Origin of the sequence: Paenibacillus sp. LC231, assembly GCF_001860525.1 — a bacterium.
Lineage (GTDB): Bacteria > Bacillota > Bacilli > Paenibacillales > Paenibacillaceae > Paenibacillus_AQ.
In genome coordinates this window covers 230,686-288,356 of the sequence record NZ_JFOM01000037.1, presented here as the reverse complement: position 1 = coordinate 288,356, position 57,671 = coordinate 230,686, and the positions used below count along the sequence as shown (strand labels likewise).

General features: G+C 50.8%; 52 protein-coding genes and 1 riboswitch (1 of these 53 running past the window's edge). Of the genes, 38 read left to right on the top strand and 14 right to left on the bottom strand.

Going from position 1 to position 57,671, the window contains the following annotated elements:
• Positions 1-343: 343 nt before the first annotated feature.
• The gene (locus AK95_RS33635; RefSeq protein WP_074961926.1) at positions 344-442 is read left to right on the top strand and encodes a YjcZ family sporulation protein; all 99 of its coding nucleotides are present in this window, start codon (positions 344-346) and stop codon (positions 440-442) included.
• Between the two features lie 490 nt (positions 443-932).
• Here the strand turns inward: AK95_RS33635 and AK95_RS35380 are convergent, their stop codons facing one another.
• Complete coding sequence (locus AK95_RS35380) at positions 933-1,133, bottom strand: DUF6199 family natural product biosynthesis protein (RefSeq protein WP_475486051.1); 201 nt, start codon at positions 1,131-1,133, stop codon at positions 933-935.
• A 406-nt stretch (positions 1,134-1,539) separates the two neighbouring features.
• Between AK95_RS35380 and AK95_RS22445 the strand changes: the two genes are divergently transcribed.
• Positions 1,540-2,268, top strand: coding sequence for an N-acetylmuramoyl-L-alanine amidase (locus AK95_RS22445; RefSeq protein ID WP_071222317.1), 729 nt, complete (start codon positions 1,540-1,542; stop codon positions 2,266-2,268).
• Between the two features lie 271 nt (positions 2,269-2,539).
• Here the strand turns inward: AK95_RS22445 and AK95_RS22440 are convergent, their stop codons facing one another.
• On the bottom strand, positions 2,540-2,872 hold the full coding sequence (locus AK95_RS22440) for a hypothetical protein (RefSeq protein ID WP_071222114.1): 333 nt from the start codon (positions 2,870-2,872) through the stop codon (positions 2,540-2,542).
• Between the two features lie 262 nt (positions 2,873-3,134).
• On the opposite strand from AK95_RS22440, the gene AK95_RS22435 reads away from it, so the two are divergent.
• The 6 genes from AK95_RS22435 (at position 3,135) to AK95_RS34285 (ending at position 8,865) form a co-directional block, all read left to right on the top strand.
• A complete protein-coding gene (locus AK95_RS22435; protein WP_071222112.1) occupies positions 3,135-4,880 on the top strand; it encodes an ABC transporter ATP-binding protein in 1,746 nt (581 codons plus the stop codon).
• Positions 4,877-6,682 carry an ABC transporter ATP-binding protein gene (locus AK95_RS22430; RefSeq protein ID WP_071222111.1) on the top strand — a complete coding sequence of 602 codons (1,806 nt, stop codon included), beginning with the start codon at positions 4,877-4,879 and terminating at the stop codon, positions 6,680-6,682. Before AK95_RS22435 ends, AK95_RS22430 begins: the two co-directional genes overlap by 4 nt.
• Positions 6,683-6,843: 161 nt before the next feature.
• Complete coding sequence (locus AK95_RS22425; protein ID WP_071222110.1) at positions 6,844-7,398, top strand: hypothetical protein; 555 nt, start codon at positions 6,844-6,846, stop codon at positions 7,396-7,398.
• Positions 7,399-7,587: 189 nt separating this feature from the next.
• Positions 7,588-7,887, top strand: coding sequence for a phage holin family protein (locus AK95_RS22420; protein ID WP_071222109.1), 300 nt, complete (start codon positions 7,588-7,590; stop codon positions 7,885-7,887).
• Positions 7,888-7,999: 112 nt separating this feature from the next.
• Positions 8,000-8,518: a DinB family protein gene (locus tag AK95_RS22415; RefSeq protein ID WP_071222108.1), complete on the top strand. Its 519-nt coding sequence runs from the start codon at positions 8,000-8,002 to the stop codon at positions 8,516-8,518.
• A 188-nt stretch (positions 8,519-8,706) separates the two neighbouring features.
• Positions 8,707-8,865: a hypothetical protein gene (locus AK95_RS34285; protein ID WP_155087117.1), complete on the top strand. Its 159-nt coding sequence runs from the start codon at positions 8,707-8,709 to the stop codon at positions 8,863-8,865.
• Between the two features lie 51 nt (positions 8,866-8,916).
• Here the strand turns inward: AK95_RS34285 and AK95_RS22410 are convergent, their stop codons facing one another.
• Positions 8,917-9,147 (bottom strand): hypothetical protein, encoded by a 231-nt coding sequence (locus tag AK95_RS22410; RefSeq protein ID WP_071222107.1) that lies wholly within the window; start codon positions 9,145-9,147, stop codon positions 8,917-8,919.
• Positions 9,148-9,723 carry a 5' nucleotidase, NT5C type gene (locus tag AK95_RS22405; RefSeq protein ID WP_071222106.1) on the bottom strand — a complete coding sequence of 192 codons (576 nt, stop codon included), beginning with the start codon at positions 9,721-9,723 and terminating at the stop codon, positions 9,148-9,150.
• A 286-nt stretch (positions 9,724-10,009) separates the two neighbouring features.
• Here AK95_RS22405 and AK95_RS22400 point away from each other — a divergent pair, with 286 nt between their 5' ends.
• From AK95_RS22400 to AK95_RS22390, 3 genes are all read left to right on the top strand, one after another.
• Complete coding sequence (locus AK95_RS22400; RefSeq protein ID WP_071222105.1) at positions 10,010-12,262, top strand: ATP-binding cassette domain-containing protein; 2,253 nt, start codon at positions 10,010-10,012, stop codon at positions 12,260-12,262.
• A 283-nt stretch (positions 12,263-12,545) separates the two neighbouring features.
• Complete coding sequence (locus AK95_RS22395) at positions 12,546-14,222, top strand: glycoside hydrolase family 13 protein (protein WP_071222104.1); 1,677 nt, start codon at positions 12,546-12,548, stop codon at positions 14,220-14,222.
• 39 nt (positions 14,223-14,261) lie between these two features.
• Positions 14,262-15,323: an NAD(P)-dependent alcohol dehydrogenase gene (locus AK95_RS22390; RefSeq protein WP_083397709.1), complete on the top strand. Its 1,062-nt coding sequence runs from the start codon at positions 14,262-14,264 to the stop codon at positions 15,321-15,323.
• A 131-nt stretch (positions 15,324-15,454) separates the two neighbouring features.
• On the opposite strand, the gene AK95_RS22385 is transcribed toward AK95_RS22390, so the two are convergent.
• Together AK95_RS22385 and AK95_RS22380 are read right to left on the bottom strand one after the other, a co-directional pair.
• The gene (locus tag AK95_RS22385) at positions 15,455-16,303 is read right to left on the bottom strand and encodes a hypothetical protein (protein WP_071222102.1); all 849 of its coding nucleotides are present in this window, start codon (positions 16,301-16,303) and stop codon (positions 15,455-15,457) included.
• Positions 16,300-16,818 carry a sigma-70 family RNA polymerase sigma factor gene (locus AK95_RS22380; protein ID WP_071222101.1) on the bottom strand — a complete coding sequence of 173 codons (519 nt, stop codon included), beginning with the start codon at positions 16,816-16,818 and terminating at the stop codon, positions 16,300-16,302. The genes AK95_RS22385 and AK95_RS22380 overlap by 4 nt, the downstream gene beginning before the upstream one ends.
• Positions 16,819-17,099: 281 nt before the next feature.
• Between AK95_RS22380 and AK95_RS22375 the strand changes: the two genes are divergently transcribed.
• The 5 genes from AK95_RS22375 to AK95_RS22355 all read left to right on the top strand — a co-directional run bounded on the left by AK95_RS22375 (position 17,100) and on the right by AK95_RS22355 (position 21,155).
• Positions 17,100-18,350: an MFS transporter gene (locus AK95_RS22375; RefSeq protein WP_071222100.1), complete on the top strand. Its 1,251-nt coding sequence runs from the start codon at positions 17,100-17,102 to the stop codon at positions 18,348-18,350.
• Between the two features lie 390 nt (positions 18,351-18,740).
• Positions 18,741-19,061, top strand: a complete 321-nt coding sequence (locus AK95_RS22370) for a PadR family transcriptional regulator (protein ID WP_071222099.1) — start codon at positions 18,741-18,743, stop codon at positions 19,059-19,061.
• 71 nt (positions 19,062-19,132) lie between these two features.
• Entirely contained in the window at positions 19,133-19,474 is a 342-nt protein-coding gene (locus AK95_RS22365; RefSeq protein ID WP_071222098.1) for a DUF1048 domain-containing protein, read from the top strand.
• 169 nt (positions 19,475-19,643) lie between these two features.
• Positions 19,644-20,405, top strand: a complete 762-nt coding sequence (locus AK95_RS22360; protein WP_071222097.1) for an ABC transporter ATP-binding protein — start codon at positions 19,644-19,646, stop codon at positions 20,403-20,405.
• Positions 20,406-21,155 carry an ABC transporter permease gene (locus AK95_RS22355; RefSeq protein ID WP_071222096.1) on the top strand — a complete coding sequence of 250 codons (750 nt, stop codon included), beginning with the start codon at positions 20,406-20,408 and terminating at the stop codon, positions 21,153-21,155. It begins immediately after the preceding gene.
• 104 nt (positions 21,156-21,259) lie between these two features.
• Here AK95_RS22355 and AK95_RS22350 read toward each other — a convergent pair whose 3' ends face one another.
• Positions 21,260-25,759, bottom strand: a complete 4,500-nt coding sequence (locus tag AK95_RS22350) for a WIAG-tail domain (protein WP_083397708.1) — start codon at positions 25,757-25,759, stop codon at positions 21,260-21,262.
• A 650-nt stretch (positions 25,760-26,409) separates the two neighbouring features.
• On the opposite strand from AK95_RS22350, the gene AK95_RS22345 reads away from it, so the two are divergent.
• Positions 26,410-27,915, top strand: a complete 1,506-nt coding sequence (locus AK95_RS22345; RefSeq protein WP_071222095.1) for an HD-GYP domain-containing protein — start codon at positions 26,410-26,412, stop codon at positions 27,913-27,915.
• Positions 27,916-28,094: 179 nt separating this feature from the next.
• On the opposite strand, the gene tatC is transcribed toward AK95_RS22345, so the two are convergent.
• Positions 28,095-28,865: a twin-arginine translocase subunit TatC gene (gene tatC, locus AK95_RS22340; protein ID WP_071222094.1), complete on the bottom strand. Its 771-nt coding sequence runs from the start codon at positions 28,863-28,865 to the stop codon at positions 28,095-28,097.
• 23 nt (positions 28,866-28,888) lie between these two features.
• Positions 28,889-29,140: a MerR family transcriptional regulator gene (locus tag AK95_RS22335; protein ID WP_071222093.1), complete on the bottom strand. Its 252-nt coding sequence runs from the start codon at positions 29,138-29,140 to the stop codon at positions 28,889-28,891.
• A 277-nt stretch (positions 29,141-29,417) separates the two neighbouring features.
• Between AK95_RS22335 and AK95_RS22330 the strand changes: the two genes are divergently transcribed.
• From AK95_RS22330 to AK95_RS22300, 7 genes are all read left to right on the top strand, one after another.
• The gene (locus AK95_RS22330) at positions 29,418-31,022 is read left to right on the top strand and encodes a flavin monoamine oxidase family protein (protein WP_083397707.1); all 1,605 of its coding nucleotides are present in this window, start codon (positions 29,418-29,420) and stop codon (positions 31,020-31,022) included.
• 19 nt (positions 31,023-31,041) lie between these two features.
• Positions 31,042-31,596: a RidA family protein gene (locus AK95_RS22325; protein ID WP_071222092.1), complete on the top strand. Its 555-nt coding sequence runs from the start codon at positions 31,042-31,044 to the stop codon at positions 31,594-31,596.
• 91 nt (positions 31,597-31,687) lie between these two features.
• Positions 31,688-31,903 (top strand): twin-arginine translocase TatA/TatE family subunit, encoded by a 216-nt coding sequence (locus AK95_RS22320; protein WP_071222091.1) that lies wholly within the window; start codon positions 31,688-31,690, stop codon positions 31,901-31,903.
• 247 nt (positions 31,904-32,150) lie between these two features.
• On the top strand, positions 32,151-32,354 hold the full coding sequence (locus AK95_RS22315) for a CsbD family protein (RefSeq protein ID WP_071222090.1): 204 nt from the start codon (positions 32,151-32,153) through the stop codon (positions 32,352-32,354).
• 32 nt (positions 32,355-32,386) lie between these two features.
• Positions 32,387-32,623, top strand: coding sequence for a hypothetical protein (locus tag AK95_RS22310; protein WP_235613202.1), 237 nt, complete (start codon positions 32,387-32,389; stop codon positions 32,621-32,623).
• 219 nt (positions 32,624-32,842) lie between these two features.
• Positions 32,843-33,517, top strand: a complete 675-nt coding sequence (locus AK95_RS22305) for an NAD(P)H-binding protein (RefSeq protein WP_071222089.1) — start codon at positions 32,843-32,845, stop codon at positions 33,515-33,517.
• Positions 33,518-33,585: 68 nt separating this feature from the next.
• The gene (locus AK95_RS22300; protein WP_071222088.1) at positions 33,586-33,966 is read left to right on the top strand and encodes a RidA family protein; all 381 of its coding nucleotides are present in this window, start codon (positions 33,586-33,588) and stop codon (positions 33,964-33,966) included.
• A 143-nt stretch (positions 33,967-34,109) separates the two neighbouring features.
• Here AK95_RS22300 and AK95_RS22295 read toward each other — a convergent pair whose 3' ends face one another.
• The 3 genes from AK95_RS22295 to AK95_RS22285 form a co-directional block, all read right to left on the bottom strand.
• On the bottom strand, positions 34,110-34,874 hold the full coding sequence (locus AK95_RS22295) for a tryptophan-rich sensory protein (protein WP_071222087.1): 765 nt from the start codon (positions 34,872-34,874) through the stop codon (positions 34,110-34,112).
• A 96-nt stretch (positions 34,875-34,970) separates the two neighbouring features.
• Positions 34,971-36,587, bottom strand: a complete 1,617-nt coding sequence (locus tag AK95_RS22290) for a response regulator (protein ID WP_071222086.1) — start codon at positions 36,585-36,587, stop codon at positions 34,971-34,973.
• Position 36,588: 1 nt separating this feature from the next.
• Complete coding sequence (locus tag AK95_RS22285; protein WP_071222085.1) at positions 36,589-38,373, bottom strand: cache domain-containing sensor histidine kinase; 1,785 nt, start codon at positions 38,371-38,373, stop codon at positions 36,589-36,591.
• A 152-nt stretch (positions 38,374-38,525) separates the two neighbouring features.
• Here AK95_RS22285 and AK95_RS22280 point away from each other — a divergent pair, with 152 nt between their 5' ends.
• From AK95_RS22280 to AK95_RS22270, 3 genes are all read left to right on the top strand, one after another.
• Complete coding sequence (locus AK95_RS22280) at positions 38,526-39,407, top strand: carbohydrate ABC transporter permease (protein ID WP_071222084.1); 882 nt, start codon at positions 38,526-38,528, stop codon at positions 39,405-39,407.
• A complete protein-coding gene (locus AK95_RS22275; protein WP_071222083.1) occupies positions 39,407-40,243 on the top strand; it encodes a carbohydrate ABC transporter permease in 837 nt (278 codons plus the stop codon). The genes AK95_RS22280 and AK95_RS22275 overlap by 1 nt, the downstream gene beginning before the upstream one ends.
• 143 nt (positions 40,244-40,386) lie before the next feature.
• Positions 40,387-41,676 carry an ABC transporter substrate-binding protein gene (locus AK95_RS22270; RefSeq protein ID WP_071222082.1) on the top strand — a complete coding sequence of 430 codons (1,290 nt, stop codon included), beginning with the start codon at positions 40,387-40,389 and terminating at the stop codon, positions 41,674-41,676.
• Between the two features lie 334 nt (positions 41,677-42,010).
• Here AK95_RS22270 and AK95_RS22265 read toward each other — a convergent pair whose 3' ends face one another.
• Positions 42,011-42,223 carry a PLDc N-terminal domain-containing protein gene (locus AK95_RS22265; protein WP_071222081.1) on the bottom strand — a complete coding sequence of 71 codons (213 nt, stop codon included), beginning with the start codon at positions 42,221-42,223 and terminating at the stop codon, positions 42,011-42,013.
• Positions 42,224-42,534: 311 nt separating this feature from the next.
• Here AK95_RS22265 and AK95_RS22260 point away from each other — a divergent pair, with 311 nt between their 5' ends.
• The 3 genes from AK95_RS22260 (at position 42,535) to AK95_RS22250 (ending at position 47,513) form a co-directional block, all read left to right on the top strand.
• A complete protein-coding gene (locus AK95_RS22260) occupies positions 42,535-45,636 on the top strand; it encodes a DEAD/DEAH box helicase (protein WP_071222080.1) in 3,102 nt (1,033 codons plus the stop codon).
• A 70-nt stretch (positions 45,637-45,706) separates the two neighbouring features.
• Positions 45,707-46,444, top strand: a complete 738-nt coding sequence (locus AK95_RS22255) for a hypothetical protein (RefSeq protein WP_071222079.1) — start codon at positions 45,707-45,709, stop codon at positions 46,442-46,444.
• 190 nt (positions 46,445-46,634) lie between these two features.
• Positions 46,635-47,513, top strand: a complete 879-nt coding sequence (locus AK95_RS22250) for a M15 family metallopeptidase (RefSeq protein WP_071222078.1) — start codon at positions 46,635-46,637, stop codon at positions 47,511-47,513.
• Between the two features lie 255 nt (positions 47,514-47,768).
• Here AK95_RS22250 and AK95_RS22245 read toward each other — a convergent pair whose 3' ends face one another.
• Positions 47,769-48,137: a hypothetical protein gene (locus AK95_RS22245; protein ID WP_071222077.1), complete on the bottom strand. Its 369-nt coding sequence runs from the start codon at positions 48,135-48,137 to the stop codon at positions 47,769-47,771.
• Positions 48,138-48,513: 376 nt separating this feature from the next.
• On the opposite strand from AK95_RS22245, the gene AK95_RS22240 reads away from it, so the two are divergent.
• The 8 genes from AK95_RS22240 to AK95_RS22205 all read left to right on the top strand — a co-directional run.
• Complete coding sequence (locus AK95_RS22240; protein ID WP_071222076.1) at positions 48,514-49,335, top strand: zinc ribbon domain-containing protein; 822 nt, start codon at positions 48,514-48,516, stop codon at positions 49,333-49,335.
• 97 nt (positions 49,336-49,432) lie between these two features.
• On the top strand, positions 49,433-50,329 hold the full coding sequence (locus tag AK95_RS22235) for a TrmB family transcriptional regulator (RefSeq protein ID WP_071222075.1): 897 nt from the start codon (positions 49,433-49,435) through the stop codon (positions 50,327-50,329).
• 35 nt (positions 50,330-50,364) lie between these two features.
• Positions 50,365-50,562 (top strand): hypothetical protein, encoded by a 198-nt coding sequence (locus tag AK95_RS22230; protein WP_071222074.1) that lies wholly within the window; start codon positions 50,365-50,367, stop codon positions 50,560-50,562.
• A 2-nt stretch (positions 50,563-50,564) separates the two neighbouring features.
• On the top strand, positions 50,565-50,870 hold the full coding sequence (locus AK95_RS22225; RefSeq protein ID WP_201259421.1) for a hypothetical protein: 306 nt from the start codon (positions 50,565-50,567) through the stop codon (positions 50,868-50,870).
• A gap of 85 nt (positions 50,871-50,955) precedes the next feature.
• On the top strand, positions 50,956-52,053 hold the full coding sequence (locus AK95_RS22220; protein ID WP_201259420.1) for a metallophosphoesterase: 1,098 nt from the start codon (positions 50,956-50,958) through the stop codon (positions 52,051-52,053).
• Positions 52,054-52,192: 139 nt separating this feature from the next.
• A complete protein-coding gene (locus AK95_RS22215; RefSeq protein WP_071222071.1) occupies positions 52,193-56,035 on the top strand; it encodes a stalk domain-containing protein in 3,843 nt (1,280 codons plus the stop codon).
• Between the two features lie 164 nt (positions 56,036-56,199).
• Positions 56,200-56,300: riboswitch (purine riboswitch) on the top strand.
• A gap of 148 nt (positions 56,301-56,448) precedes the next feature.
• A complete protein-coding gene (locus AK95_RS22210) occupies positions 56,449-57,018 on the top strand; it encodes a xanthine phosphoribosyltransferase (protein WP_071222070.1) in 570 nt (189 codons plus the stop codon).
• 38 nt (positions 57,019-57,056) lie between these two features.
• A protein-coding gene (locus AK95_RS22205; RefSeq protein WP_071222069.1) for a nucleobase:cation symporter-2 family protein crosses the window boundary here: on the top strand, positions 57,057-57,671 show its 5' end (the start). 750 nt of this gene lie beyond the right edge of the window; only the first 615 of its 1,365 coding nucleotides appear in the window; its start codon is at positions 57,057-57,059; its stop codon lies off the right edge, out of view.

Below are 57,671 nucleotides of genomic sequence, written 5' to 3'. Positions count from 1 at the left end.
TTATGTTGATTTCTATCGGGACAGGTACCAGAATTATGGTGCCCTTTACAGATATTATTATTCGTTACTGAGCAACGAAGGAAGTATCTCAAAAAAGACAGAAAAGCAGCCTCAGAAATGGCCAGCACTATCATTTTTTGAAGGTTATACCACTGTAGATGCTAAGATTCCATATCCTTATCGTTATAGTGGAAATATGGATATGAACTGGGCTAAACAGTAATCGCATCTTCGATAGTTCTTGCTTTTATAAAATATGTCCTTGACTATTACCTCTTGCCTTTGCGTTATCAGACGCCCTTACATACTATGTATTATTCCAATTAGGAAGGGGTAGGGAAAAATGAGTGGATACGAAGGTTCTGGGTATGGAAGTAGTATTGGTGTTATTCTCGTTCTCTTTATTCTACTTGTAATTATACTGCGTACATGGGGATTTTAAGTAAATACCTTATATAAGGACCCCGCTTACGTGAATTGAATGTTCCAGGATTATATTTGAAGGCATCCAGAAATCTGGATGCCTTTTCCATAACACAGTGCAATCAGAGAGAGGGTTCTTTTGTCGATTGTTTCATGATTTCATTTCATAGATTAGTAGTCCAATTCATTCTCGCAGACGCTGCATATAATGCAATATCTTCTGTGAAGGGAGGATTTCTTATGAAAAAACATCATCATAAGGTTAAAGTTATCGTCCTCAAACCTGGACAAAAAATCATCGTAAAGTGTAAAAAGCATAAGAAGAATCACGCATAAAAAGTCTGTAATGCAGTGGTGAACCTTAACAAAGGTTCACCACTATCCATAGAGCTGCAACTTGAGAATGAAATGGAAATGACTATCTGCCGCTTTTCCGTTGATAGGATGTGTAACCATTGAAAAAGGCGAGAAGGTGTGTGTGGGCTCGTTATTATGCTTGGAGAGAGGGATCATAGCAGAACAATCAGAATTCCTGCCACGAATAAAATGGATCCGAGAACCAGCAGAAGAAGCCCGCTGGATTTAATATGTTGAATGTAGTCCGAACTTGGCTCAGAATCATACTTTACTTTCCAGATTCTATATAAGGAACCCCATGTAGGTTTGCGTATTCTCAATACACCACGTACCAAAAAAACGACAGCAAACACGATAAGTACAAATCCAGATATATTAACCAGCTCCTCACCAAAAGCTCAATGAAAATAGTTAATCCGAGTAATACATATTACAAGCTAAAAAGGTGGATAATTCCACCAGAGCTACAGTTCATCCGGATTGCTATTTCGTCGGATTTCTGAATACTAATAGATCAAGCCTGATATGAATGGCATCGACGAACATAGAGACTGTATCTAGGCCATCCAATATAGGCTTAAGCAAACACCGAATGTACCAGATTGGAGTATCTTATATATTATACTCGTCCTTGCAGTAGGACTTACAGTTGCTTGCCTAATATAAGCGTGGAAGCATTGGTGGAAGGAATTGCTGCAGTTGCCTTCGCTGTAATGGATCACCGGGCTATTCAACAACCTACAAAGGCGGTGAATGATCGTGAAAAAGGTTTGGATTGACGCAGGGCATGGCGGGAAGGATTCCGGAGCAACCGGAAATGGCCTGCAGGAGAAAGACGTCGTGTTAGCGGTGTCTCTTGCTGTGAAGAAACGATTGGAAGCTGATTATGGCGATGTCCAAGTACTACTCTCCCGGTCTTCAGATGTGTTCCTTGAATTGGCTGAACGGACTCATAAGGCAAACGCTGCTGGCGCAGATATCCTAGTTAGCATCCATTGTAACGCGGGTGGAGGTGCAGGGGGCTTTGAGTCATATCGATATACCTCGGCAAGCTCCGGTTCGGTAAAATTGCAGAACGTTATGCATACGGAGGTCATGAATGCCATTAAATCCTTCGGAGTCATCGATCGGGGTCAGAAGGCCGCTAACTTGCATATGGTCCGTGAATCTAAAATGCCTGCTGTCTTAACCGAAAACTTGTTTATCGATGTCGCGGCAGATGCAGCCAAGCTTAAACGGCAGGATGTAATAGATTCTATTGCGATCGGGCATGTAAATGGCATTGCTAAATATTTGGGGCTTCAGAAGAAAGAGGGGGCTGGTACAGTGGAGGATAAGGTACATGTCGTCGTCAACGGAAAGCAGATCGCGGATGGCAAGCTTGAGAATGGCGTGACCTATGTGCCGCTTCGGGCCATCGGTGAAGCATTAGGGGCCAAAGTGAGCTGGGATAATAAGACCAAGACGGCTACAGTTACGACCGAATAAATACCTGATTATTTGGAGATAGGAAGTATGGTTCTCTTCCATGATATGCAAACCTCCACCTGTTGGGGGTGTGCAAAAGAGCAGTGCTATTTGTGCCCCATCGAACAATTTATGTCCCTTTAATCCTAATTTAAGCTTCCATTAATATTCGGAGCTTATGATATAAGCACCCCTTAAAAAATATATCAGAAGCCCTTCTAACATCGGTTAGAGGGGCTTCTTTGGTTGTCTTCCCTCATCTGAGGTAAAGTCCAGGCTTTTGGATGACTATTTACAATCCCAGCCATTTCGTGATATAAGCCGATACGGCTAATTCCTGGAAATCCTGCCAGCTGCGAAATGGGGTATGCTCAACGATAAACGGGTTAATCGTATGTCCTTGTATGAATTCGTCAAACTCTTCATCTGTGCTTCCCTCATAACCTGCGGCTTTCAGCAAGTGACCGATTGAAGAAAACTTGGTATGTCTTTGAATAAATGATTCCGAGAACAATTCTTCCACGGGCACTTCTTGTTTCATGTCCGAGAGCCTTGCGGCATTTTCGCGAATTTCTGATAGCTTCTCTTCATCCAGTCCGTCTAATCCACTGATCCCAGTATTCATTATGCCCACCTCCAAAAAGTTGCACGTCACTCTATTATACATATACGAGTATGCTGAATTATCGGATTCGCTTTTTTTTGAAGCAGGTATTGACTTGCTATTTTTATATAAAGGGAGAAGGTTTATTACATATTTATAATTATTCTTTACCTAGGAATGACGGTCGATATCATGTAGACTGGTAATGATTTACTGCCGCCACACCTTGCTTTATGGGGTATGGAGGTCCGTACATACTTGCTTGCATATGGGGGTGGGCACTATGCCCAAACAAGAAAAGGTTTCCATGTCTTGGCTGCTGCGGTATTTGAAACCGGTAAAAGGACGGCTAATACTGCTGCTCGTGTTGCTGCTGACGTCGACGGGCTTGCAGCTCTTGAATCCGCAAATTGTCAAACGGTTTATTGACACGGCAGCCGAAGGAGGAGTTATAGCCGCGCTGATTCAGCTGGCGGGATTGTTTCTGGTCGTGGCTGTTTTTAACCAGCTGATAACCGTGGCTGTCAGCTATATGGGGAACGATATTTCATGGCGCGCGACAAACCGGCTTCGCGGCGATCTTTTGAAGCATTGCTTGCGGCTGGATATGCGATTTCATAATGTCAAAACGCCCGGCGAGATGATCGAGCGGGTGGACGGCGACGTGACGAATATTTCGAACTTCTTCGCGATGTTCATCGTGCAGGTTATCGGAAGTTTTGTGCTGCTAGCTGGCATACTAGGATTTATGTTTACGGTCAATCTGCCGATCGCGATCGTCATGACGGTGTTTACGCTGCTGTCCATTTTGTTCATGGTGTTCATCCGGAATATGGGCGTCAATTCTTCGAAGAATGAACGTGAAGCCAGCGCTTCGCTGTTCGGGTTAATTGAGGAACGCATCGCCGGCATTGAGGATGTACAGGCGAACGGCAATGTGCCGTATGTGATGAATCGGTTTCACCGGATGATGCGCACCGTTTTTCTGAAAGGAAGAAAAGCCTGGATGCTCCGCGTGGTCCCTTGGAATACCACGGTGATTCTGTTTGCCCTTGCGGTTACCGCTGTCCTGTTACTAGGGGTTCGCTATTATCTGATCGGTGAAATTACGCTGGGGACCCTGTTCTTAATCTACCAATATACGCAGATGCTGAATGATCCGATCGAGATGCTGGGTGACCAGGTGCAGGAGTTCCAAAAGGCAAAATCCGGCATGCTGCGTTCCAGAGAGTTGTTGTCCAATAAGAGCGAGATTGTGGACGGAGAGCAAGAAGAGCTTCCGGAAGGGGCACTCGGTTTGGAATTTGAGGGCGTCAGCTTCAGTTATAACGAAGATAAACCGGTGTTAAAGGACATCAACTTTGAAGTCAAACCAGGTGAACGCCTGGGCATTATCGGTCGTACCGGCAGCGGAAAGTCGAGTCTCAGCCGTATTCTGCTTCGACTGTATAACATCGACAGCGGCGTGATCCGCGTTGGGGGGACCGATATCACGAAGCTAAAGCTGCCCGCGCTTTACCGCCGGGTGGGTATGGTCACACAGGATGTGCAGCTGTTCGATGGCTCGCTGCGTGACAACCTGACGTTGTTTGATCACGGCGTGTCGGATGCATTCATTCTGGAAACGACGGAGCGTTTGGGGCTTCGGCAATGGATCGATGCACAGCCGGAAGGCCTGGATACGCATCTGACAGCAGGCGGAGCTTCGCTGTCCGCGGGAGAAGCACAGCTGTTCGCTTTAACCCGGGTATTTTTGACGCAACCAAGTCTGGTGATTCTGGATGAACCGTCTTCACGCCTGGACGCCGCAACGGAAATGATGCTGCAGGTAGCCGTGGATCAGCTGATGAGCAGCTGTACGGGCATCATCATCGCGCACCGGCTGGCTACGCTGGAGCAGGTGGATAAAATTATGGTGCTGGGTGACGGGCGAATTATGGAATTCGGCGAACGGGAAGCTCTTGCGTTAGATCCGGCATCACATTATGCCAGACTGCTGAGCACAGGCAGAGAGGAGGAACTGGCATGACCATCACGGGTTTTATAGGGCGCCTCTTTCGATTCAGGCCTTCATTATTTTTAATCAACGGTCTGCTGTGGTGCATATTTCATTCCTTGCCACTATTGATCGGACTGGGGATGCAGTGGTTTTTTGACCGGGCGACGGCCAGTTCCACGGATTATGTATGGCTGGCGGTGCCCTTGATCTTTATTGCCGTTGTAAGGGTAGCGCGGGTAGGGACGTTCTTTGCGGCCTTCTATCAATGGGTAACGTATATTTACCACATTCAGGCCATTCTGCGAACGAACATGCTGGCCGGGATTATGCGCTGGCCGGGGCGTAATTTGCCAGCTTCTCCAGGGGAGGCGATGAGCCGCTTCCGCGATGACGTGGATGAAGTTGTGGAATACGTTGAATCCTGGGTGGATTTCTGGGGACGTCTCGTTTTTGCCCTCTTATCCGTTGTCATTATGGCGAGCATTAACTGGAAGATCATGCTGGTGGCCGTGCTGCCGCTCGTGGTGGTCACGCTCCTGAACAATCTGTCCGGCAACCGCGCGCGTCGTTACGGCCTAAAGAACCGGGAAGCTACAGGGCGCATTACCAGCTTTATCGCGGAAACCTTCGGTGCGGTTCAAGCCTTGAAGCTCGGGCAGGCGGAGGATCATGTGCATGAGCGCTTCATGAAGCTGAACGAAGACCGCCGGCAGGCAGCGCTGAAGGATAATCTGTTCAAACAATGGATGCGATCCTTGAATCAGCATGTGCTTAGCATCTGTACGGGATTGATTCTGTTGATGTGCGCTGCTGAAATGCAGGCCGGGCGTTTTACCGTCGGGGACTTTGCTTTGTTCACGTCTTACCTGGCCAATATCGGCTTCAGCATTTCCTTATTCGGTTATATGGTATTCCAGCACAAGCGGCTGAAGGTTTCCTTTGACCGGATGCGGTCTCTGTTTCGCCCTGGTGAGGAAGACCGGATCATTGAGGCACGGGAAACGTATCTGAACGAAGAGCCGCCGGAACTGCCCGTCATTCACAGAGAACCGGGAGAAATGCTGAAGGAGCTGGAAGTCAAGAATTTATCGTACCAATATCCGAATTCGGATAACGGTATATCGGATATTAATTTTCGCCTGGAGCGCGGCAAGTTTCTGGTGGTGACCGGACGAATCGGGGCGGGGAAATCGACGCTTGTCCGGACATTGCTGGGACTGCTGCCAAAACAGGAAGGAACGATTCGCTGGAACGGGGAAGAGGTGGATCCGGCAACCTTCCTTATGCCTCCTCGGGCGGCATATACTCCGCAGGTTCCAAGGCTGTTTAGCGATCCCTTGAGAGAGAACATCGTGCAAGGGAAGAAAGAGCGGACCGAGGAAACTCTGGAACGGGCTGTTCGGCTGGCCGTCATGGAGAAGGATATCGAGAATCTGGATCAGGGACTGGAGACGTTTGTCGGTCCGAGGGGCGTTATGCTGTCGGGGGGACAAATCCAGCGGGCGGCTACGGCACGCATGCTGATCACGGGCGCGGATTTATTCATTTTTGATGATCTGTCCAGCGCGTTGGACGTGGAGACGGAGCAGCAGGTATGGGATGGGTTGTTCAAGGAGCAGGGCGTCACTTGCATCGCGGTATCGCATCGGAGGGCAGCCCTTTCGAAAGCCGATCATATCATCGTCATGAAGGATGGGCGGATCGAAGCGGAGGGCAGCTTGACGGAGCTGCTCGCCACGAGTGAAGAGATGCAGCTGTTATGGCAGGGCGAGCAGTCCGCTGTCGAGGCTCAGGCCCCCGCAGAGGATGAAGCTGAAGTTAGTAAGGTATAACATCAAGTTTGGTTTGGAATTGGGGATGTAAGAACAGGTTTCGACAGGTTTAGATAGGTTTAGAGCAGGGCAGCTTCCGTTGGTGTGGAGGCTGCCTTTTTTTGTATAATATTAATGGGAAATAATGGATCTATATTCAGATGTATAAGGGAGAGATCTATATGAAGAATCGCAAATTCTTGGTAACGTTCGGTTATAACCTGGACCATAGCAATATCGATTACCTTGTGTCTGATCGCCTGTCCCGCCATAAGGGCTGGATTCAGAAGGATTACTTTGATCCGGTGCTGCACACAGGGGCTGCGTTTATTCTAAACTACCAGATCATCGACACGAATGCTGCCAGAGTCTCGCAGCGCTATTACTTGGATGATTACCACGTCACGGAAGCCAGGCTGCAAGGCTTTCTTTACTCGCTAAACAAGCTGAAGGGCACGCATGTGTTGTGCAATCCCAGGGTACAAGGACATCACAGGACCGTTATTGATGGGCACGAGTACAGCTGTTATGCCTATCAGACACTGGATGGAAGGGATCTGCGCTTCTTGCAGTACGAAGAGGATTCAGAAGAAGCTTCTCTTAAGAAGGGGGTGCCCCGGATTCCTGAGGATCAGCACTACCTAGTCTTTCCCTCTGATTGCAGTCAAAAAGAGAAGGATCGGCGGCTGACCGACTGGATCATCGGAATTATTGAAGCGGGGAGGCAGCAGCCTTAAATGTCACCGCCATTCATGATGGATACTCACTGCGTATTTCCACCACCGGGGAGCAACGTAATTCGTTGCTGCGTCTGCATATCGTCAAACCTATCGTAAATTCCGTTTCGCATATTCTATTATTTTACTTGCGAGAATAAGGATATAAATACAAGCCGATCGATAGGCTCGAGGAATAGGATGTAGAAGATGAATGGAAAGGGTGGGTTTACCATGGAATGGAGCGTCATTTTTCAATTGATCGACCCGCGGCTCTTCATGGTCGTTGCTGCCTGTTGGGTAATCGGATATGTGCTGAAGCAAACGCCCAAGGTTCCGAATTGGAGCATTGTATATTTGGTTATGGTCGTATCGATTTTGTTCACAACCGGCTTGATCGGCTGGAGCGTGGAAAATATCATTCAAGGCATACTCGCAGGGGCGTTTGCGGTATTCGGCCATCAGGCCGTTAAACAAACGGCAGAGGCGATTGCGACTAGAAAGAAGTAAGAACGGCTGAATGGTCCGGGATGATTTTTGCCTAAACCGAACTTTACCTGGAGTCTGCCGCTTGAGCCTGTTACTCTTAAGTCCATAAGATGATTTAAGGGAGCGTGAAGATTTGCAGAGGAAAACGTTGACGGTTGAGGCCCTGCCTGGATTTGAGCCGGAGATCGGCCGCTGGATATGGGGACTTGAGGATGTGCGGCGAACGATATTGAAACGGCTGGAAGGGATTCGGTATGAGCAGTTGAACCATAGGGCGGACGGTCGGCAGTCGATCGGTTCGCTGTTGTACCATATTGCTTACATTGAAGCGGACTGGCTATACGCTGAGGTGCTTGAATCCGATTGGGATCCGAAAATAAAGGCCTCCTTTCCCTGGGATCACCGTACCGAAGATAACCGTCTTTCTGAAGTGCCGGATCAGTCACTGGATGAACACCTTCACCGTATGCAGAAGGTACGTCATGAACTGCTGACCCATTTCAAAGGCATGGACCTCTCGGACTGGAGGACAGTCAGACAACTGGAACCGTACGATGTAACTCCGGAATGGGTCATCTATCATCTGATTGAGCATGAGTCCCACCATCGGGGACAGATATTTCAGCTGCTAAGAGAATTGGAGCTATCTTAAGAATTGAAAGTCCACTCCGATGAGAGTTTTGGCCTTCGCGGCTAAAGTCGGATCCTTTTGAGGCCACCGCTATAAGCGTTAAAATTCCCCCGGGCAGGGAGCTTTCCTTGCTCTTTTTTTGTATACCCTGCAACGATCCAGATGTCAAAACGTAATAAGCATATAAAGAGCACGGTATCGGAGGAGATATGATGAATAATGAATTTTACGTCGGGTGGGGAACGCTGGCATTAATCAATGCGGGATTGGCTCAAGGGAAAAATAGAACGGGATTAAACTGGTTTCTGCTATCCTTATTGCTAGGCCCGCTGGCAACCCTGATTCTTGTCCTGTCAGCTAAAAGGTAATCAGAGCAATTAAAGAGCCGCCTCCCGGCAAGGGAAGCGGCCTTTATCGGTTTACATCCGTTGAAACATAGCGGTGTCACGGCTGTAGTGCGTCAGATAACCTGTCTCTTCGTTGCGGATGCGGACGACATCCGGTGTGTAGCATTCAATGTAACCTCGCTCGATCTCCACGTACACGCTTGCGGGATCCTCTTCCCATACGGAAACCACGGTTTCCGATAAGGCGGCCGCGAAAAAATGGATGTCTTGCGATAGGTACCGGCTATTGCGGTCTGTATTCATTTATTTCATATCCCCTTGATGGTTAGAATCAGATAAAATGCGGTCTACTAGCTCGTTCATTCCCTTCCAGGAATCCTTCAGAATAAATTCATGCTGAATATGCGCGTTCCACGGACGCGGAATCAGAATGGTTTGTTTTCCGGCTTTTCTGGCGGCAATCGCATTATGGGGACCATCGTCAATCAGAAGATCAAATTCCACTAAATCCTTGCGCTTGGCCACGAAAAAATTCTCGAACGGAATAAAAGGCATATGCCGCTGCAGCCATCTCCATTTCTCGGGCACCGAGGAGGGGCGGGCTGCGGTAACAACAATGACGTCATAATCATGCGTCATTCTGTGGACTTCGTCAATCGTATATTCATCAAATAGTTCAAGTTCTTCATATAAACCCGGCTTTCCGAAGAAAAACTCCTCCGAGCATTCAGGATGCCAGATTTGGTGCAGGTTATAATCGGTAATCTGATCCAGCGTCAGCTGAGGATCCTTGTACTGCAGATTGTGATAATGAATGGCCTTGGGTATGAGATGGCAGATGGTATCATCCATATCGATGGCGACTATTTTTTTGCTCATATCGTCATTACTCTCCTGTTAATCATGAATTCTAAGAAACGATGATGTTCCGTAAATTGTAAGGGACAGGATGCTTGTTGGCAAACTGGAATCAAAAATGGGAGGGAGTAACATTTTCTTTCTCCTGACTCATTATAAACTAAGTATAGCATTAATGCGGCAACAACCTTCCTGATATTTCGCGGTTACGGGAATAACTTAATAAAGCCTTCGTCCATTATGACAGTACATGTCATGATTGCCCTTCTATAATAAAAACACTACAGGGTACAAGGGAGGAACGGCCATGGTGCAAGAATATATCAACATTCGTGGAGCCAGAGAGAATAACCTGAAGAATGTGACGCTGCAAATTCCTAAACGAAAAATTACGGTCTTTACCGGCGTATCCGGGTCGGGCAAATCGTCCATCGTGTTCGATACCATCAGCTCGGAAGCTCAGCGGTTGCTGAATGAGACGTTTACCGCTTTTGTCCGTAACCGACTTCCACGGCACAGTCAGCCGGACGTCGATTCGATCGAGAACTTGTCGACGGCCATCGTCATCGACCAGAAGCGTCTGGGGGGCAATTCGCGATCCACGCTAGGGACGATTACGGATCTGTACGCCATACTCCGTCTGTTGTTTTCCAGGGTGGGAAAGCCATTTGTGGGATATTCCAACGTCTTTTCTTTTAATGATCCGCAAGGCATGTGTCCGGAATGTCAGGGAATCGGCAGGAAGGTCGAGCTGGATCTTAATAAACTGCTGGATACAAGCAAATCTTTGAATGAGGGGGCGGTTCGATTCCCTATTTTCTCAGTAGATAGCTGGTATATGAAGAATTACACCATGTCCGGGTTCTTTGATAACGACAAGAAGCTGGCCGACTATTCCGAAGCGGAATGGGATCATTTCCTGTACGGCAAGGAGGGGAAGGTGACGTTCCCGTCCAAGGGAGGACCGGTACAGTCCGACTTCGAAGGTCTCGTGTTGAAGTTTAACCGGCTTTATATTCAGAGAGACAGCAGTGAATTATCGGAACGCACCTTGAATCACGTCAAAAATTTTATTACGCATGGCACATGCCCGTTATGCAAGGGGACGCGGCTCAGTCAATCGGCATTAAGCTGCTGGATCAACGGCTATAATATCGCCGAGTGTGCGGCCATGGAGATCGGGGAGTTAAGAGAGGTCATCCTGAATATCAAAGAGCCCGTGGCTGCCAGTATGGTGGCCAGCTTGGCCGAGCGGTTGCAGCACTTGATGGATATGGGGCTGGATTACTTGACGCTGAATCGGGAGACGACCACGCTCTCCGGGGGCGAGTCGCAGCGGGTGAAGATGGTTAGGAATCTGGGCAGCAGCCTGACGGATATGATGTATGTTTTTGATGAGCCTAGCGTGGGTTTACATCCACGGGATGTTCACCGGCTGAACGACATGCTCAGGAAGCTTCGCGACAAGGGCAACACGGTGCTGGTCGTGGAGCATGACCGTGACGTGATTGAAATTGCCGACCATGTGGTGGACGTGGGGCCGAATGCCGGTACCCGGGGAGGGGAAATTGTCTTCGAGGGCACGGTTGAACAGCTATGCAGCCAAGATTCTACGTTAACCGGGCAGTATATGAAACGTTTCATGCCGATGAAAGAACAGTTCCGGGTACCGACAGGACAGATGCGGATTGCCAATGCCAATCATCATAATCTGAATAATGTAACGGTGGATATCCCGGAAGGCGTGTTGACCGTGGTCACGGGCGTAGCGGGGTCAGGCAAGAGCTCGCTGATTCATCATGCCTTCCTGTCCCAGCATCCCGAGGCTGTCGTCATCGACCAGTCTGCCGTCAGCACCTCGATCCGTTCAAATCCTGCTACTTATACGGGCATCATGGATGACATCCGGAGTTTATTCGCCAAAGCTAACGACCAGAGTCCATCCCTGTTCAGCTTTAATTCCAAAGGAGCCTGCCCCGACTGCCACGGGCTTGGTTTCATCTATACGGACCTGGCGTTCATGGAAGGCATCAGGTCGCCGTGCGACACCTGTGACGGCAGGCGCTTTAAGGATGATGTACTGCAGTATAAGCTCCATGGAAAAATGATTACCGATGTGCTGGATATGACCGTGCTGCAGGCGCTCGATTTTTTCGAGAAAAAAGAAATCAGGCGGCGGCTGGAGGCTTTGCACGATGTGGGTCTGCACTATCTGACCCTCGGCCAGCCGCTAAGCACTCTGTCCGGGGGCGAAAGCCAGCGCATCAAGCTGGCCAGCGAGCTGCATAAGCAGGGAAAGATCTACGTGATGGACGAGCCGACGACCGGACTGCATATGTCGGATGTCGGGCATTTGCTGGACATGATGAATCGGCTCGTAGATAATGGCAGCTCGGTGATCGTGATCGAGCACAATCTGGATGTGATCCGTCAGGCGGACTGGATCATTGATCTCGGACCCGAGGGCGGCAGCAGGGGAGGCAGGGTCATGTTCGAAGGAACGCCTGCTGAACTGATCACGGCGGAACAATCGCTGACTGCGAAGTATGTACGGGGTTAGCTGGAATTCAAGGAAGTGAAGACCGGTCCTTACCGGAGCCTGACCGAACCCATGCAGTATGTAACATGGGAGCAGGGAGAAATTCGCTTTTCGTAGTTTCATAATAGACTTGCCAATGGCCATGCCGCATATCCCCGCGGCATGGCTATTCTATGGTTGTTAGGCTTATAAGATCGCTTAAACGGCTATACTGTATGCTGCGACAGACCAAGTTGGTTAATGATGTACGTGTAACGACCCGGTCTGATAAGCAGCATCTTTATTGTAAACGGGGGATACGACAATGCAGAAAGTATGGTGGAAAGAAGCCGTTGCTTACGAAATCTATCCGCGCAGCTTTATGGATTCGAATGAAGACGGCATCGGGGATCTGCAAGGGGTTATATCCCGCCTGGATTATTTGAAGGATCTCGGGATTGATGTTATATGGGTATGCCCCATCTATCGTTCGTCCAATAACGACAACGGTTACGATATCAGCGATTATCAGGATATTATGACGGAGTTCGGGTCCATGGCCGACTTCGATCAGCTGCTGGCCGAAATCCATAACCGCGGCATGCGGCTCATTATGGATCTGGTGCTCAATCATACCTCGGATGAACATCCGTGGTTTATTGAATCCCGTTCCTCAAGGACCAATCCGAAGCGGGATTACTATATCTGGCGGAATGCGAGGGAGGGAGCCGAGCCGAACAATTGGGAATCCGTCTTCACCGGCTCCGCTTGGGAATATGACGAGTTGACGGATCAATATTATCTCCACCTCTATTCCAAGAAGCAGCCTGATTTAAACATGGAGAATCCGGCGGTCAGGGATGATCTGGTCAAAATGATCCGTTGGTGGCTGGATAAAGGGATTGACGGTTTCCGCGTGGATGCGATTACCCATATTAAGAAGCTTCCGGGTTTGCCGGATATGCCGAATCCGAATCACCTTCGTTATGTCGACTCGAATCCCGGACATCGGAATATCGCGGGCATCCATGAATTTCTTCAGCAATTCAAACGCGAGGCGTTCGCTCATTATGACATTATGACGGTTGGCGAAGCGAGCGGCATTCCGATAGCGGAAGCAGACCGCTGGATCGGGGAAGAGAACGGGTCACTGAATATGATTTTTCAATTTGAGCATGTCAATCTTGATTTCGGACTGGAAGGACGCTGGGATTATGCGGTCTGGGACTTGGCCGAATTGAAGCAGATCATGCATAAATGGCAGACGGGCCTTGAAGGCGTGGGCTGGAATGCCCTCTATATGGAGAACCACGATCAGCCGCGGTCCGTATCCCGTTTTGGCGATCCGGTCCATTATCATAAGGAATCGTCCAAGATGCTGGCTACTTTTTTTATGCTGATGCAGGGGACGCCGTTTATTTATCAGGGGCAGGAAATCGGAATGACGAATGTCGAGTTTGCAGAGCTGAGTGATTATCGGGATGTGGAGATCTACAATTATTATCGCGAGCGGCTTCTGGACGGGAAAGACGTGTCCGAGACGATGCGTAGAATCGCGTACCGGGCTAGGGACAATGCAAGAACGCCGATGCAGTGGGATGACACGCTCTATGGCGGCTTCTCAACGGTTGTGCCGTGGATCCGCTGCAATCCGAATTATCATGAAATCAACGTAGAGCAGCAGCTAACCGATCCCGACTCCATTCTGAATTACTATAAAGCCTTGATCCGACTGCGCAAATCCAGTGAGACGCTGATCTACGGAAAATATGAAGCCGTGCTAAACGAGCATTCAGAAATTTTCGCCTATTCCAGATCGCTCGGGAACGAGACGTACTTGATTGTTCTCAACTTTTATAGCGGAACACCGGATTTTCAGTTCCCGGCAGAATGGCGTGAGCATCAACCGGAAGTTGTACTCTCGAATTACGAGCGTTCGGACCGAAGCTTCGACGAATTCGCTCTACACCCTTATGAAGCGATAGTTTATCGTGTAAACTAAGTGGGTAAGCGATTTCTTGAGATGAGAGGTGAATGCAGCTTGCCACAATTCAATATGATGTCTGCCGCCGTTCTTGATCGCCCGTTATCCATTGGGGTGAAGCAGGTCCCCATTCCGGAGCCAAAGCCGGATGAAGCCTTGATTCAGGTGTACTGCATCGGCATATGCGGCTCGGACGTGCATTACTATGAGCATGGACGGATTGGCAGGTATGAGGTGAAGGAACCGCTGATTCTGGGGCATGAGCTTGCCGGCGTTGTGGTAAGAACGGGGGAGAAGGTAAGAAATGTCTCCGTTGGTGACCGCGTGGCCGTGGAACCGGGTGTAACGTGCGGGCGCTGCTCTTATTGTAAAAGCGGACGTTACAACCTGTGTCCGGATGTTGTATTTATGGCAACCCCTCCGGTTGACGGGGCTTGGGCCGAATACGTTGCGGTACGAAGCGACTTCCTGTTCCGGCTGCCGGATGAAATGTCCTTTGAGGAAGGCGCTTTGCTTGAACCGCTGTCCGTAGGACTCCATGCCGTACGACGCGGGCGTATCCGGCCAGAGGACCGGGTGCTGGTGCTCGGACTGGGGCCGATTGGCTTGCTTGCCATGGAGGCGGCCAAAATGTCCGGAGCCTCTCAGGTATATGGCAGCGACGTCGTGGAATACCGGCGTAATCTGGCCCTGCAGATGGGAGCCTCCGGCGTGATCAATCCGATGGGCGAATCCGTTTCGCAGCGATTGAACGAACTGACGGACGGCAATGGCATTGATCTTATTATTGAAACGTCGGGCAACGCCGGGGCAATCGCGGATTCGATTGGTTATGTGAACCGGGGAGGCCGGATCGTGTTTGTAGGTCTGCCCACAAAGGATGCGATCCCGGTGGATATTGGCGCTTTGGTTGACGCCGAGCTGGATGTATATGGCGTGTTCCGCTACGCAAACACGTACCCGGCGGCTATTCAGATGCTGCAAAACAAGGCCAGCCGCATACGCGATATCATCACCCACCAATTTTCCTTGGATCAGATCGAGGAAGCCGTAGAGCTTGCTCGCACGCACAAGGACACCAGCGTAAAAGTCATGATCTATCCTCATCCAAACGTTTAAGGTGGTTCGCGGCCTGGAGAGTCGCTTCGGGAGCTGTCGTGTAACAAACGCGCCAATGCAGCGTAATGGACCATCATCAAAAAGCACCGCTCCAACACTTGTCGGAGCGGTGCTTTTTTTCGCGTTACCGGTTAGTTCGGGCGTTCATTACTCATCCAGCTGTCGATGCGCAGATCATCGCCGTAGCTGTCGCGGGCCGAAATTTCGCCGAGCTTCTGCTCGGCTTCCTCGCGGGTATCGAACCCGCCGATGACCGCGAGGAAGTCGTTGCTGGCCGTCTTAATGAAGGTCACGTCGTCTTCCATATAAATCTCTTCAAGGATGGCGAGGGATTCCCCCTGCGGCATGGCTTCACTGCGGATATAGAAGACCTCGCGCGGGGTGACCGGCTCTCCGGTCGAAGTGAGCTTCAGCTCAATATAGCCGGGGTCTTTATATTCGGATACGGTATGCTTCACGCCATCCTTCAGTTCAACGACAAAACGCATGGCCGAGTCGTCCAGAATCACATTCTCATAGACATCCTTCACCAGCGGCAGAGCCAGCATGTCTTTCTTGAGGGTTTCATAATCAAAATTTCGTACTCCGTTAAACGTGAAGATCAGACGGTTTGGCGCATCCCGATGATCCACCGTGTAGGCCGGGACACTGGAAACGGACTTGCCTTCCTGGTCAAATTGAATTTTTAATACGTCTTCGGAAGCTTCCGTGCCCATGGTAACGCCGTCGGTCCGCTCGCCTCCGCCCCCGAACTGCAGAACCTGAACGATGCTGCCCACCACAGGGACTTTGGATAAGGCGTTGGCCACCGTCGGGATGTTGACCACGAATAGCAGGGCAACGGCAGCTGCAACAACGGAAGAGTATCTCGTCAAGCGCATGGAGCGTTTGCGGGCAGCCGCCTTTTTCTGTGCAGCATCGATAACGCCGGTTAGCTGGGCGGGGATTTCAATGTGTTCGTAGCGTTCTTTTCCTGTCATAGGCTATCGACCTCTCCCTCGATTAGATATGATTTTAGTTTTCCGATAATACGATAAAACCTGGTCTTGACGGTACTTTCGGATACGGATAACACATCCGCCATTTCTCGAAAGCGCAGGTCTTCAAAAAACTTCAAAATCATGTAGGTTTTCTCCTCCGGCAGCAGTCTGTCCAGCGCATCGTACAGATCCATCTTCTCTTCCAGCGGTACGGCATGCTCTGCGGCTGCATAGTCCTGCGTCTGATCTTCCATATAAGTAACCCGCTTCTTGCGACCGAGATGGTCAATGGCAGCGTTAATAACGATCCGGGTCATCCAGGAATCAAAATACTGCGGCGTGTTCATCCGCTCGTAAGCGAGATATCCCTTATAGGTTGCCTCGGAGACGATATCCAGTGCCTCCTGTTCATTTTTGACATAGCAATAGGCTACCCGGTATAACTTGTTTTTGCATTTCTCCATATTTTCGCTGAACTGTTGCTGCTTCGACTCTTTCGCTCTCAGTTCACTCACCCCTAACTACTAGCACTAGTAATATTGTCATGGCACGAATTCGTTTCATCTATTCATTCATTGGCCGGATTGGATCATGCTCAAGTACTTGAGTGCGCTTGACTGATCATTAGACCGTGGAGGAGGCCAAATAGTTTTAACCGGGGATAAAAAAAGTCCATGAACTTAACAGAAGTCCTTAACGGTGTTACTATATTAACCATATAAAATGTACGGAGGCCAGAACATGTAGGTTTTTCTACCCTAACCCATACAACTAAATACAGAATTGGGGTAGAAAGATGGAAAGGAAATCTTTTCGATATCTCTGGATCGGTCAGGCGCTCGCCAATAGCGGCGATTTATTTTACATTGTCGGCCTGATGGCTATGATCCATGAGATTACAGGATCTGCCATGCTGATGGCTATGGTACCCTTTCTCACGACGATGGCTCGGTTTATAAGCGGGAGCTTTGCACCCGTATTGATGGATAAATACAGCCTCAAGTCACTCCTTGCTTCGTCTCAGATCGGAAAAACGGCCATGCTGTTTCTAATGTTGGTAACCTGCTATGTGCTGGGAGAGCAGGAGGTAACGGTTTGTGCAATTCTCGGATTCGTATTCCTCATCTCTCTGCTCGATGGCTGGGCTGCACCTGCAAGTCATGCCATGCTGCCGCGTCTGGTGGATGCCGCTGACCTGACGAAAGCGAACAGCTTTGTTGCCATCGTGGATCAATTGATCCAGCTGGGAGGCTGGGCTGTTGGGGGACTGCTGGTCGCAGCCTTGGGCGGAAGCAACGTGATATGGCTGACCTTTGCTCTGGCCCTGGCAGCCGCTGTCTGCATGAAGATGATCGAGGATCGGCATGAATCCTCCCCGGAACAGAAAGAGAAGGCACGCGTTTCGAATTGGCGTTCCATTCAGGAAGGCTGGACACTCATTTGGAAACAGCCTTCTATTCGGGCGATTCATGTGATTTATGTATTGGAGACGATGGCGGGCGTGATTTGGATCGCGGCGACTATCTACGTGTATGTAGCCGATGTGCTGCACAGGGAAGAGGCATGGTGGGGATATATCAACGCAAGCTTTTTCCTGGGACTTATGCTGGGCGGACTGTTTGGCATGAGAGGCGCAGGGCTGATCGACCGCAACATCCGCAAGTTCGTCATCTGCTCTTCCTTCGGCATCAGTATCATGACGTTCGGTTTTGGATTGACCTCGGTGCCTTGGCTGGCCCTGGTGTTCTCGGCAGGCTTCGGCGTTTTTGAACAGCTTAAGGCAGTCTCGCTTCAGACTACACTGCAGCGGGGCGTATCTCTCCATGCATTGCCGAAAGTGTACGCTGCCCAAAGCGCGCTAGTTTCGCTGGTATTCGGCTTATCCACCCTGTTATTTGGATTCATAACCGATGAATTCGGCGTTCGGGCTACGTATATCATCGCTGCCACGGTGCTGTTCATCTCGGGATGCTATGCATTACGGATGCGAACGAGATTGCCGGAGTTCGGGGAGGGGCTGGAACAAGGACGGATCGGCATCGAATAATCATTAAACTTAAGGCGAGCTTAACGCTCGTCTTTTTTGCATGCATAAATGGATCCGGACGCAAGAACGTGAAACCTAAATAATCGCGGGGCGATACTGATTTAAAAATATTTCGAAAATCCGGTTGACAATCCATCTACTACGTATTACGATATACCTGTAGTAGGTCACACTAAATACCGACAATACTGAGCAATGAGGTTGCAAAAATATTTTAAAGAAATTGTTGACATCCCCTACTACTCAGTATTACAATGTACATGTGATGAGTAATACTTAATAGCGTGTTTTTCCAAATGCTATTAAGTAAAAATTTCCCTTAGTACTATGTTATACTGAATATAGGTAATACTGAATAGGGGAGGGACGAAATAAAGGAGGCTTTCGAAAATGGAAAATTTAACTGAAATGCTGAAAGGTTCGCTGGAAGGCTGCGTGCTGGAAATCATCAGCCGCCGTGAAACCTATGGCTATGAGATTACCCGCCGTCTGAACGAGCTTGGCTTTACCGAAGTCGTGGAAGGGACGGTCTACACCATACTCGTGCGGTTAGAAAAGAAAAAGCTGGTGAACATTGAAAAGAAACCGTCAGACATGGGGCCGCCGCGCAAGTTTTACTCACTTAATGAGGCTGGCCGTCAGGAGCTTGAATTGTTTTGGGAAAAATGGGATTTCTTATCATCCAAAATCAACGTCTTGAAGTCAAATTAGCTTCATAAGATATTCCGTCCGATATTGTGTGGTGCCTTGTTCAGCTTTATATAAAAGGAGGAAAAAATAATATGATGGAAATGTTCAAAAAAATGATTGGTGAGAAAAAGGAGTACAAAATGATGATGGCACGGGTTGAAGCCCTGCCAGAGGACTACCAGTTTGTATTTAAGAAAATTCAAAACTACATGTGGAATTTCTCAACGGGCAACGGGATGGATATGCTGCACATGCAGTATGAATTAATCGAGTTGTTCGAAGCTGGTGCGGCCGATGGCAGACAAGTGCTGGAGATCACTGGTGAAGACGTGGCGTCCTTTGCCGACGAACTAGTGGCAAACGCTAAAACCTATGTAGCCAAGTATCGGCAAGATTTGAATCAGGATATCTTGAACCGATTGGGAAAAAAATAACTCCAATAGATAATACGACTGATTAGCTGGTTATCAAATGTGAATTACCGCCTTCGCTATTCAGTTAATTTTTGACCCGGTAGTAAGTCATACGGATTATCAGTCATACTAAATAGATGGGTGTAGGCAATCCAGCTCCGCAAGGCGCTTATTATAAGGAGGATAAAATATGAGAAATGCAGCGATTTCTGTAAAAGGGTTAAAAAAATCCTTTAAAGACAAAGAAGTCTTAAAGGGGGTAGATTTTGAGGTGCGGCGCGGCGAAATTTTCGCACTGCTGGGCTCCAATGGAGCGGGCAAGACAACGACAGTCAATATCCTCTCGACGCTGATGAAGCCCGATGGCGGGGAAGTAGGTATTTGCGGCTTTGACGTCCAGCGTCAACCGGATCATGTCCGCCAGAGCATCAGTCTGACAGGGCAGTTTGCAGCTTTGGACGGCATGCTCACCGGGCGGGAAAACCTGATGATGATCGCCAAGTTGCGGGGAGTTTCCAATCCTGCTCAAGTTGCCGACAATCTGCTTGCAAGATTCAGCCTGACCGATGCGGCTAATCGCCGGGCAGACCAGTATTCCGGCGGGATGAAGCGCCGGATTGACATCGCCATGAGCTTGATCGGGACGCCAGCCGTCATTTTTCTCGACGAACCGACGACAGGGCTTGACCCCGAAGCGCGAATTGAAGTTTGGGATACCGTCAAGGAGCTTGCCGGCGGCGGCACGACCATCTTGCTGACAACGCAGTACCTGGAGGAAGCTGAGCAGCTGGCGGACCGTATCGCCATCCTGCATAGCGGAAAAATCATCACGACCGGTACGCTTGCCGAACTCAAAGCGATGTTCCCGCCGGCGAAAGTGGAGTACATTGAGAAGCAGCCGACATTGGAGGAAATTTTCCTCGCGATCATCGGCAACAAGGAGGCGATGTAAATGAAAAACAAAACAGGGACATTACTAGGGCGTTTAATGCGCAACATCTTGCGCAGCCCGGATACGATTATCACGGTGGCGATTACGCCGATTATGATGATGCTGCTGTTTGTCTACGTATTTGGCGGTGCCATAGAGACAGGTACGGACAACTACGTCAATTATTTATTGCCGGGAATCCTGCTGATGGCTGTCGCATCCGGCGTCGCTTACACTTCACTGCGGCTGTTTACGGATATAAAAAGCGGGTTGATGGCGCGTTTCGTTACCATGCCCATCAAGCGCTCTTCGATATTGTGGGCTCACGTGTTGACTTCGCTAGTTTCTAATGCGCTTACTGTCGTGGTGGTTTTCCTCGTCGCGCTGCTGATGGGCTTCCGTTCAAGCGCGAGTATCCTGGATTGGCTCGCGGTAGCTGGGATACTAGGGCTGTTTACGCTGGCGCTGACATGGCTGGCGGTCATCCCTGGATTGACAGCGAAGTCTATGGAAGGGGCGACAGCCTACTCGTACCCACTGATTTTCCTTCCGTTTATCAGTTCGGCCTTTGTTCCCACCGAAACCATGCCTAAAATTGTTCGGGCGTTCGCTGAGAACCAACCCGTGACATCGATCGTGAATACGATTCGTTCCCTCTTGTATGAAGGGTCTGTTGGGAACGGGATCTGGGTTGCGCTTGGCTGGTGCGTCGGCATCATGGTCATCGCTTACTTCTTCGCCAGTAAACAATTTAAACGCCAGTTAGGGTAAGTACACCATGATGAGATTCGCCATTTCAATAGTCAGCCGGCAGTCTGAAAGAGACCCTCCCCTGTTATCAGGGGAGGGCCTCTTTTATTTGGATTGCTATGGCGTTATCGTGAAGGGCCGATTGCAATCCAGGACATGAAACCATAGGCGAGATTGCAGTTAGGCTGGCGGCTTACTTCAAGGACGGCGGCATCCTCCCGCTGGGATTTCAAGGAAATCTGGAAGCCAGGATTGTTGCTCATTCCTACAATGATATAGTTGATCCCAGCAAAAGCCTCCTCGAATTGGACGGTCACCTCGGTCAAGGCTTCAGCTCCAAATACAAAAGGCGTCATGCCGAATTGCTGCAGCTTCGGCTGGCCGGCTGCGCTGCGTATTGGCGCAAAGCTTAAATGTTCTGCCGTTACGGCGCCTTTAGCCAATTGTTGTCCGGTAACGGCTCCGTCGGCCAGATGGGCGCTTGTTACGGCGCCGTTTGCAAGCTTATCGCTATCAATGGATCCTTCGGCCAACGTGAAGTAATTGAAGGCATCCGGTCCGAGGTGCCTGCTGCCGATGGCCCCGTCGGCAATCTGGACGCCAGTCAGAGAGCCGTCAGCAATGTGGGCGCTCGTAATGGAAACCTCGGCAATCTTGCTGCCGTCAACAGATCCTTCGGCCAACGTGAAGTTATTGAAGGCATCCGGTCCGAGGTGCTTGCTGCCGATGGTTCCGTCGGCAATCTGCGCTCCAGTGACGGAGCCGTCAGCAATGTGCGCGCTAGTGATGGAAGCCTCAGCAATCTTGCTGCCGTCAACTGAGCCTTCGACCAACGTGAAGTTATTGAAGGCATCCGGTCCAAGATGCTTACTGCCGATGGCCCCGTCGGCAATTTGGACGCCAGTCAGAGAGCCGTCAGCAATGTGGGCGCTCGTAATGGAAACCTCGGCAATTTTGCTGCCAGTAACCGATCCTTCGGCCAACGTGAAGTTATTGAAGGCATCCGGTCCAAGATGCTTACTGCCGATGGTTCCGTCGGCAATTTGCGCGCCCGTCAGCGATCCGTCAGCAATGTGCGTGCTAGTGATGGAAGCCTCGGCAATCTTGCTGCCGTCAACAGATCCTTCGGCCAACGTGAAGTTATTAAATGCATCCGGTCCGAGGTGCTTGCTGCCGATGGTTCCGTCGGCAATCTGCACGCCAGTCAGAGAGCCGTCAGCAATGTGCGTGCTCGTGATGGAAGCCTCGGCAATCTTGCTGCCGTCAACAGATCCTTCGGCCAACGTGAAGTTATTAAATGCATCCGGTCCGAGGTGCTTGCTGCCGATCGTTCCGTCGGCAATTTGCGCTCCAGTGAGGGAGCCGTCAGCAATGTGCGTGCTAGTAATGGAAGCCTCAGCAATTTTGCTACCCGTCACCGATCCTTCGGCTAACGAGAAGTTATTGAAGGCATCCGGTCCGAGGTGCCTGCTGCCGATGGCTCCGTCGGCAATCTGCGCTCCAGTCAGGGAGCCGTCAGCAATGTGCGTGCTAGTGATAGAAGCCTCAGCAATCTTACTGCCAGTAACCGATCCTTCGGCTAACGTGAAGTTGTTGAAGGCATCCGGCCCGAGATGGTGGCATCCGATGGCCCCGTCGGCAATTTGCGCTCCAGTCAGGGAGCCGTCAGCAATGTGCTTGCTAGTGATGGAAGCGTCAGCAATCTTGCTGCCTGTAATTCCACCGTCCTGCACAAGTTCCGTTGTGATTGCGCCGGCTTCGATATGCTGCGAACCGATGCTGGAAATTTGCAGGTGATGGGGAAGAACGGCACCCTCCGCCAGCTGCCTCGATTTTACGGCCCCCGGCTGCAATTGATCGACGCCAACGCTGTCCGGCTGCAGGTGGACATGACCGACAGACTGATTTCCAAGATGCGCTGCGTTGATCGAGTACGGCGCCAGGTGATGGCTTTGAATCGAGAATAATTCAATATGCTTGGAGCTCACAGCGCCTTCGGCAAGATGTCCGCTCTGGATCGACTCTCCGGCGATATGCTCAGGAAGGACAGCGTCGTTCGTGATATGTGCGGACTCTATGCTTTCGGCTTGAATGTGCCGGGCATTGACAGAGCCGGAAGCAAGATGGCGTCCAGTCACCGATCCTTCATCCATATGCTGTGACTTCACAATATCCACGCCCAGATGGTCAGACTGGACGCTCGCTTCTTGCAGATGCACTGCTGAAATGGAGAGAGGCTTGATCTTGTCACCACTCACGGCGTTCGCCTGCAGCGCGGCTCCCGAGACCGACGAAGGCGAGAGATGGGCTTCCGTAATCGATTGTGACCCGATTTTTACGCCCGGTATGCTGCCGTCGGCAAACAACGCTTCCGCCGAGCGGCTTTCATCGGCCAAATGGCTTAACATGATGGATTTTTTCTTCAAGTGATAACCATGAATGGCTTCCTGCACGATATGTTTGCCCAGGATGGATTCCAGTCCCAGATGTGCGCCCTCTACAGCTTGCGGAGCGATTTTTTCCGAAGTAACGGCCTTGTTCTGAATTGCTTCGGAAGTCACCGCACTCGGCGAGAGATGAGTGGATTGAACGGCCTTTGGAGCTATTTTGCCAGCAGAGACACTGCTCTCAGCCAGTTTATTAGAAGTTACGGCAAGGTCTGTCAGTTTATCCGTGGACACGCTTTCCGGAGACAGCTTCGGTGAGGTTACGGCATGGTCACCCAGATGTCGAGGCGCAATAACCCCATCGCCGATCGAGGACTCCACGATGCTGCCTGCGGCAATTTTATCTGTCGTTACCGCACCCTGGGCGAGCGCTTGAGTCCGTACGCTTCCCTTCTGCAGATGGCGGCTGGCAATAGAGCCATCGGCCAGATGCTGCTCGCGAACCGCACCGTTTTGCAGAGCTTCGGCGCCTACACTGCCCCCTGACAGATGCTGCTGCTGAATGGCCTCACTGGCAATATTGCCGGAGGTTACGCCATGCTTAGCAATAATGGCTCCGCCAACCGATCCAAGCGCAAGCTTTTGGCTCGTCACGCTCTCAGGGGCCAGCGTCTCTTCTCCGACGGATGCGGGCTGAAGATGCTGTTTTCCGATCGCTCCGTCAGCCAGATGCTGCTCCGCTATCGTTTTGGGATGAATGGCGCGCCCTATGACGCTCTGAGGCGCGAAATGCTTAGGTAAGATGCTGCCCTCGGCAATGTGCTCGGCGTTTACTGTATCCGCAGCGAGGTGCCGGGTTTGAATGGCATCCGATGCAATTTGATCCGATTCCACCGTGCCCTTAGCCAGATGGCGCGTTTGGACGGCTTCATTGGCAATTTTGTTAGGGAGTATGCTCTGATCCGCGATTTTCGAAGCCGTCACCGCCTGTTCCACCAGCTTCACCGTATGGACGGATTGATCGGCAAGCTTGGAGCTTGTGACACTGGAATCAGCCAGATGGCGGGCGGATACAGCGTTGATGCTGATCTGATCGGAACCGATAGAGCCAGCCCGGATTTGCTCTGATCCTATGGCTCCGTCCGCTAAATGGCGGGCGCTGAGCGAGCCTTCCTCAATATGTCCGGCGTTGATGGCACCATCTGCAATTAGGCTTGATCCGATGCTGCCGGCAGCAATATGCTCCGCAGTTACGGCTTCGCTGACCAAATGCTTACTTTCGATGCTTTGCGGTTTTATGTGGGATCCGGAGATGGCATCATCGGCGATTTTTTTCCCTGTTACGGCACCTTCACGGATTTTTGTCGAAGTGACTGCATCCTCTGCAAGCTTGGAGCTATGGACGCTCTCATTAGCGAGATGTCGGGTTTCTACGGCGCTGGATGCGATTTTATCTCCTTGAACCGCTTGGTCTTCGAGCAGGTCGGTTGTCACGAGAAGCTGTTGAAGATGACGTGCAGTAATAGCCCCATCCGCGATTTTGTCGCTAACTACGGCGTGGTCTGCCAGCTTCTGCGAGGTTACACTGCCATCTTTGATCTTGCTGGCATTCACGGAACCGTCTCGAAACTTGCGAGTAGATAAGATGCCATCCATTAGATGTTCACCCGTGACCGATAATGGCGCGATTTTTCCTGAGGTCACGGCTTCGTCGGCAAGGTGCAGACTGGTGATGCTGTAATCTTGTATGGCTTCAGGCCCGACGGCACCACGTGACAGCTTGGATGCTGTGACCGCTCTCGAAGCGATCCGGCTTTCGGTTACCGCATATTCCCCTATATCCTCTGTATATATGAATGCGCCCTTAATTTCAGGCATTTCCTTCTCCATAATCAGCTGCACATGCTCGATCTCCATCTCGGGAAGGGAGGGGGGATCGGTAGGCACGGTCAGGGTGTCAGCGGCTACAGCATCTTCTGTAGGTAAGCTGGAAGCTTCGTCAGATATCGATAATGGAGTGTTTTCTTTGTTTTCTTTTTCTTCTTGTTTTAATTCCATGATGCCGATAAGATCCTCATCCAGATCCATAATGGTTGCTGCTGAAAGAATGTGGGCATCTTTATCTTTTTTGAGGCTGCGTCCTTTATTTCGCTCGAGCAGATCGAGTTCCCTCGTAGTGGGATCTACCCTGTAGGGCTGGGAAGAGGAAGATGATGGGCTTTTCTTCTTTTTCTTCAAAACAACACGCTCCTTCCGAATACTCATCGTCTCCGGTATCATATGCAGCCATTTAGGCGGCTGTCACTGGTCTTTTGGGATTCGACAAACGAAAAGGCAGCGTAACATGGAAAAGGACCCGGCCAAAGGCCGAGTCCTTGATTGAGCGCTAGAAAGCACATATAAAATTTAACCCCTGACGGCCGGTAACGGCTGTACAGTCGGTTCCGTATTTGAAGTATTTTCAAGAATCTTTGCTTCTAAAACGACAAAAGCCCTGCCTCTCTTTCGTCCTTGCGGCTCCGATGACCGCGCCAGTGTGAATCAGAAATTCGTTCCATAAAACTCATACTCTAGGGTCATAAAATAGGAATTTGCACTTCAACAGAGATGTAAATAACCATGTTTCGAGGAACTAACGGGGTTAAACTTCATGTAACAATTACTTATTATAGCACAGGCACTCGTAATAAGCAAAGATATTCAAATGTATATTAGAATGTTATGCAAAAACGCTTGATTTTTTCTGGAAATCCAACGATATTCATATTAACAGTTTTTTCTTGCAAATTCTGCTGTTGGGATCTTAAGTTGTAGCATCATGTCGAATACGTTCGGATTCACACCTGCCTTGCCGATGTTTATTATCTGTTAATGAAAGTAGGCGAACGATGCAACTGTATAAGTCTTTTCTTAAACAGCTAATCCGGAACTATATGATCGGGTCCATTGCAGCTGTGCTTGTTGTGGGTGGTGTATTAATGGTAACGACTCTGGAAATTCCTATTGAGGAAGGCGCGCGCCTTGTGGTCATACTGACCATTTCATTCATGGTGATGATTGCGTCCGAGCTGACCGTCTTTCTTCGGCATTTACGACCGATTCACGCGGGGTTTCATGAAGGCCATACGGATTTGGAAACGTTGGAAAAAGCATATTTGAGCATACACCGTATGCCGCGTTTGGCGGTATACCGTATATTCGGACCTCATCTGCTCGGCTTGTCGCTCCCGGCCATTCTGCTGACGGTTTGGATGATGGAGCAGGGCAAACTGAATTTTCCGCCGTTCTATATATGGCTGGCTTGCCTGGGGGCGGTCCTGCTAGCCAGCTGTCATGCCATGATCGAATTTTTTCTGACGATAGCCGCCATTCGCCCTTTGATCAAGGAGATTCGGCGGCAGGCGTTATCTCGTTATGGCGTGGACTTCTCCCTTGAGGGCCATGTATTCATGGCGATTCGGACAAAATTTTTGCTCAGCACGATGCTAATCGGCACTTTTCCGCTGTTTTTGTTTAGTCTGGCGGTCCAGATTCGTCTGGAGGGGCTCAGTCAGATCGTAGCTCAGCAGTACTGGGGCTGGGCGGGATTTATATTGCTGCTTGGCGTCGGTTTTGCTTATATCGGCGCCTGGCTCTTGACCCAGGATTTACAGCGGCCGATCCGGCAGCTGTACCGGGCGATGAATGAGATTAAGGAGGGGCGTCTGATTCAGACCTCCAATCTCTATTCTGATGAATTTTCCAATCTGATCGCGGGTTTCAATATGATGGTTCGCGGGTTGCAGGTGCGCGAGGAGCGAAACCGCAAGCTGCTGGACAGTTATTTTGCCGCCCTGGCAGCGGCGCTGGATGCCAGAGATCCTTACACGGCCGGACATTCGCTTCGGGTAGCGGAGTATTCGGTGTTAATTGGCCGTCTGGCGGGACTCAGCGAAGAGCAGGTAGATTTGTTGCACAAGACGGCATTGCTGCATGATATCGGCAAGATCGGGGTTCGGGACAATATTTTGCTGAAGGAAGGGAAACTGACGGCAGAGGAGTTCGATCAGGTAAAGGCCCACCCGGCTCAAGGAGAGAACATTCTGCTGCAGATCGAGCCTGCCGATGCCATGGCTCCTTATCTGGAAGGGGTACGGTCCCATCATGAGCGCTATGATGGAGGCGGGTACCCTGACGGGTTGAAGGGGAAGGAGATTCCGTTGTTTGGACGGATTATTGCCGTGGCCGATGCCTATGATGCCATGACGTCGGACAGGCCGTACCGCAGCGGTATGAAATCAGCGGATGCCTTGAACATACTGGAAGCCGGCAGGGGAACCCAGTGGGATCCCGATTATGCGGGCATATTCGTTAAATATATGAAAGCGGAGAAGAAGGTCATTACGATCCGCTAGTAGGTAATTAGCAGGGAATCGCGCTGATTCTATGGATAGGAATGAGAAGGAGACCGTACCTGTGCAGGTAAACGGCCTCTTTTTTGTGCGCCTGTCGTTAAAATATCACTGCCCCTAGGGCAGCCAATTAAATTTATACTCGTGCTGCTCCAAGAGTCGGCTAGGAGTGAATACGGAAATTAGATCATCTGGTGAACCGTATCGATTTCCGTGCTTTCTTCATGGTTCACATGCTTCTGTTTGCGATGCATCCAGCTTGCCAGCCATGTGCTGATCTCATACAGGGCGATGAGCGGGATGGCAACCATCAGGTGAGATACGAGATCGGGCGGCGAGATCAGCGCCGCAATGATCACCAGAACGACGTAGGCATAGCGCCTCATCGTATGCAGGATAGCCGGGCTTAATATTCCTATTCGCGTCAGAAACAGGACGACAACGGGCAGCTCGAAGGCAAGGGAGAGCGGGATGATGATATTGAACATGAATCCGAAGTACTGGGCAACGCCGTACGTTTCGACAAGGTCCATCTGACTGTTGATTCCTGTCGTAAATGCAAGACTCATTGGAAAAACGACAAAGTACGCAAAGGCAACCCCTATTAGAAAACATAACGCGGAGAATGGGATAAACCGTAGGGCCGCTCTCTGCTCGCGGTTGTTCAGTCCCTGATTGACAAACAGCCATATTTGATAAAGGGCAAACGGCAGGGTAGGAAGCAGCGATAATACGATGCTTATGCTCATATAGATGCGCAGTCCGTCCCAAGGCGAGAACACGTTCCAGGTTACCTGAAAGGCCGGTGAGTGATGCTTTAACATGGATAACACATGAGGGGCGGCAATGAGGCCTGCAGCCATGCTCAGGATGAAGACGGCAGCTACCAGTAGGATCCGTTTTCTTAGTTCGGCGATGTGCTCGAGCAGCGTCATGGTACTCTTGAACTCCATAGGCTTCGTCACTCCTTCGGTCATCATCGGAAGATGGGCGTGCAGCGCTGTTTTTTCGTTTTGTTCAATTCCTTCAGTTCAAATGTATTAAATCCCTCCTGCATTTTTTGATGGATTTCCTGGATGCTTTTCACATCCTCAAAAGAATATCGACGATTTCCTCCCTTCGTACGCTCCGGAAATATAAGCTTTCGTTCCTCGTAATACCGAATTTGCCGTTCCGTCAATCCGGTCAGTTCGCAAACAACCCCAATACTCATCACCTTACTCTCCATAATCTTTACCTCCTATGTAAGTATTGTTAACCCTGAGCTATTGTTCCTGGCTTGGGATTAAAACCGAAGAAGATAAAACGGCAATAATTTTGGCGATTTCATTTTGTTTGGAAGGATTTATGACATGATTTTATGAAAAAGAAGGTGAAAAAGCAATCATTTTTCAAAAATAAAAAAACAGTGTAAGAAAACCTAACAAAATTTAAGCCAAACCTTATTTTCTCTGCTAAGATCGGCTCATGAATCCAATCACAAACTAGCGAAGGAGTGAACGAGGGTGGCTACAAAAGAACAACCAAAAGAGATGACCCGGAGGCAATTTCTGACGACTGTTGGCAAGGTGGGTGGATCTGTCGCCGTCTTCAGCTTGATGGGTACGATGGGGCTCCTTACGCCGGAAACGTTGAAAGCAGCGGAATATACGCCTCCCGGAAAAAATGACCTGAATCTAAGCGGCCGCGGCGGCAAGAAGATTGTTATTCTCGGCGCAGGAATCGCGGGTTTGACGGCAGCGTATGAGCTCGGTCTGGCAGGTTACGACTGCACGATATTGGAAGCCAAAAGCTTTGCCGGCGGGCGCAACTGGACGATCCGCAAAGAAACCTCCGTTGCGGAGATCGGATTTGGCCGTCAGACCTCCCGCTTTGATAACGGGCTGTACTTCAATGCAGGCCCGATGCGGATTCCGCAGTTTCACGTCACGCTGGATTATTGCAAGAAGTTTGGCGTAGCCATCGAGCCATTCAACAATGTGAATGAGAGCGGCTACTACTATAACGAGAACGTGGGGGCTTTATCCGGGCAGCGCGTCCCCAAGCGTGCAGCCAAAGCCGACGTACGCGGTTACGTGGCTGAGATGTTGGCCAAAGCCGTGAATCAAAATGCGCTGGATCTGCCGTTGACAGCGGAAGAGAAGCTGAAGCTGGTGGATTATCTGAAGATCGAAGGAGATCTGAATCCGGATCTGTTCTACAAGGGTTCCGAGCGCGGCGGGTATAAGGATGAGCCGGGAAGCCGCCTGGATGCCGGTGTGCTCCGGGATCCATTCGATTTGAAGGCGATCATCAATTCCGGCTTCGGCAAATATTTCAGCAACGAGTACGGTTACGACCAGCAGATGATGATGTTTCATCCCGTAGGCGGCATGGACGCCATCATCAAGGCATTTGAGAAAAGAATCGGCAACCGGATCAAGTACCGGGCAGAGGTGAAGGAAATTCGCCAGTCCTCTTCCGGTGTGAGGATCGTGTACACGGACGGCCATTCCGCCAGAGAGCAAGAAATCCGCGGCGATTACTGTATCTGCACCATACCGCTGACGGTGCTGAAGAAGATTCCGGCCGATTTCTCGCCTGAGATGTCCAAAGCGATCAGCAGCGTCGGTTACGCCTCTGCAGGTAAAATCGGCCTGCAGTTCAAACGGCGTTTTTGGGAAGAAGACGAATATTTATATGGCGGCAGCAGCTTGACGAATATGGACATTACGCAAATCTACTACCCTCCGACAGACTATTTTGGAAAGAAGGGGATTCTGCTCGGCTACTACGCATACGGGGGCACTGCCGATAAACTCGGAGCCATGTCGTATGCCGAGCGCGAGCGCCTTGCGCTGACGCAAGGCGCCAAGATCCATCCACAGTATCCGAAGGAGTTCGAGGCATCCTTTTCCATCGACTGGAAAAGGACTAAATACCAGGAAGGCGGCTGGGTATCCTATTCCGCCAACGACAGGAAAACCTACTACCCTACCCTCTGCAAGCCGGATAACCGTATTTACTTGGCAGGGGAGCACATCAGCTACATCACGGCTTGGCAAGCAGGGGCCATTGAGTCCGCCCGCGAGGTCGTAACCGACATCCATCAACGCGTAATGAAAGCGTAAAACGAAGGGAGACGATTCCATGAAAAATCAACTGAAGACGATCCTGGCGCTGGCCATGCTGATCAGTGCGGTGAGTGTAACCGCAGCGTATGCCGACAGCTCCTCCGCCTATAAGAAGCCGACCAAAGCTTCGCCCGCCCCGAAATTTTACGGCAGTCCTACATCCTCTATTTCCAGCGGGGTTATCATACCCGAAGGGGCTTCCTATCTTTATACAAGCGGGACGGTTCCGCCCTTGCTGAACAAGGATGGCAAGACGGTTTATGAGCGCTATGGCGATACCAAAACCCAAGGGATCGGCATCCTGAAGGAGATCGAGAAACAACTGAAGGAGCAGGGGCTGACGATGAAGGATGTCGTCTATTTGAGAGTGTACTTAACCCCGGATGCAGCCAAGAACGGAGCTTTTGATTATACCGGCTGGTTTGACGCATACGCCCAGTTTTTCAATACGAAGGAGAATCCCGTGAAGCCTGCGCGTTCTACCGTGGGGGTAGCGAGCCTCGTGAATGCCGATTGGTTGATTGAGATTGAAGCCGTAGCCGTATACCCTGGCAAGGATAAGAAAAAGTAAATTGTTCTTGTTCCACGTAGTCGGCTGATCGAATAGCCGCTGGCTTTCACAAAAGAACGGTCACCATCACATATTAAAGGAGTTGGGTTCCATGTTTCAAAATGTTGGCTTTGTCGGATTGATGATGATCCTGATTGTCGTGCTCATTCTGTTCGGTCCTTCCAAGCTGCCGGAGCTTGGCCGGGCGGTGGGCCGCACATTGTCTGAATTCAAAGCTTCCGCCAGAGACTTGGTTGGGGAAGATAAGGAAGAGGAAAAGGGCAAGGAGAGGGAAAGGGAGGGAGCGGTCATCAAACTGAAAGGGTGATCAGGCCGTTTCATCCAGCCCTCAGCACTATGAGATTGGATATGTATGTACAAATGAAGCTGTCCCGTGGAGCTGCTGTAGCCCATGGAGACAGCTTTTTTGAATGCTTGGACTTTGAGGTCAATGCAAGGACTGAAACTTAGCGATGACATCCTTTGCCAGGATTCAGAGAAACTCCTGAGGGGTATACACAAGTACAGGCAATTCTACATTTCATCATTCATTACTCTAAGAGGAGCTGATATTTATGGATAGCAACGTATTTAAAGGGAAATGGAAACAGATGAAGGGTGAAGCGAAGAAGCAATGGGGCAAATTGACGGATGACGATCTCGATGTGATCGACGGCCAGAAGGATAAATTGGTTGGCAAGCTGCAGGAACGTTACGGACATACGAAGGATGCGGCGGAGCGTGAATATACCGATTGGAGTGCAAGATACCGCGACTAGTCTAAAGGACGATAAGGGAGGCAGAACGAATCATGTTGGAATCCCGGGTTGTGACCGGCAAGGTGATCGATATTCGTGACGGCAAGGTGTTTACCTTACACGGAGACATGGTCAGCACCTATCATTTGGGATACTATGAGATGATGAATGAGGAAGTTCTCCCTGTCACAGACAGTCAGCAGGGAGTGGAAACCGCTGACCAGCTTCATAACCGCTTGGAGAAAGAGTGCAAATCGAGCCTGATTTGCGCTCTTTTTTTGCCTTTTTAAGCTTGGATGTCCGGGCACTGAGCCATGAGAATTTCATGTGAGTTTTATATTTAAAAAGTCATATTGACTTGGGTCTGATGCGGTGTAGAATGAGGTCAAAAGGAAGTTTGATCATCCCATTTAGGGCGGAGAGTGCTTCGTGCTGCATAGAAGAGCGGGGGCAGCAGAAGCCTTTCATGTCATTCATATTTTATATCATGAACGGAGGGAGGGGGCGAGGTGGGAATGGTTGCACTTGTAGTCGGGGCCACAGGGCTTGTGGGGCGTATGGTAACCGAAGAACTGCTGGGACGCGAGGAGCTTGAAGAGGTTCGCGTGCTGGTACGAAGTCTGCCTGATATTACGCATCCCCAGTTGAAGCCCATCTTGGTAGAATGGGATCAACTGGATCGATACAGCGAAGCTTTTTCAGGCGTCCACAGCGTGTATTGCTGCCTGGGAACCACGATCAGGAAAGCAGGGTCCCAGCAGCAGTTCCGTAAAGTGGATGTGGATTATGTCATCAAGACAGCGGAGTTGGCTAAGCGGCACGGGGTGAGACAATTTATGGCGGTCAGCTCCGCAGGCGCTAATCCGAAGGTTCGTAATTTCTATCTTCGCACCAAGGGTGAGGTTGAAGAAAAGCTGGCCGGGATTGGTTTTCGGGGGCTGCATCTGTTCAGACCGTCATTATTGCTGGGCGAGCGGCCCGAGCGGCGGTTTGGAGAGCGGGTGGCATCGGTTCTCATGACTTCCCTCGACTTTGCATTCAAAGGTCCGAAGCTGGCTCCATATCGGGCCATACCCGCGCGGAAAGTAGCCAAGTCGATGGTGAATATCGGCTTAACGGATATGAAAGGCCGCCATGTATACACCAATGAAGTCATTCATGTTCTCGGCGAGGCCGCTGAATAAATTTGCCAGAGCACCCGTGGCAGATTACAATGTACACAGATAGGAATACATAGAAAGGGTGACAAACCATGAGTAAACATATCATATCGACCAACAAAGCACCGGGAGCTATCGGACCTTACAGCCAAGCTGTAGAAATCAACGGATTCGTCTATACCTCAGGCCAGCTCGGCCTGAATCCGGAAACGGGTGAATTCGGCGAGGGAGTTCAGGAGCAGGCGAAGCTGTCTCTTAGCAACGTGAAGGCGATCCTTGAAGCAGCCGGGACAAGCCTCGACCATGTGGTGAAAACTACCGTATTCTTGAAGGATATGAATGATTTTGCAGCGGTTAACGAAGTGTACGGCAGCTTCTTCTCCGAGCCTTACCCTGCTCGCAGCGCCGTTGAGGTTGCTCGTTTGCCGAAGGACGGACTGGTTGAGATTGAAGTCATCGCCGTTAAGCCATAAGCGATATGATCATATGTGAAAGGGAGCTTTGCCAATGCAGGCAAAGCTCCCTTTTTTTATACTCTATTGATTTTTAGCGATATTGAAAAGGGTGCGAACTAATCACATAGATGAGCAAGGGAAGCTTTTCGTTAAGGCTCGGTTTAATATCGAGATCTTCTCCGATTGCGCGTAAAGAAGAGCCATATGGCATATACAAACAGGACGATAGAGAGTACAAAGGCGGTCATTAAGATGCTGTCGGTTTCCCGATGCTCGGCCGCGATGGCGATGTAAGCCCAGGTGAAGACCAGCGGCACGATGCTGTCCCGGTAACGCTGGCCGATCCATATGGCGAGTAATGTACCGATGCAGAGCAGCACAATCCCCAAAGTGGTTTCGCGCAGGCCGAAGAGGCTCCAGTCATTCTTCTGAAACACGATTCCGACGTTGACGATAAAGGCAGGACATACCCAGCCGATATATAGGCTGAACGGAAATTTCAGACAGAACTTTTCCCCTGACGTTGGATAGTCGATTGTATGCGTGCGTACGTATAGAACCCATAGGGTTAACAGCAGCAGGAACATCACCACGACAGACCATTCAATATACAAATAGTGCCACAAAATAAGCCATGCCATATTGAATACGCAGCTGAGGATAAACCATGGACCGATGGATTTTACCGAATCGCGGTTTCCGGTGTCACGACGCAGCTGATAGATGACAAAAAAGAACAGCAGCACATAGATGACGGACCATATGGAAAAGGCATATCCTGCGGGAGTGATCGCTGTATAATACATATCTGATATCTCCCCGGTTGTTCTGCCGCCAAGCGGCAGCATGCCTGATAACACATTCACGGCAATTACACCGGCGAAAAACAGCAGATTCCACCAGCGGTACGGGTTGTTGCGGTACAATATAATCTCCTCCTGATATCAGTCTGGAATATATAGAATATACCCAAAAGAATGAATATCGAGCCAGCAGCCAAGAAAAGGGCACCGCCCCTTCACTTAACTCATAGGTTTCTTGCGGTATTCGTTGGGCGTTAAACCCTCCATCTTTTTGAACACTTTGCTGAAATACTTCTCATCCTGGTAACCAACCATCTCCGCGATTTGGGCGATCCGGATCTGGGGATTGAGCAGCAGCGTTTTGGCTTTGTCGATACGAATCCGCCCGAGAAAATCCGATAGCGTTACGCCGAATTCCTGCTTGAATTTTCGCGAAATGTACTCCCTGCTAAGAAAGAACTTCCCCGCAATTTGCTGAAGGGAAATCTCCTCATGATAGTGCTGCTCCAAATAGTGGGCAATATCATGAATGATGTGGCTGTCCTTGGAATGAATCTGGGTAAGAACCCGGGATGCTGCATACAGCCTTCCGCTGATCTGTTCGCGCCAGCGGTCCCAGCAGATCATTCCCTCCTCGCTGTAAGGAAGCGGGGAGGGGAGGTCCTGCGAGATTTCAGCGTCTTCGATGGGCTCCTGCGTGCTTTTCACTTCATTTTCCGTCCAATGATACTGGATCCAGTCCCACTCCGAATTCCATCTCGCCAGATGCTCCGGCGATACGAGATCCCTCTCTCTCACATCTTGCAGCCATTCTTCCGTGGCTGCCTCAATGCGCTCCTTGCTCCTGCTAAGCGCAGCCAGTTTGAATTTCTCCTCGTAGGAGGAGAGCCGCAGGGTGCGCGAGCCATCGCTTTCAACGGCGCGTTCGCGATGGATACGGGATTTGCCGGTTAATAGATTGCGGCTGCACAAAGCTTGGGCGGCATTCAGATAAGCCTTCGGCAAATCTTCGGGAAAGGCGTCTGCTCTGGCGGCACCGAAATGGCTTCGCCTGCGAAGGGTGGAGAAGAACCCGTCATTGATTCGATCCAGTACGTCGTTAAAGGGAAGCCGCGGATTCCAACAGAGGATCATGATTTCACCGGGCTTGTCGATATGTCGAAAGGCAACCCCCTGATCCATCAACAGTTCATTGCAAATATTGATGAGCGTGAAGGATAGCAGATGGCGCCTGTTGCGGAATTTGGCCAGCAAAGCTTCGTCAAATTGATCATCGCGTAGGACGGCAACGTTATAGATCATGCCGGTTACGGGCAGCGTCATCCGGTTTCGCAATTGAGAAACCACGCTGTCCCTGTTGCCGTAGCCGTTAACCAGATCCGAGAGCAGGCGGTCCATATAGAAAGGGGTCATCTGATTCATTTCGATATTCTGGTTAGTAATCTGCTGCCGCTTCTCTTCCTCGAGCTGCCAGGTTTGAACCGCTTTGGCCAGCGCTTCGTTCAAGCTGTCCGGTTCAACGGGCTTGAGAATATAGTCAATGCCTCCCGAACGGATCGTATGACGCACATATTCAAAATCATCATATCCGCTAATGACGAGCACTTTAATATCCGGTTTCGTAGTATGGAGCCAGGTAAGCAGCTCCAGTCCGTTTTTGCGGGGCATTCGCATGTCGGTCATGACAATTTGCGGTTTGTTCTCCTCGATTAAGCGGACCGCTTCCTCCCCGTCAGCGGCCTGATCAATTTCCGTGACGCCATGCCGCTCCCAGTCTGCCAGAAGCCCTATAGCCTCCCTCACATGCTGTTCGTCATCTACGATCAATACTCTCATTCTACTGTTCACTCTCCCATGCGTTGATATCGAGCGTGACCTTGACGCCGTGTGGTACTACATTCTCTATCGTTAATCCGGCCTTGTTGTCGGAGTATAAGTTCAATCGCATCAATACATTCAAGAGCCCAATCGATTCATTGCCGGCATCGTTCCGGTCAGGGTGGCCGTAAGCGGTCGCAAGTTTGCTGCGAATCAAGGCGAGCTCGGCCTCTTCGATGGAGGACCCGTTATTTTCAACGATGACGATCAAGCGGCGATCTTCCGAGATGCGGGAAGATATGGATATATGGCCGACGCCGGCGTGCGTATTCATGCCATGCTTAAAATAATTCTCAACAATCGGCTGCAGGATCATCTTTGGAACCGGAGTCGTAAGGCTCTCCGAATCCAAATCCCATGTGATGTCCAGCTGGTCACGGAACCGCTGCTTCTGCAGTTCAAGGTACAGCCGCACATGGTTGATCTCATCCTGCAGGGTCACTTTGCCCTCGCTGTTGCGCATATTGTAGCGCATCATATTCGCCAGCGATGAGAGCAGGGAATAGATTCGCGGCACATTATGCTGCAGGGCCAGGGTACCGATCGACTGGAGCGAATTGTACAGGAAATGCGGATCAATCTGCGCCTGGAGTGCCTTCAGCTGATTGGTCTTATTGGCGATTTCCAGCCGGTACTCACGCAGGATCAGGTTGTTGATGGTGTCCATCATCGTTCGGAAGCGGCGGGAGAGAATCCCGATCTCGTCCGGGCTTGTAACGTCAATATCCACGTCAAGCCGCCCGGTTTTCACCTGATTCATATAGCTTGTGAGTTGTTTAATGGGTCTTGTAATCCGAATGGATATCCATAGCGTGCCGAATATGACAACGAACAGTGCTAATATCGCAATAATCGCGTTAATGCTCGTGAGTTCTGTCGAATGTTTGTACAACGTTTGATGCGGGATTTGTTTGACAAGCGTCCAAGGAGCGTAAGGCAAATCGAGCTTCTCGTAGACGATCATCGCGTCTTCGCCGTCATAATATCCATTATCCGCTTGAGCGATTTCGCCCATGAGCACAGGGTCGTCCAAACTTTGCCCTCTCTGCTGCGGATCCGGACCGTAGATGATGCTTCCCTCGTCATCAATCAAGTATAGCTGTTCTTCCCCTTTAGCATACAGTTGATCGCAAATGGCCAAAATACTGTCAAGTTTCACATCGATCGCCATAAGGGCATATTGGTCGGGTGACGGCACGTTGGTGATGGATCGATAGAAGGTGAAAACTTCAAAATTCAAAATGTCCGCAGGCCGCGGAGGGAACCCGTAACTGTGCACCTGATGGACGGGCTCGATGGCCGTATTGCCCGGGCCGAATTCTTCTATTTTACGGTAGGGCGCCTGACGGAATTCCCTACGAGGGAGATTACTAGATATCTGGGTGGACTGTCCCGTTAAATTATTATGCAGATAAATTTGATGCACGTCCTGCGTGCCCGTTTGAATGGCCTGCAAGGTTGTATACAGCTCGGCTACAACCCGGTGATTATCGGGATCTAAGGCAAGATTGCGCAGAAAATGGGGATCGGAATATACGGACAGGGAGGCGCGGTCGATGCCGCGCAAATAGTTCATCAGATTGGTGGCTCCCTGATAAATCAATCGTATATTTTCATCCACCGTCTGCTCCTTCACGGACTCGCGGGTATGCGTAAACGTAATGAACAGCGAGAGCAGGAGCGGAATGGTTGTGACAGCGAGCATGAATGTGATCAGCCGGGTCTGGATGCTGCGGTATTTCATATAGGATCACCCCCTGAGTTATGGATTGGGCATCGCGTATGGTCAATATTTTACACCTAACGGTTCATGATTCTCCGTGTTTATTGTTTACAGGTTACCGCATAATGGCTGTACATCATACAACAACTTAAACGAAAAGGGGAGATCAAGGGATGAATCGAAAAAAATCTTCGGCGCTGCTGCAGCAGTTTCTTTTCGTGGGACCTTCCACTATTTTTTTCATCCTGATCATGATCATTCCGTTCCTTCTGGGTCTTTATTATTCCTTCACGAACTGGAATGGCGTGTCAAGCAAAATCGACTTTGTCGGCTTTGATAATTTTGTTACCATTTTTACCAATGATGATAAATTCCGTGATGCCTTCTGGTTCACAACCCGGTTTACGGTGCTTGGCGTCATCCTTACGAATCTGCTCGGATTTTTACTGGCGTACTTCCTGACCAAGCCGCTTAAGACACGGAACGTGCTCCGGACGATTTTCTTCATGCCTAACGTCATCGGCGGCCTGCTGCTCGGTTTTATCTGGCAGTTTATTTTTGTCAAAGGGTTTGCAGCGATCGGTAATGCCACCAACCTCGGATTTTTCAATCTGCCATGGCTCGGTACGAAGGGAACTGCCTTTTGGGCAATTGTAATCGTTTTCGTATGGCAGACGGCAGGTTACCTGATGGTCATCTACATCTCCTCGCTCAACAACGTGCCGAAGGATATTCTGGAGGCAGCCGAAATCGACGGCGCGAGCAGAGGGCAGGTACTGCGGTCTATCATTATACCGCTCGTTATGCCAGCGGTTACGGTATGTTTGTTCCTGGCGATTTCCTGGTCCTTCAAAATGTTCGACTTGAACCTGTCCTTAACTAAAGGCGGACCGTTCGGCTCCACGGAGTCGGTGGCCATGAATATTTACAACGAGGCTTATACGAATAACCGTCTCGGGCTCGGAACGGCGAAAGCGGTCATCTTCTTCATCGTGGTTGCCATCATAACAAGTCTGCAAGTTCGATTCACGAAGAGCAAGGAGGTTGAAGCCTAATGGAGACCACGAAAAAATACCGGCTGAACACCATGGTTACCGAGATCATTATGGTCGTCGTAGCCCTGCTATTCCTGGTTCCGTTCTACTTCCTGTTCGTGAACTCTGTCAAAACCTTCGGCGATCTGTTGACGGACTCGGCAGGACTTCCGACCACCCTTGAATGGAGCAACTATTCACGGGCGTGGGAGATCACCAATTTCCCGCAGGCGTTCTGGAACTCGCTGGTCGTTACGGTAGCCAGCAATCTGCTGCTGGCGATGTTAAGTGCGATGACCGCGTATCAGATGGTTCGCCGGAATACGCGCTTTAACCAGATCATGTTTGCGCTTTTTGTGGCGGCGATGGTCATTCCGTTTCAATCGATCATGATTCCGCTCGTGAAAGTGACGGCAACGATGGGCATTAACAACAGCTTGTACGGGCTCATTATCTGTTACCTGGGCTTCGGAGTTCCGCTAAGCGTATTTCTGTTCCATGGCTTCGTGAAATCGATCCCGATGGAGATCGAAGAAGCCGCAACCGTGGATGGATCCAGCGGATACGGCGTATTCTTCCGGGTGGTATTCCCGCTGATGAAGCCGATGTTCGTTACGGTCATCATCCTGAACACCCTATGGATATGGAATGACTACCTGCTGCCATCCCTGATCCTGCAGTCCGCAGAGCTTCGGACCATTCCGATTGCTACCTTCGCCTTTTTTGGGCAATATACCAAGCAGTGGGATTTGGCTCTGCCGGCGCTGGTGCTGGGGATCATGCCGGTCATTATTTTCTTCCTGGCCATGCAGAAATACATCATTGAGGGCATTACGCAAGGAGCGGTGAAGGGATAGCCGCCAATCGGTCAATTCCTTCCCCCTCACAGATCAATATAATCCCTGATTTAACGAAAAAAGGTTGATTATACTGGAAAAGTAAACGCTATCAACAAATGCAGTACACGATCCTTATAGAAGAAAAAAAGGGAGGATTCACAATGAAGAAATACGGTAAGCTGCTCCTGGTCATGGTTCTGGCTTTCTCTACGCTGCTTGCAGCCTGCGGCGGAAAGAATGAGGACAATCAAGGCGCTGATGGTGGTGCCGAGGGCGGAACGAAAACGATTAAGATTTTTCAATTTAAAGTCGAAATCGCCGAAGCTCTGAATAAACTGAAAGCCGAATACGAAAAAGAGCATCCCGGCATTAAGCTGGACATTCAAACGGTTGGCGGCGGCTCGGATTATGGCGCGGCGCTGAAAGCGAAGTTCGCTTCCGGCGACGAGCCGGACATTTTCAACGTTGGCGGATACCGCGATCTTGAAACGTGGTTCGAGAATGTTGAGGATCTCTCAGACCAGCCATGGGTGAAGGATGTTGTTGACGTTGCCAAAGAGCCTATGACCAAAGACGGTAAACTGTACGGACAACCGATGACGATCGAGGGCTATGGATTTATTTATAATAAAGATTTGTTTGAAAAAGCGGGAATCACCGAGCTTCCTAAGACGCTCACAGAGCTTGAGGAAGCAGCCAAAAAACTGCAAGCCGCTGGTATTACGCCATTCGTGAACGGATACCAAGAGACCTGGATTTTGGCCAACCATTTGCTGAACATTCCGTTCGCCCATCAGGAAGATCCGAATGCATTCGTTAAAGGAATGAATGAAGGCACGGAGAAGCTGGTTGGCAACGCGAAATTCGACGAATGGATGAGACTGTTCGACCTCACCGTCCAATACGGCCAGAAGAACCCGCTGACGACGGATTACAACACGGAAATCACGACCTTTGCCAGCGGTGAAGCGGCCATGACCCAGAACGGGAACTGGACGCAAGTACAGATCGACGGCATCAATCCGGATCTGAACATCGGCCTTCTGCCGATGCCGATCAATGACAATGCCGAAGAGAATGACAAGCTTCCGATCGGCGTGCCAAACAACTGGGTCGTGAACAACAAATCGCAGGTGAAGGATGAAGCGAAGGAATTCCTGAACTGGCTCGTCACTTCGGAGACCGGTAAACGTTACATTACGGAAGAGTTCAAGTTCATCCCGGCACTGACCAGCATCGAAGCAAACAGCGAGACGCTTGGCGATCTGGGGAACGATGTCATGAAATACAGCAAAGAGAACAAAGCGCTCAGCTGGGAGTTCAACAAATTCCCTGACGGCGGCATGAATGAATTCGGCAGCCAGATGCAAGGTTATGTGGCAGGCAATGTGGACAAGAACCAATTGTTCGAAGGCATTCAGAAATCATGGGAAAGCTTGAAAGCGAAGTAATCATAATAAAAGGTCGAAGACAGACTCATTTAGAGCGCTGTGCTTCGACCTTTTCGTTTCTTAATCATATACTTTTAGCTTTGTGGCACCGTCTCTATCGTTGATAAGCATGCCCCGTGGTCAAGGGGAAGAAGCAGTGCAGGATTCTCACTAATAGTGCGTGTTCAAAAAGGTCGATTTTCAGCACCGAGAAGGTTGGATGAAGCTAGGGAGTGAGGAGCGGAGCGTACGTTTTGGGTACGTGAGCACCGGAAGGCCCGGCTGAATTCAAGATTCGATGCCGAGCTGCTTCCTGATTCGCTTCGTGATCAAAAGCGGACTTTTTGAACAACCTCTAATAATGATTTCGGATCAGCAAATATATAATGAAACCAACAACAGGGAAGAACAACAAGCCCAGCACAACCAGAATCGCAAATTCGGGGCTGCGGCCTTTTCGCCTGGCGTCATTATAACCCCATACGCAGACGGCAATGTGAAGAAGGAAGAAGAATAATCCCAGTAATAATGTCAAAATCCCCATAATGCCAAAGCCAACAAAACTCATAATGAAATACCCTCCCGAACTCTAATTGTATGATCTACATACGGTCGATCGGCATTAGGGTCGCATAAAAACAAAAAAATTGGGATTTTCCTGCTGGCGGTAACCGGTGATTGTATAAGATTACGGTTATTTTATTAACCTATATAGGAGAATTCTGCAATACATAGATCACTACGAAATAGTAAATACATGGTATGATAAAGGTTGACGTTATTTTGGCGTGGGAACGATTTCGCATCGTTTTGAAATGTTGAAGCTATCGTATAAGATAGTAATAATATCTATAAAGCAGGAAAAGACGGGAGACAACGATGAATCAACCGCTCTATGGCGTATGGTTAGGTGACGTATTCTTTTGTTTTTCCGGTGAGGTTTCGGAACCGAGAGTGGATGCTTGGAGCCGCGTGGTCCGTACCTTTCGCAGACCGGATGGAATCCGTCCCTTCGCTAACGCTTCCCTCCGGCTTGCCGAGCTCCGATATCCGGCCAAAGTTCTCGGATCGAAAAGCGCACGGCGTCCGGAACGGAAGACACTTGGCGGACGGACGATGGAAGGGCTTGCTCTGACACCGGGAGACGCATTTCAATGGCTGATCTCGCTGGATCCTGAGTATTATCAGACTCAGGGCCTAAGCGTTGGTGAAGAAATGGAATATTGGGTACAAGCAAGCAGATTCGCATTGGAACTGCTCCTGCAAGGGAAGTTTGCACCAGGGACGGCCGAGGTGCCTTCCGTAGGCAGGCGCCGGACAACGATGCAAAACATAAAGGCGGTATGGAAGCCGCAGCTGTCTGCCGAGGATGGAGCGCGCTTTCTGCAGTTGGCAGCGAATATCCCGCCCATTGCGATCGGGACGCCGGCAGCTCTTGCCGGATTCGATCCTTCTACCCGTGAGGAAGCAGGGGCTATTGTGCTGTATTCTTTTCTGTGCGGCGTGATCGACAGCCAAGTCCGGGCGGCTGTCCGCGAATCGGAGGATAAGCTGCGGACCTATCTGGCGAACTACCGGCGGGGACAATCTCCGCTGGCCGAACTGTGGTGGAACAGCCTGTTGACCGTTAGTCGGGACATTCCCATTCAAGGGACGGCCGAGGAAGTGAGCGAGCTGGAGGAAGCCGTTGAACGCGTTGGAGGGACGGCGTTTCCATATGACAGCGGAGAGGATCAGCCTCCCGAGAACGGGACCATTGGACTTGGGCTGCGGCTTGAGCCGCCCCTGGATGAGAGCCGGAAGGACTGGAAGGTGTCCTTCTGGGCACGCAGTCAGGAGGATGAAGGCTTATCGATGCCCGTCCGCAGCATTTGGGGAAATCCGGAATCCGATCAGCTGATCCGTGGACGGATGTATTCTAAGGTTCAACTGCAGCTGTTAATGAAGCTGGGAGAAGCGGCAGAGCTGGCACCGGAGCTGGCCGCTGGCTTGTACGGGCGTGCTCCCGAGAGCGTGTCGCTGTCGCTTGACCGCTTGTCCACATTTATGAAGGAATCGGTTCCGAAATTAACGGCAAGCGGAGTCACGGTTCAAATGCCTTCACGATGGAGCAGGGAAGGGCGCCGCCGCGTCGGCTTGTCTCTCAAAATGATGCCGGATGCAAGACCATCCGGCGAAGCGCATCCTCTGCCGGTGCTCGGCATGGAGCATCTGGTCAGCTTTCAAATCTCCGCAGCGATGGGAGGCCAATCCCTGACGCGCGAAGAATTGAAGTTTCTGGCCGAACAGAACCTGCCCTATGTCCAGTTCCGCGGGGAATGGGTTGAGGTGGATCTGAAGGAGATCAACCAAGTGCTGCGGTTCATGAAGCGCCATGAGAAGGGCGAGATGGAGCTTGCGGAATGGATGCATCTTAGCGCGGATATGGATGGAGAACGCATGTGGAAAGGTCTCTTTATCGAGGAAGTGGAGACAACTGGTCTGCTATCCTCCTTACTGGATGGCGAAACGGCCCGCAAGCTGCCGTCTCGTCCAATTCCTTCCTCGCTTCACGGCGAACTGAGACCGTATCAGGAACGGGGGTACCAGTGGCTTAGCGTGATGCGCGATTTGGGATTTGGTGTTTGCCTTGCCGACGATATGGGACTTGGAAAAACGGTACAGGTTATTACCTGTCTGCTGGAGCGTCTCAATACGGAATCGGCTGGCGGTCCGGTGCTGATTATTTGTCCGACTTCGCTTCTGGGTAACTGGCAGCGGGAAATTCAGCGATTTGCACCGGATCTGACCTTGCATGTGCACCATGGCGTTCGACGTCTGCGTGGAGAGGACTTCCTGCAGGAAGCAGCCAATCATGATATCGTGCTGACCACCTATCATTTGGCGGGAAGAGACGGCGGTGATTTATCCGCTATCCAGTGGTCGAGTGTGGTGCTTGACGAAGCACAATATATTAAGAATTATCGTACGAAGCAAGCGCAGAGCGTCATGAAATTATCCGCGCCTCACCGTATTGCCATGACCGGAACACCGGTGGAGAACCGTTTGGCCGAGCTGTGGTCGATCTTTCACTTTCTTAATCCGGGATATCTCGGCTCCTTTAACACGTTCCGTCAGCGATATGCGCCGGGAGAGGGGCAGCAGGAGAGATTCCGTGAGCTTCATAAGCTCGTATCTCCGTTCATGCTGCGCAGACTCAAGAGCGATCCGGATATCCGGAAGGATCTGCCGGAGAAATTGGAATTGAAATCGTATTGCCCGCTGACCGAGGTTCAAGGTGCGATGTACCAAGCGGTTGTCGATGAGATGATGGGACAGATCGAAAGCCGGACGGGCATGGCGCGCAAGGGACTTGTGCTTTCATCCCTCACCAAGCTGAAGCAGATATGCGATCATCCGCAGCTGCTTCGACGCGACGAAGGACGTGCGGTGCGTGCGGAGTCCTCGGGCAAAATGGAGCGCATGCTTGAAATTCTCGACAGCATCGCGGATGTTGGAGAATCCGCACTGATTTTTACCCAGTATGTAGGCATGGGTGAATTGCTGGTAAGCATGCTTGGGCGTAAATACGGGAAGGAGCCGTATTTCCTTCATGGCGGGGTGCCCAAACGGGAGCGGGATGAGATGGTACGGGCGTTCCAGGCAGGCGAGGGGACTGAGTTTTTTGTTCTGTCGTTAAAAGCCGGGGGCGTAGGTCTGAATTTGACCCGTGCGAACCATGTGCTCCACTATGACCGTTGGTGGAACCCGGCGGTTGAGAATCAGGCGACGGACCGTGTGTTCCGGATCGGCCAGCATCGCAACGTTCAGGTTCACAAGCTGATTTCTCAGGGAACGCTGGAGGAACGGATTGACGAGCTGATTGAACAGAAGAAGGCGTTGTCCGAGCAGGTGGTCGGATCGGGTGAAACATGGCTGACGGAAATGTCGGACGGTGAGCTTCGCCAGTTGATCGAGCTGCAAGAGCAGGATTGGATGTAACCGGATTGCATAAGGCGCGTGAAGCAGCGTAAAAAGGCATATAAAAATGGACGCCAAGGAGGTGTGGGTTATGGAATCTGCGGAATCGGCCGAACGGATCGGGTTGGTGATCGAACCCGGATGGTTAAAAGGGAAAGTGGATGGAGCGCCCGAATCTTCGGGGACCTATGAGGTCAGCGTTCAGGTAAAGACGCTGAGCCCTGCTGCCCGCGAGGCCGTGCTGGCTTATCTGGAGGAAGACCCGCAGGCGCTGTACCGCCTGCTTGCAGGGAAGGACGCACCTTGGCTGGCCGAGCTGGCGCCGTCCCCCCTGCAGGGCGAAGAGGCGGCCGCCTCTGCCCGCTGCACCTGCGGCCAAGCGGCCTGCGGGCACGCCGCAGCCTTGCTGGCTGCCGCAGCCCTGCGGCTTGCGGCTGAGCCGCTCCAGCAGCTGACGCTGCTGGGGCTGCCGCGGGAAGCGCTGCTGGCCGGCGTCTTTGGCGCCTGGGCCAAAGCAGCTCCGCCGCAGGCAGGCGGCTCTGCCGCAGAGCAGGCCGCCCGCGCGAAGGAGAAGGGGCCGTCCGGCCCTTCTCCGGGCGAATGGGTGGCCGAAGCGGCGGCCGAGGGCCGATTGCACCGGCCCGGCCCGCAGCTTAGCGAGCTGGCGGTGCAGCTGTCACCGCCGCCTCCGGCAGATCAGCTGGGCCCAGTCGGCGACTGGACAAGCTTACTGCCAGGCGTTCGCGGCGCGTCCAAAGCGCTCAGCGTGATTGCCCGCGGCGCGGCCAAGCAAGCCGAGCAGAAGCGCCGCAGCTTGAAGTCGCCGTAAGGTTTACCAATCCATCACAGAATTGTATTGAATTTGATAGATGCGGCGCCATAAATCGGGGCAATCTGCCGGATATTTGACGTAAACGGAGATTATCCGGGATGTTTCGACAGCCGCCTCGTTTGTTCTGCTCATTCTGAATAAGGTACAATGGGTGCAGGACAAACCGTGGGAAAGGAAGAAGCCATAGATGAATGCATTTTCGGGAAAACGAACACGATTTACAAGCGCAATGCTGTCATCCTTGCTGTTAGCAGGAGCCATTCTGGCAGGCTGTCAATCAGATGATGCGGGTTCCGGCAAGGAACAGGGTCAGGAATTGCAGTCGCCGGCTGAAGGCCAGGAAGGAAACACGCTTCCTGAGGCCGGCGCGGGCAATGAAGAGACTGGGGCTGAGGATCAGCAGGCAGATCCGGTCATGGCGAAGCGGAGCGAGAATGCCCTTCAGGCCACGATCCAGGAAAGCGGCGGCAAGCAGGTTGTAACCAACGCAGAGGCGATGACGGTGGTTGTGAATAAGCAGCGCAGCTTGCCGGATGGATATGAACCAAGTGACCTCGTGGAGCCGGATGTTCCATTTTCTTTTGATGAGCCGCACGAAAAACGGCACCTGAGAAAAGAAGCGGCAGACGCGCTCGAGGAATTGTTCGCTGCGGCCCAAGCAGACGGCATCGAGCTCCGGGCCGTGTCGGGATACCGTTCTTATGCCCGTCAAAAAACGATATACGAGAACAATGTTCGTACCAAAGGGGAAGCCGAGGCTAATCGTGTAAGCGCGGTGCCGGGTACGAGTGAGCATCAGACAGGCCTTACGATAGACGTGTCCAGTCCTAGCGCAGGCAATGCGCTGGAGGAAGCGTTCGGGCATACGGAGGAAGGGCAGTGGCTGGCGCAACGCGCGCCGGAATTCGGCTTTATCATTCGTTATCCGGAAGGGGCCGAGGATATTACCGGCTATGTATACGAGCCGTGGCATATCCGTTATGTAGGCAAGGATCTTGCGCCGGATATTGCCGACAGCGGCTTGACGCTGGAGGAATACTTCGATGAGGCGAACATTAAACTGTAAGCTGTGCTAATAGTCGTGGGATAAACGGGACTTTTTATCCTTGTACCCCGGCTTGCGAATCTATAAAGTAGAACAGGACCTGCGCAAGACCGGGCGATGTTCTTGTTATACGAATGAATCCCGGGGCGGCTTGGCTCCGGGATTCATTCGTATTTTAAGAGATAAGAAAGCATAAACTTCAGAGGCTGCCATCCTGATCTCGCAAGAAAAACTTCCGCTAAATGCGGTCTGTCTTCCGAGAAGGTACGTCGATCTTTACTTATTTAATGGCGAGTCCTCATAACCGGGATCATCGTAGCCGGTGTCGGTCAGCTTGCCGATGATGTTCATGTCCTCAATGGTTTTGCGGGTGCGTTCATCCCCATGTTCATGGAGAAAGTGGTAGAGGTTGATCGTTCGTTCATCGTATTGCTCGGCAGCATCGTCATGATCTGCTGACTTATAAGGGACGAATGTGCGTTTAAACGCATACCGATCGCTGCTGCTGACTTCATAGAGCAGCCCCCTCAGCTTTGAGACCTCTTTATCATCCATATATACGACATATTCGTTCGTATCGTTCGGCACATCCTGGATCAGGTTGTGATTGACTGAAACATAATACGTCTTTTTATCGTTTGTCATATTAAATCCCTCCAGTCTTCGGCAGCTAAGGGCTGCACGGTATAGGATGCGGCTGTAGCCGACAGTATCCGGCATTGTACTGTCCAGTTTTCTAATCATATACACGTTCGGGGCCGGGATGAATCAGCCGTGCAGTTGGAAGGGGCTTCCTTTTTCACATGGGGCAAGGAATTTGGTATGATAGAATCACCATGGCGGCAGTATACTGGACGATGAGGAGCATGGATCATCACATCGAGTAGTATGCGAACGTTAAAAATATGGGATGGCCGGTTTATGGCTAGTTAAAAATCGTTAATAACCTTAATGAAGTGATATGACAATGTGCCGGCGGCATGCCGGTCAATCGGGATATGAGAAAGAGGAGGATTCATAAATGAATATTTTACAAAAGCTTAAGGATGGAGCCAACCGCGCAACGGAAAAGGCGCAGCACGTAGTGGAAGTGAATAAACTCAACAGCCAAATTTCCGAAATCGAACAGCAGAAGAACTCATATTACTTACAGATGGGTAAAGTGTTCTATGAGGGCTACCGTCTGCAGGACATGACGATGGCAGAAAAAGAAATGGTTGAGCTTGCGCAAACCTGCGATGGATTGCAGGAGCAAATCGAAGCGATTCGGAACCGCATTGCGGTCCTCAAGAATGAGCGGGTCTGTGATTGCGGACGGGTGGTCGCGTTGGATGCGAATTTCTGCCCGTACTGCGGAAACAAGCTTGCTAATTTGATACACCCTGAGAAGTCAGCATCGGATGAACCAAGGGAGCCTGAACGTAAGATCGTGTTTGATAAACATGAATATGCAGCGGCTGAAGAACAACAGGAACAGGATGAATTTCCTACCTACGACTACCGTTCGAATCCGGATCCATACGAGCCGGACATGTACGAGCCGGAGCCGGAACGGCAGCACGAGGAGATGGATCTCTCCGAACCTGAGGTTGATCCGGAACAGCTGCGTATCGAGCAGGAAGAGCAGGAGAAGGAGCGCCGTCACTGGGAAGAACTTGAGCGGGAGCGGGAGCGGCAGCTGGAACTGGACCGCCGCATTCGTTTCTGGCAGGAGAATAACCAAAGTCAGGACTATGTTGGTGATGATGAGGCGACGCGCGATATGGTGAAGTGCCAGATTTGCAGTGTCGACTTGCCAAAAGGCTCGAAATGGTGTCCGCGCTGTGGAGCTGAACAGATTTAAGATATAGGGATTCGGACGATCATGCCCTTGCGCGAGTGTTAATAAGACAGTGTGAATGATAGAGCAAGCGTTCGAGCATCTTGGGAGGACTAATATTATGGAACAATTGCTGCATCATTTGCGGAATTTGGGATTTACGGAGATTGAATCGAAAATTATGGTAGACCTTGCCGAGTATGGGCCGGCGGGTGGTTATGAAGTGGCAAAACGACTTGGAGCTTCGCGTTCTAATGTCTATGCTGCCATGCAGCGTTTGGAGCGGCAAGGGGCACTTGAGCGAATGGACGGGGAACCCGTCCGTTACCGTTCGCTGAAACCGGAGGAATTGACGCGGATGATATCCGGCCGTGTGGAGGCGTCACTCGCTTTTGTTGAGAAGAGCTTGCCGCGAGGAAGCGGCACGGCCGCTCCCTTCCTCAGTATGGAGGGAGATCAGGCGGTGCTTGATGTGCTCGTCCGGGAATTGAAGCGAGCGAAACAGGAGATCGTGGTTGACGTCTGGCGTGAAGAAGCTTCGCTTCTGCGTGAACCGCTGGCTGAGGCGGAGGCTAGGGGAGTCAAGGTGCTGTGGGCTTGTGACGGCCCGGACCAGGGTCTCTCAAGAACGCTGGCGTGGTCTGGGTGGAACGGACTTGCGGAGCGCCGGGGAGGCGGCCGGAAATTCTCCTTTGTTGTGGACCGGCAGTGGTGCATACTAGGGATGCGCGGCGGGGAATATGATACAGGGGCGGTCATCACGGAGCATCCGGTAATGGCGGAGCTGCTGCTGCACCATTTTACACAGGAGATGGTATTGTTCCAGCTTGAACAGGATATGGGTGAGCAGCTGGAAGCCCGTTATGGAGAGCACTTTGGTCTGATTCAGAGCCAGTATCTTAATGCGGAAGCCGACGCCGAAGCACAGGATGACCAGACCGCGGGATCGAAATCGGGCGCGGAGTATGAAGCAGATTCTGACCCAATAGACGGCGATAGCAATCGAAATACGGCATAGGGTTCCGACTGGCGCCTGAGGAGGCCTTTCCAGAAGTGACTTTTATCACAGTTAGGCATCATGGTTCATCGTACAATGTAATAAACATAAAGATAAGGAACGCCGGGATTTATCTTGGCGTTTATTTGCTTAAGATCCGCAGGCAGGCGGGAATGAAAGTTGCAGCTGGCAAGAGGATAAAAGAAGCGGTCTTTAATCGCAATCATGACAACCAAGAGAAGGGGGATGAATGAGCATGGAATGCATCGTTCATTTTACAGTGGGACATAAGGAAGGACCCAAGAAGCTCCGAGGATTGATTTTTGTTGATAAAGGAGAGAATCCTACAGGTCAGCAGCTGCTCGATATGTTTCATGAAATGGAGTATAAGGTGGTACCTGACTCGCATGATGAACTTCTATTTAAACCGGAGAATCCCGCGGAAAGTTATACTTATATACGTGTGAACGAACTCGATATGGGTCAAGAAAAATATACGGAAGACCGCAATCTGAAATCGCTGCTGAACGAGCTGCTGCCTAAACAACGCACGGGCTTGTAACGAATAAACCCATCTGCCTTCCGCTGACATCCGCTGGGATTTGCAAAACCCGCTTGTTATAATGGATGTACGGAAGGGGATGGAGATGTTTATTTTTGCAGGAATCGCAGCATTATTGATTTACGGCTTGCTGGTTTATTATATTGGCCGAAGCGTATGGAGCTGGATGAAACCGGGTCCGTCCATTGTGCTCAAATGGATATACATAGTCGTGCTGACCGTAGTATCGACATCGTTTGTTTCAGGACGGTTCTTCGGTAACCTCACAGTGCTGAGCGTGATAGGATCGTATTGGATGGCTATTTTCTATGTCCTGATCATCCTGCTCCCGTTGATGCACATCATGCTGTGGCTGCTAAGATTGACGGCATTGCGAAGAGAGGGCCTGAAGAAGGCGGCAGGATTTATCGTGTTGGTGCTATTGGTCGTTGTGATCGGCTTCGGTTCTTTTAATGCTTATAGTCCAACGGTTCGCGCATATGATATTCACGTGGACAAGGACGCCGGCACACTTGAGGAGCTGAATATTGTCATGGCGTCCGATATGCACTTCGGCGTCCTGTCAGGTAAAGCCCACGCTGTGCGTTTGGTGAAGGAGATTAATGATTTAAAGCCGGATCTGGTATTGTTCCCTGGCGATATCATCGATGACGATCTGGATGCCTATCTTAACCAAGGGATCGATCAGATCCTGACCGGTATCCAGGCAAGGTATGGTGTGTATGCCTCGCTTGGCAATCATGACCGATTCGAAGGCGAAATGCCGGATCTGATTGAGGCTCTTGAACATAGCGGCATGACCGTGCTGTATGATGAGAAATTGACGGTCGAGGGCCTGACGCTGGTTGGCAGACGGGATAAACAGGATCAGGAGCGGGCCGAGTTGTCCACGATCATGGATGGGGCCGATCTATCCAAGCCGATCTTTGTGCTCGATCATCAGCCGAATGCCCTGGAGGAAGCACAGCAGCAGGGCGTAGACCTTATCGTTTCTGGGCACACGCACCGCGGGCAGGTATTCCCGGCGCATCTGATTACGCAGGCCATGTTCGAGAATGATTGGGGGTACCTGCAAAAAGGCCGGATGCATTCCATCGTGTCCTCGGGTTACGGCTTCTGGGGACCTCCGATTCGTCTGGGTTCCCGCTCCGAAATTGTCCAGATCCATGTTACATTTCAATAGATGATATTGAGGGATGAGCCACCTGTGAGGTGGCTTTTTTTCATGTCAGGTATTTGGGGAAAATATTGTATCCAGAAAGGATCGGATTATTGTATGATCTTTGCTAGATATACACATTGAGTGTAGGGAGGTAAACGGGTTGCGATCGATTCCGTGCAGGAAGCTTGGAATATTGGCAATAGCCGCTGCCCTAGTTGGAAGCGGATTAGCGGGAACCGGGGCAATTGAGATGGTATCCGCGGCACCCATCGTGGTTAAGGAGGGGCTTAAGAACAGCAACGGGATGCCTTTAGGTCAATCGGTTACGGTTGCAGGAGGGCCCGATCATGTGGCTGGCCTATCTTCGTCACTGGCTGCAGAAGGACTGCGGCAACCAGGGAGCGTAGCTTGGCTGCCGGATGGCTCCGTTGTTGTATCCGATACGGAGAATCATGTCATTCGCAGGATAAAGGACGGGGAGAGCACCATTCTTGCAGGGGCATCCTTATCCTACAAGCGGGACGGCGGAGGACTCCCGATCGGCGGTCTGCTGGACGGACAGGGAGAGCGTGCTTTTTTTAACCGGCCGTCCGGGATTGCGGTGGATGGAAACAGACAATTGTACATAGCCGATTCAGGCAATCATGCGATTCGTAAAATCGATCAAGATGGCGAAGTGACTACCTTAGCGGGCAGCGGTCTTATGGGTCTTAAAGACGGTAAGTCTAAAGATGCCCTGTTCCATGAGCCGCAGGATATCACCGTTACCAAGGATGGCATTCTGTATGTGGCGGATACCTTAAACCACGTCATCCGGCGGATTTCGCCAGACGGGGAAGTGACGACGATTGGGGCCCCATCCACGCGTGCTGTCCAAATCCGGGCTGGTGTCGTCGCGTTGGCGGGAGACTATAAGAACGGTTCGCTTGCGGAAGCGCGATTTAATGAGCCGGCAGGGCTAGCGCTTGATGGTAAAGGCAATTTGTATGTCAGCGACTCGGGCAATCACGTCATTCGCTACATCGATTTTGGGAAGGGGACCGTATCAACGGCTGCAGGCAGCGGACCATCATCCAGCTACTACGATAAGGACGCTTTATACGGCGATCCGGGTTATCAGGATGGAGCCTCGAATGGAGCACGCTTCAACTCGCCCCGGGGATTGACATGGAGTGCGGACGATGGGCTTCTCATTGCAGATTCCCATAATCATGCTGTTCGTCAATTGAAAGGGGAGTATGTATCCACACTGACAGGCGGGATCGGTGGCTACGTGGATGGAATTGAAAGTGAAACCCGGTTCCGTTCACCAGCCGATATTTCGTTGGCTGCGGGCGACGGGGCACTATTTATTGCGGATCAACGCAACGGGGCTGTCCGGGTATGGTCCGGATACAAAGCTCCCGAAGCATGGCAAGCAGGAAAAGGGATCACGGCTGCTTATGGAGATCAGGTAACCGTACTGGGTGACTTGTCTGTTATTCAACAGGGGCAGATGGTGGTGCCCGTCATAACGATAGGCAAGCTGCTCGGGTATCGTATGAGCTATCATGCCAAGAATAAGGAATTAACATTGGCTCGAGGCGAAGATGTGATCACGCTGCAAGCCGGAGGTCAATATATGACCCGGAAACAGGCAGGAGAAGAGGTTACCAGGGTAGAGGCTGGAATTAAGCCGTATATTGCGAATGACCAGATGATGGCTCCGCTTCGAACGGTGGCAGAACTGCTGGGGAAAGATGTGCAGTGGAACGCCGGTGACAAGCTGGTTATCATCCGGGATTTGGCTGAACGAGAAATAAAGCAGGGGGACGTTAGCTTCAGCACTTCGAACTTTACGCCCCGACGCATGCAGATCGTGGAAATCACCGGTTCGGCCAAGATCCGTTACGGCGGGTATGCGCAGGTAGATGCCTACAAGGGAATGATCCTGGGTGAAGGCGATGAAATTGTTACCGGCTCTGGCATAGGAGGCGCGAGGCTACGGCTTTTGGATACCGACGATGTCATCACATTAGGCAATAAAACGAGATTGGCTGCCGAGCAGCTTCGCAAGGTTGGCATCTCCAACGTGACTCGACTGATTTTAGAGGCCGGGCAAGCTTATTATGATGTCACCGACTTGAACCGGTCGACGGATCGTTTCGAAGTACGGTCCGGTTATGTGACGAATAGCGTGCGAGGCACGCACTTTATAATCACGGTTAATCCATTAACGGGAGCGACAACCGTAGCAACGGCTAGCGGGAAAGTCACGAGTACAGTGACGCCGACAGGCAAAGACGGTTCCATGCAGCCATCAGGCCCAATAACCATTAGTCCAACGCAGCAAATTTCGATAGGCGGTTCGAAAGAGGGACGGTCCCCTGTACAATTTATCGATATTGAGGATTTGATAGGGAATGCCTCGCCGGAAGTCATTGCGCAGCTAATTAAGAATAAGAACGACATCGACCGGGAGAACGAGGAGCTCCTCAAGAAGATGCGGCAAGAGTTACAGTCCGGACAAAGCGGAAACGGCACCCGGGACTTGAATATTAAATCTCCGGATGATTTGTCAAAAGTCGCAGATAATTTGGATAACCTCATCGGAAACATCGTGAAAGAAACTCTGGACAAGAAAAAAGTAAGCAAAGAGGAACTGGATAAACTGATTAAAGAAGCAAACACGGATTCGGGCAAGAAACTTGATCTTGGCCAAGTGAAAGACTTGGATAAAACAGCTGGACTCGACCCTGCACTGGAGCAGGTGCGCTTGGAAGCACTGAAGCGCCAACAGGACGAGGAAAGAAAGAAGCTCGAGCAGCAGCAGGATCGGATGGAGCAGCTGCAGCAGCATCTCGGCGATATGCTGGCTAAGCTCGAGCAGCAGAAGAAACAGCAGGATGAAGCTAACAGGAAAGCACAGGAAGAAATGAAAAAGAAGGCCGAAGAGCAGCTTCTTCAATCTTTAAGCGCAGAGGAGAAGGAACGGTTTCTCAAGGGCAAGAAAGCGGCAGAGCAGGAGAAAGGCGCTCAGCCGACGCCGGTTAGTCCGGGCGGTGGCACGGGATCAGGAGGCGGCGTATCGCCGCCTGTAACCAGTCCGCCTGTGACTGAGCCCCCAGTGACGGAGCCTCCGGTGACGGAACCTCCCAAGCCGGAGCCGCCGTTACCTGATCGTTCTGTAAAGGTCATATATAGCGATGATATGGGCGGTGAACTATCGGCACGTCCAGACAATTATTTTGGATCCATTCATTTTGAAACGAAAGGCTTTGCCGATGATCTGGAAGTTCAAGTCAGGGTGACGCTGACAAGGGATGGAAGTCCGGTTGTTGGACTCCCTGTCCGTCATGGCGAGCAGACGGTGGAATCCAATGCAGAGGGAAGCTTTATGCTGCAGTCAGTTGAAGGTACCGGCTTTAAGTTAAGCGAGATGGCTTCACCGGATACTCCGCTGGAGTTCTATGCCGAACTGCTGGATTCCGGAAGTTATACGGAGAAGATCGAACTGCTTGAGGTCAAAGAAGGCCAATTGACTGTGCTTGGAGAAAGTGTCCGTTCCATCCAGGTCAGCCCTTTCTCGCAATTCGAATTCATTGGCGAAGGCCCGTTTCCGGCAGCCATTGATATGTATTGGGGCTTTTATTCCAAAGCGTACGGACTGAGCGAGGACACCAAGGTAGGCTATGAATTGACGATACTCGATGATAATGGCCAGCCGGTAAGTCTGGGCGTACTCGGATTCCGGATGAAGCCGCATGAATCTGTAACCACCTTGACGGAACCCGGGTATGAGATCGTCGCTCCCGATAGTGAAGGGGTATACCGGGTGAACGCAGGTTTAACGGTCGGGGACATGGATCTGGAAGGGAATGGGAGTGATATCCTGTTCCGCTGGCAGCAAGCTCATGTCGGAACGTATACGCTACGAATCCAGCTCGTTGATGTAAGCGGCGATGTACCCCAGTCCATTGGTGATCCTCTGGAATGGATAATTGAAGTTATACCTACAAGTTAATGCTCTAGAAAGGCTGTCCCATAAAACTTATGGGGCGGCCTCTTATTCGTTTTAATTGACCGGTAGTTTATTATTTCCGTAAATTTTCACTTTATTTTTTCATAGGGAATGCGTTATACTTCATTCATTCGGAAATATTACATTTACACGTAAGCATTCTAAGGTACACGGATCATACATTTTCTCGTATAGGTGCAGGAATTGGCCTGCATGTCTCTACCCGATCACCGGAAATGATTGGACTACGGGTTATAGCAGCAGCAGCGGACAAGCCAGGTCAATTCCATTTGACTTCTATGGCTCAAGGTGCGTTTTTGCTGTTTATGCCCATTTGTTTCTTTCCCGGCGATTCGGTGAAAGGAGGAAGTGGGCTTTTTTGCTTGGAATGTGAACAAATTTTAAGGGGGAGCATCATGCAATTACTGCAGAACAAGGTGAAAGAGGAAGGCATTGTATTAAGCGGACAGGTACTGAAGGTGGATTCATTCCTGAACCACCAGATGGATCCGGTATTGATGAAAGAGGTAGGTAAGGAATTTACGCGACTGTTTAAGGAAGCGAACGTGAATCGTGTATTGACCATTGAATCCTCCGGCATCGCGCCCGGCATTATGACCGCCCTTGAGATGGAAGTGCCTCTCATCTTTGCACGGAAGCAGAAGTCGCTGACGCTCCGTGAGGATATATTTGTGGAGAAGGTGTACTCCTTCACCAAGCAGGAGACGAACGAGATTACGGTCGCGAAGAAATTCATCAAGCCCGGCGATAAAGTGCTGATTGTGGATGATTTCCTTGCCAACGGCGAGGCGGCATTCGGGCTTGCCCGAATTGTCGAGCAGGCGGGTGCAGAGGTGGTAGGCATCGGGATCGTTATTGAAAAGGCGTTTCAACCGGGAGGACGCTTGCTGGCCGAAGCGGGTTATCGGGTAGAATCGCTCGTACGGATTGCATCACTTGAAGATGGCGTAGTGACATTCGCATAGAACGAAAGTTAACAATTTATTGGGGGTATCAAGAAGCCATGGAACAACAGAAACAAGCGGTGCAAGAACCGATTTTCGATAAGAATCGGAGTCCGGGCAAAACCTTTTCACTGGGTTTGCAGCATGTATTGGCAATGTACGCAGGGGCTATCATCGTACCGCTTATCGTCGGTGGTGCACTCGGTTTAACGACGGAGCAGCTGACGTATCTCATCGCCATCGACCTGCTGGCATGCGGGGTCGCTACTTTGCTGCAGGTATTCGGCAACAAGTACTTCGGCATCGGCCTGCCGGTCATGCTCGGCTGCGCGTTCCAAGCGGTAGGTCCGATGATCATTATCGGACAGCAGCACGGCATGTCAGCTATTTATGGAGCGATTATCGCTTCCGGTTTATTTGTCATTCTGTTCTCCGGTTTATTCGGTAAGCTAATTAAGGTATTCCCGCCTGTCGTTACAGGGAGCGTTGTTACGATTATCGGTCTGACGCTGATTCCCGTAGCTTTAACTGACCTTGGTGGTGGGCAAAGTGCAGGGGATGAGTTTGGCAGCGCGTTGAACATTTCCCTTGGCTTCGGCGTTCTAGCCTTCATTATTATCATGAATCGGTTTGCCAAAGGTTTCTTGCGTTCGATATCGGTTCTTCTGGGTCTT

Bases quoted from the DNA above. Each gene is read 5' to 3' on its own strand.
- AK95_RS22420 (WP_071222109.1), top strand. From the start codon at position 7,588: ATGAATGGAAAGGGTGGGTTTACCATGGAATGGAGCGTCATTTTTCAA.
- AK95_RS33635 (WP_074961926.1), top strand. From the start codon at position 344: ATGAGTGGATACGAAGGTTCTGGGTATGGAAGTAGTATTGGTGTTATT.
- AK95_RS22435 (WP_071222112.1), top strand. From the start codon at position 3,135: ATGCCCAAACAAGAAAAGGTTTCCATGTCTTGGCTGCTGCGGTATTTG.
- AK95_RS22245 (WP_071222077.1), bottom strand. From the start codon at position 48,137: ATGACAAACGATAAAAAGACGTATTATGTTTCAGTCAATCACAACCTG.
- AK95_RS22365 (WP_071222098.1), top strand. From the start codon at position 19,133: ATGATGGAAATGTTCAAAAAAATGATTGGTGAGAAAAAGGAGTACAAA.
- AK95_RS22440 (WP_071222114.1), bottom strand. From the start codon at position 2,872: ATGAATACTGGGATCAGTGGATTAGACGGACTGGATGAAGAGAAGCTA.
- AK95_RS22285 (WP_071222085.1), bottom strand. From the start codon at position 38,373: ATGAAATACCGCAGCATCCAGACCCGGCTGATCACATTCATGCTCGCT.
- AK95_RS22310 (WP_235613202.1), top strand. From the start codon at position 32,387: ATGTTGGAATCCCGGGTTGTGACCGGCAAGGTGATCGATATTCGTGAC.
- AK95_RS22355 (WP_071222096.1), top strand. From the start codon at position 20,406: ATGAAAAACAAAACAGGGACATTACTAGGGCGTTTAATGCGCAACATC.
- AK95_RS22300 (WP_071222088.1), top strand. From the start codon at position 33,586: ATGAGTAAACATATCATATCGACCAACAAAGCACCGGGAGCTATCGGA.
- AK95_RS22335 (WP_071222093.1), bottom strand. From the start codon at position 29,140: ATGGAGAGTAAGGTGATGAGTATTGGGGTTGTTTGCGAACTGACCGGA.
- AK95_RS22370 (WP_071222099.1), top strand. From the start codon at position 18,741: ATGGAAAATTTAACTGAAATGCTGAAAGGTTCGCTGGAAGGCTGCGTG.
- AK95_RS22240 (WP_071222076.1), top strand. From the start codon at position 48,514: ATGAATATTTTACAAAAGCTTAAGGATGGAGCCAACCGCGCAACGGAA.
- AK95_RS22280 (WP_071222084.1), top strand. From the start codon at position 38,526: ATGAATCGAAAAAAATCTTCGGCGCTGCTGCAGCAGTTTCTTTTCGTG.
- AK95_RS22265 (WP_071222081.1), bottom strand. From the start codon at position 42,223: ATGAGTTTTGTTGGCTTTGGCATTATGGGGATTTTGACATTATTACTG.
- AK95_RS22430 (WP_071222111.1), top strand. From the start codon at position 4,877: ATGACCATCACGGGTTTTATAGGGCGCCTCTTTCGATTCAGGCCTTCA.
- AK95_RS22225 (WP_201259421.1), top strand. From the start codon at position 50,565: ATGGAATGCATCGTTCATTTTACAGTGGGACATAAGGAAGGACCCAAG.
- AK95_RS22425 (WP_071222110.1), top strand. From the start codon at position 6,844: ATGAAGAATCGCAAATTCTTGGTAACGTTCGGTTATAACCTGGACCAT.
- AK95_RS22260 (WP_071222080.1), top strand. From the start codon at position 42,535: ATGAATCAACCGCTCTATGGCGTATGGTTAGGTGACGTATTCTTTTGT.
- AK95_RS22255 (WP_071222079.1), top strand. From the start codon at position 45,707: ATGGAATCTGCGGAATCGGCCGAACGGATCGGGTTGGTGATCGAACCC.
- AK95_RS22360 (WP_071222097.1), top strand. From the start codon at position 19,644: ATGAGAAATGCAGCGATTTCTGTAAAAGGGTTAAAAAAATCCTTTAAA.
- AK95_RS22290 (WP_071222086.1), bottom strand. From the start codon at position 36,587: ATGAGAGTATTGATCGTAGATGACGAACAGCATGTGAGGGAGGCTATA.
- AK95_RS22315 (WP_071222090.1), top strand. From the start codon at position 32,151: ATGGATAGCAACGTATTTAAAGGGAAATGGAAACAGATGAAGGGTGAA.
- AK95_RS22385 (WP_071222102.1), bottom strand. From the start codon at position 16,303: ATGACAGGAAAAGAACGCTACGAACACATTGAAATCCCCGCCCAGCTA.
- AK95_RS22275 (WP_071222083.1), top strand. From the start codon at position 39,407: ATGGAGACCACGAAAAAATACCGGCTGAACACCATGGTTACCGAGATC.
- AK95_RS22320 (WP_071222091.1), top strand. From the start codon at position 31,688: ATGTTTCAAAATGTTGGCTTTGTCGGATTGATGATGATCCTGATTGTC.
- AK95_RS22235 (WP_071222075.1), top strand. From the start codon at position 49,433: ATGGAACAATTGCTGCATCATTTGCGGAATTTGGGATTTACGGAGATT.
- AK95_RS22270 (WP_071222082.1), top strand. From the start codon at position 40,387: ATGAAGAAATACGGTAAGCTGCTCCTGGTCATGGTTCTGGCTTTCTCT.
- AK95_RS22250 (WP_071222078.1), top strand. From the start codon at position 46,635: ATGAATGCATTTTCGGGAAAACGAACACGATTTACAAGCGCAATGCTG.
- AK95_RS22345 (WP_071222095.1), top strand. From the start codon at position 26,410: ATGCAACTGTATAAGTCTTTTCTTAAACAGCTAATCCGGAACTATATG.
- tatC (WP_071222094.1), bottom strand. From the start codon at position 28,865: ATGGAGTTCAAGAGTACCATGACGCTGCTCGAGCACATCGCCGAACTA.
- AK95_RS22410 (WP_071222107.1), bottom strand. From the start codon at position 9,147: ATGAATACAGACCGCAATAGCCGGTACCTATCGCAAGACATCCATTTT.
- AK95_RS22375 (WP_071222100.1), top strand. From the start codon at position 17,100: ATGGAAAGGAAATCTTTTCGATATCTCTGGATCGGTCAGGCGCTCGCC.
- AK95_RS34285 (WP_155087117.1), top strand. From the start codon at position 8,707: ATGATGAATAATGAATTTTACGTCGGGTGGGGAACGCTGGCATTAATC.
- AK95_RS22405 (WP_071222106.1), bottom strand. From the start codon at position 9,723: ATGAGCAAAAAAATAGTCGCCATCGATATGGATGATACCATCTGCCAT.
- AK95_RS22325 (WP_071222092.1), top strand. From the start codon at position 31,042: ATGAAAAATCAACTGAAGACGATCCTGGCGCTGGCCATGCTGATCAGT.
- AK95_RS22395 (WP_071222104.1), top strand. From the start codon at position 12,546: ATGCAGAAAGTATGGTGGAAAGAAGCCGTTGCTTACGAAATCTATCCG.
- AK95_RS22400 (WP_071222105.1), top strand. From the start codon at position 10,010: ATGGTGCAAGAATATATCAACATTCGTGGAGCCAGAGAGAATAACCTG.
- AK95_RS22210 (WP_071222070.1), top strand. From the start codon at position 56,449: ATGCAATTACTGCAGAACAAGGTGAAAGAGGAAGGCATTGTATTAAGC.
- AK95_RS22220 (WP_201259420.1), top strand. From the start codon at position 50,956: ATGTTTATTTTTGCAGGAATCGCAGCATTATTGATTTACGGCTTGCTG.